This window comes from Pantoea rwandensis (genome assembly GCF_002095475.1).
Lineage (GTDB): Bacteria > Pseudomonadota > Gammaproteobacteria > Enterobacterales > Enterobacteriaceae > Pantoea > Pantoea rwandensis.
Window position 1 is genome coordinate 1 of the sequence record NZ_MLFR01000004.1, and the last position, 56,564, is coordinate 56,564.

59 protein-coding genes, 1 tRNA gene and 3 pseudogenes are annotated in these 56,564 nt (G+C 53.7%); 37 read left to right on the forward strand and 26 right to left on the reverse strand.

Annotation, left to right across the window (positions count from 1 at the left end; genetic code table 11):
• Positions 1–15 precede the first annotated feature (15 nt).
• A complete protein-coding gene (pepA, locus tag HA51_RS06350; RefSeq protein WP_034826455.1) occupies positions 16–1,527 on the reverse strand; it encodes a leucyl aminopeptidase in 1,512 nt (503 codons plus the stop codon).
• Positions 1,528–1,794: 267 nt separating this feature from the next.
• Between pepA and lptF the strand changes: the two genes are divergently transcribed.
• The gene (gene lptF, locus HA51_RS06355) at positions 1,795–2,895 is read left to right on the forward strand and encodes an LPS export ABC transporter permease LptF (protein WP_169718771.1); all 1,101 of its coding nucleotides are present in this window, start codon (positions 1,795–1,797) and stop codon (positions 2,893–2,895) included.
• A complete protein-coding gene (gene lptG / locus HA51_RS06360; protein ID WP_084933356.1) occupies positions 2,895–3,971 on the forward strand; it encodes an LPS export ABC transporter permease LptG in 1,077 nt (358 codons plus the stop codon). The genes lptF and lptG overlap by 1 nt, the downstream gene beginning before the upstream one ends.
• Positions 3,972–4,058: 87 nt before the next feature.
• Here the strand turns inward: lptG and HA51_RS06365 are convergent, their stop codons facing one another.
• The 3 genes from HA51_RS06365 to HA51_RS06375 form a co-directional block, all read right to left on the reverse strand.
• The gene (locus tag HA51_RS06365) at positions 4,059–5,336 is read right to left on the reverse strand and encodes a DUF445 domain-containing protein (protein ID WP_084933358.1); all 1,278 of its coding nucleotides are present in this window, start codon (positions 5,334–5,336) and stop codon (positions 4,059–4,061) included.
• A 158-nt stretch (positions 5,337–5,494) separates the two neighbouring features.
• Positions 5,495–6,997 carry a helicase HerA-like C-terminal domain-containing protein gene (locus HA51_RS06370; protein ID WP_084933922.1) on the reverse strand — a complete coding sequence of 501 codons (1,503 nt, stop codon included), beginning with the start codon at positions 6,995–6,997 and terminating at the stop codon, positions 5,495–5,497.
• Between the two features lie 119 nt (positions 6,998–7,116).
• On the reverse strand, positions 7,117–8,688 hold the full coding sequence (locus HA51_RS06375) for an ABC transporter substrate-binding protein (RefSeq protein ID WP_084933360.1): 1,572 nt from the start codon (positions 8,686–8,688) through the stop codon (positions 7,117–7,119).
• Between the two features lie 533 nt (positions 8,689–9,221).
• Here HA51_RS06375 and HA51_RS06380 point away from each other — a divergent pair.
• The 3 genes from HA51_RS06380 to HA51_RS06390 are packed head-to-tail and all read left to right on the forward strand — an operon-like array spanning position 9,222 to position 13,016.
• A complete protein-coding gene (locus HA51_RS06380; RefSeq protein WP_084933363.1) occupies positions 9,222–9,953 on the forward strand; it encodes a gluconate 2-dehydrogenase subunit 3 family protein in 732 nt (243 codons plus the stop codon).
• A gap of 38 nt (positions 9,954–9,991) precedes the next feature.
• Complete coding sequence (locus tag HA51_RS06385) at positions 9,992–11,761, forward strand: GMC family oxidoreductase (RefSeq protein ID WP_084933366.1); 1,770 nt, start codon at positions 9,992–9,994, stop codon at positions 11,759–11,761.
• A 4-nt stretch (positions 11,762–11,765) separates the two neighbouring features.
• Positions 11,766–13,016 (forward strand): c-type cytochrome, encoded by a 1,251-nt coding sequence (locus tag HA51_RS06390; RefSeq protein ID WP_084933368.1) that lies wholly within the window; start codon positions 11,766–11,768, stop codon positions 13,014–13,016.
• 293 nt (positions 13,017–13,309) lie between these two features.
• Here HA51_RS06390 and HA51_RS06395 read toward each other — a convergent pair whose 3' ends face one another.
• The 5 genes from HA51_RS06395 to HA51_RS06415 form a co-directional block, all read right to left on the reverse strand.
• Positions 13,310–13,984: a MarC family NAAT transporter gene (locus HA51_RS06395; protein ID WP_084933371.1), complete on the reverse strand. Its 675-nt coding sequence runs from the start codon at positions 13,982–13,984 to the stop codon at positions 13,310–13,312.
• A gap of 144 nt (positions 13,985–14,128) precedes the next feature.
• Positions 14,129–14,764 (reverse strand): hypothetical protein, encoded by a 636-nt coding sequence (locus tag HA51_RS06400; protein WP_084933374.1) that lies wholly within the window; start codon positions 14,762–14,764, stop codon positions 14,129–14,131.
• 95 nt (positions 14,765–14,859) lie between these two features.
• The gene (locus HA51_RS06405; RefSeq protein ID WP_084933377.1) at positions 14,860–15,339 is read right to left on the reverse strand and encodes a carboxymuconolactone decarboxylase family protein; all 480 of its coding nucleotides are present in this window, start codon (positions 15,337–15,339) and stop codon (positions 14,860–14,862) included.
• Positions 15,340–15,353: 14 nt separating this feature from the next.
• Positions 15,354–15,959 (reverse strand): FMN-dependent NADH-azoreductase, encoded by a 606-nt coding sequence (locus tag HA51_RS06410; protein ID WP_084933379.1) that lies wholly within the window; start codon positions 15,957–15,959, stop codon positions 15,354–15,356.
• Positions 15,956–16,396 carry a GNAT family N-acetyltransferase gene (locus HA51_RS06415; protein WP_084933382.1) on the reverse strand — a complete coding sequence of 147 codons (441 nt, stop codon included), beginning with the start codon at positions 16,394–16,396 and terminating at the stop codon, positions 15,956–15,958. The genes HA51_RS06410 and HA51_RS06415 overlap by 4 nt, the downstream gene beginning before the upstream one ends.
• 170 nt (positions 16,397–16,566) lie before the next feature.
• Here HA51_RS06415 and pdxR point away from each other — a divergent pair, with 170 nt between their 5' ends.
• A complete protein-coding gene (gene pdxR / locus HA51_RS06420; protein WP_084933385.1) occupies positions 16,567–17,943 on the forward strand; it encodes a MocR-like pyridoxine biosynthesis transcription factor PdxR in 1,377 nt (458 codons plus the stop codon).
• Positions 17,944–18,184: 241 nt separating this feature from the next.
• Here pdxR and HA51_RS06425 read toward each other — a convergent pair whose 3' ends face one another.
• On the reverse strand, positions 18,185–18,703 hold the full coding sequence (locus HA51_RS06425; protein WP_084933923.1) for a YjjA family protein: 519 nt from the start codon (positions 18,701–18,703) through the stop codon (positions 18,185–18,187).
• Positions 18,704–18,961: 258 nt separating this feature from the next.
• Here HA51_RS06425 and HA51_RS06430 point away from each other — a divergent pair.
• Positions 18,962–19,046, forward strand: a tRNA-Leu gene (locus HA51_RS06430).
• A 248-nt stretch (positions 19,047–19,294) separates the two neighbouring features.
• Positions 19,295–19,861, forward strand: a complete 567-nt coding sequence (locus HA51_RS06435) for a hypothetical protein (protein ID WP_084933388.1) — start codon at positions 19,295–19,297, stop codon at positions 19,859–19,861.
• A 258-nt stretch (positions 19,862–20,119) separates the two neighbouring features.
• On the opposite strand, the gene HA51_RS06440 is transcribed toward HA51_RS06435, so the two are convergent.
• On the reverse strand, positions 20,120–20,500 hold the full coding sequence (locus HA51_RS06440) for a hypothetical protein (RefSeq protein ID WP_084933392.1): 381 nt from the start codon (positions 20,498–20,500) through the stop codon (positions 20,120–20,122).
• Positions 20,501–20,789: 289 nt separating this feature from the next.
• On the opposite strand from HA51_RS06440, the gene HA51_RS26885 reads away from it, so the two are divergent.
• Entirely contained in the window at positions 20,790–21,176 is a 387-nt protein-coding gene (locus HA51_RS26885; protein WP_139810648.1) for a putative T6SS immunity periplasmic lipoprotein, read from the forward strand.
• A 193-nt stretch (positions 21,177–21,369) separates the two neighbouring features.
• Complete coding sequence (locus HA51_RS06450) at positions 21,370–22,254, forward strand: AraC family transcriptional regulator (RefSeq protein WP_084933397.1); 885 nt, start codon at positions 21,370–21,372, stop codon at positions 22,252–22,254.
• Positions 22,255–22,288: 34 nt separating this feature from the next.
• Here HA51_RS06450 and HA51_RS06455 read toward each other — a convergent pair whose 3' ends face one another.
• The 8 genes and pseudogenes from HA51_RS06455 to fliE all read right to left on the reverse strand — a co-directional run bounded on the left by HA51_RS06455 (position 22,289) and on the right by fliE (position 29,207).
• Positions 22,289–22,696: a flagellar protein FlhE gene (locus tag HA51_RS06455; protein WP_245840180.1), complete on the reverse strand. Its 408-nt coding sequence runs from the start codon at positions 22,694–22,696 to the stop codon at positions 22,289–22,291.
• Positions 22,696–24,783 (reverse strand): flagellar biosynthesis protein FlhA, encoded by a 2,088-nt coding sequence (gene flhA, locus HA51_RS06460; protein ID WP_084933403.1) that lies wholly within the window; start codon positions 24,781–24,783, stop codon positions 22,696–22,698. The genes HA51_RS06455 and flhA overlap by 1 nt, the downstream gene beginning before the upstream one ends.
• Positions 24,776–25,926 (reverse strand): annotated as a pseudogene (gene flhB / locus HA51_RS06465) (flagellar biosynthesis protein FlhB). Before flhB ends, flhA begins: the two are co-directional and overlap by 8 nt.
• Before the next feature lie 6 nt (positions 25,927–25,932).
• The gene (locus HA51_RS06470; RefSeq protein ID WP_084933406.1) at positions 25,933–26,571 is read right to left on the reverse strand and encodes a protein phosphatase CheZ; all 639 of its coding nucleotides are present in this window, start codon (positions 26,569–26,571) and stop codon (positions 25,933–25,935) included.
• A gap of 5 nt (positions 26,572–26,576) precedes the next feature.
• Positions 26,577–26,963: a chemotaxis response regulator CheY gene (gene cheY / locus HA51_RS06475; protein ID WP_084933408.1), complete on the reverse strand. Its 387-nt coding sequence runs from the start codon at positions 26,961–26,963 to the stop codon at positions 26,577–26,579.
• A gap of 22 nt (positions 26,964–26,985) precedes the next feature.
• Positions 26,986–28,041 (reverse strand): protein-glutamate methylesterase/protein-glutamine glutaminase, encoded by a 1,056-nt coding sequence (locus tag HA51_RS06480; protein WP_084933410.1) that lies wholly within the window; start codon positions 28,039–28,041, stop codon positions 26,986–26,988.
• The gene (locus tag HA51_RS06485) at positions 28,038–28,883 is read right to left on the reverse strand and encodes a CheR family methyltransferase (protein ID WP_084933924.1); all 846 of its coding nucleotides are present in this window, start codon (positions 28,881–28,883) and stop codon (positions 28,038–28,040) included. The genes HA51_RS06480 and HA51_RS06485 overlap by 4 nt, the downstream gene beginning before the upstream one ends.
• A 12-nt stretch (positions 28,884–28,895) precedes the next feature.
• Positions 28,896–29,207, reverse strand: coding sequence for a flagellar hook-basal body complex protein FliE (gene fliE / locus HA51_RS06490; RefSeq protein ID WP_084933412.1), 312 nt, complete (start codon positions 29,205–29,207; stop codon positions 28,896–28,898).
• A 183-nt stretch (positions 29,208–29,390) separates the two neighbouring features.
• Between fliE and fliF the strand changes: the two genes are divergently transcribed.
• The 13 genes and pseudogenes from fliF (at position 29,391) to fliR (ending at position 39,617) form a co-directional block, all read left to right on the forward strand.
• Positions 29,391–31,040: a flagellar basal-body MS-ring/collar protein FliF gene (fliF, locus tag HA51_RS06495; protein ID WP_084933414.1), complete on the forward strand. Its 1,650-nt coding sequence runs from the start codon at positions 29,391–29,393 to the stop codon at positions 31,038–31,040.
• Positions 31,037–32,023: a flagellar motor switch protein FliG gene (gene fliG / locus HA51_RS06500; protein WP_084933417.1), complete on the forward strand. Its 987-nt coding sequence runs from the start codon at positions 31,037–31,039 to the stop codon at positions 32,021–32,023. The genes fliF and fliG overlap by 4 nt, the downstream gene beginning before the upstream one ends.
• A complete protein-coding gene (locus tag HA51_RS06505) occupies positions 32,010–32,702 on the forward strand; it encodes a flagellar assembly protein FliH (RefSeq protein WP_084933418.1) in 693 nt (230 codons plus the stop codon). The genes fliG and HA51_RS06505 overlap by 14 nt, the downstream gene beginning before the upstream one ends.
• A gap of 8 nt (positions 32,703–32,710) precedes the next feature.
• A pseudogene (locus HA51_RS06510) lies at positions 32,711–34,062 on the forward strand (FliI/YscN family ATPase).
• Between the two features lie 20 nt (positions 34,063–34,082).
• Entirely contained in the window at positions 34,083–34,514 is a 432-nt protein-coding gene (gene fliJ / locus HA51_RS06515) for a flagellar export protein FliJ (RefSeq protein ID WP_211282914.1), read from the forward strand.
• Positions 34,511–35,509 (forward strand): flagellar hook-length control protein FliK, encoded by a 999-nt coding sequence (locus tag HA51_RS06520; RefSeq protein WP_084933426.1) that lies wholly within the window; start codon positions 34,511–34,513, stop codon positions 35,507–35,509. Before fliJ ends, HA51_RS06520 begins: the two co-directional genes overlap by 4 nt.
• Positions 35,510–35,683: 174 nt before the next feature.
• On the forward strand, positions 35,684–36,172 hold the full coding sequence (locus tag HA51_RS06525) for a flagellar basal body-associated FliL family protein (RefSeq protein ID WP_169718772.1): 489 nt from the start codon (positions 35,684–35,686) through the stop codon (positions 36,170–36,172).
• A 5-nt stretch (positions 36,173–36,177) separates the two neighbouring features.
• A complete protein-coding gene (gene fliM / locus HA51_RS06530; protein WP_084933429.1) occupies positions 36,178–37,188 on the forward strand; it encodes a flagellar motor switch protein FliM in 1,011 nt (336 codons plus the stop codon).
• Positions 37,178–37,549, forward strand: coding sequence for a flagellar motor switch protein FliN (fliN, locus tag HA51_RS06535; protein ID WP_084933432.1), 372 nt, complete (start codon positions 37,178–37,180; stop codon positions 37,547–37,549). The genes fliM and fliN overlap by 11 nt, the downstream gene beginning before the upstream one ends.
• Positions 37,549–37,830, forward strand: a complete 282-nt coding sequence (gene fliO / locus HA51_RS06540; protein WP_084933437.1) for a flagellar biosynthetic protein FliO — start codon at positions 37,549–37,551, stop codon at positions 37,828–37,830. The genes fliN and fliO overlap by 1 nt, the downstream gene beginning before the upstream one ends.
• Positions 37,827–38,558: a flagellar type III secretion system pore protein FliP gene (gene fliP / locus HA51_RS06545; RefSeq protein ID WP_084933442.1), complete on the forward strand. Its 732-nt coding sequence runs from the start codon at positions 37,827–37,829 to the stop codon at positions 38,556–38,558. The genes fliO and fliP overlap by 4 nt, the downstream gene beginning before the upstream one ends.
• A gap of 10 nt (positions 38,559–38,568) precedes the next feature.
• The gene (fliQ, locus tag HA51_RS06550; protein WP_084933444.1) at positions 38,569–38,838 is read left to right on the forward strand and encodes a flagellar biosynthesis protein FliQ; all 270 of its coding nucleotides are present in this window, start codon (positions 38,569–38,571) and stop codon (positions 38,836–38,838) included.
• Positions 38,839–38,840: 2 nt separating this feature from the next.
• Complete coding sequence (gene fliR, locus HA51_RS06555; protein ID WP_084933447.1) at positions 38,841–39,617, forward strand: flagellar biosynthetic protein FliR; 777 nt, start codon at positions 38,841–38,843, stop codon at positions 39,615–39,617.
• Between the two features lie 78 nt (positions 39,618–39,695).
• On the opposite strand, the gene HA51_RS06560 is transcribed toward fliR, so the two are convergent.
• The 4 genes from HA51_RS06560 to HA51_RS06575 form a co-directional block, all read right to left on the reverse strand.
• Positions 39,696–40,220 (reverse strand): hypothetical protein, encoded by a 525-nt coding sequence (locus tag HA51_RS06560; RefSeq protein WP_084933450.1) that lies wholly within the window; start codon positions 40,218–40,220, stop codon positions 39,696–39,698.
• A complete protein-coding gene (locus tag HA51_RS06565; protein WP_084933453.1) occupies positions 40,186–40,446 on the reverse strand; it encodes a hypothetical protein in 261 nt (86 codons plus the stop codon). The genes HA51_RS06560 and HA51_RS06565 overlap by 35 nt, the downstream gene beginning before the upstream one ends.
• 5 nt (positions 40,447–40,451) lie before the next feature.
• Positions 40,452–40,868 (reverse strand): winged helix-turn-helix domain-containing protein, encoded by a 417-nt coding sequence (locus HA51_RS06570; RefSeq protein WP_245840181.1) that lies wholly within the window; start codon positions 40,866–40,868, stop codon positions 40,452–40,454.
• A 428-nt stretch (positions 40,869–41,296) separates the two neighbouring features.
• Positions 41,297–42,739, reverse strand: coding sequence for a flagellin N-terminal helical domain-containing protein (locus tag HA51_RS06575; protein ID WP_084933459.1), 1,443 nt, complete (start codon positions 42,737–42,739; stop codon positions 41,297–41,299).
• 257 nt (positions 42,740–42,996) lie between these two features.
• Here HA51_RS06575 and fliD point away from each other — a divergent pair, with 257 nt between their 5' ends.
• From fliD to fliT, 3 genes are read left to right on the forward strand one after another with little or no spacing between them, the layout of a single operon-like run.
• Positions 42,997–44,499, forward strand: a complete 1,503-nt coding sequence (gene fliD / locus HA51_RS06580; protein ID WP_084933462.1) for a flagellar filament capping protein FliD — start codon at positions 42,997–42,999, stop codon at positions 44,497–44,499.
• Between the two features lie 10 nt (positions 44,500–44,509).
• Positions 44,510–44,911 carry a flagellar export chaperone FliS gene (fliS, locus tag HA51_RS06585; RefSeq protein WP_084933464.1) on the forward strand — a complete coding sequence of 134 codons (402 nt, stop codon included), beginning with the start codon at positions 44,510–44,512 and terminating at the stop codon, positions 44,909–44,911.
• Complete coding sequence (gene fliT, locus HA51_RS06590) at positions 44,901–45,230, forward strand: flagellar protein FliT (RefSeq protein ID WP_084933467.1); 330 nt, start codon at positions 44,901–44,903, stop codon at positions 45,228–45,230. The genes fliS and fliT overlap by 11 nt, the downstream gene beginning before the upstream one ends.
• Here fliT and HA51_RS06595 read toward each other — a convergent pair.
• The 3 genes from HA51_RS06595 to flgA all read right to left on the reverse strand — a co-directional run bounded on the left by HA51_RS06595 (position 45,227) and on the right by flgA (position 46,736).
• The gene (locus tag HA51_RS06595) at positions 45,227–45,670 is read right to left on the reverse strand and encodes a flagella synthesis protein FlgN (RefSeq protein ID WP_084933470.1); all 444 of its coding nucleotides are present in this window, start codon (positions 45,668–45,670) and stop codon (positions 45,227–45,229) included. The two genes, fliT and HA51_RS06595, sit on opposite strands and share 4 nt — an antisense overlap.
• Positions 45,671–45,685: 15 nt before the next feature.
• Positions 45,686–45,970: a flagellar biosynthesis anti-sigma factor FlgM gene (gene flgM / locus HA51_RS06600; RefSeq protein WP_084933473.1), complete on the reverse strand. Its 285-nt coding sequence runs from the start codon at positions 45,968–45,970 to the stop codon at positions 45,686–45,688.
• Between the two features lie 64 nt (positions 45,971–46,034).
• Positions 46,035–46,736: a flagellar basal body P-ring formation chaperone FlgA gene (flgA, locus tag HA51_RS06605; RefSeq protein ID WP_084933475.1), complete on the reverse strand. Its 702-nt coding sequence runs from the start codon at positions 46,734–46,736 to the stop codon at positions 46,035–46,037.
• A gap of 210 nt (positions 46,737–46,946) precedes the next feature.
• Here flgA and flgB point away from each other — a divergent pair, with 210 nt between their 5' ends.
• The 11 genes and pseudogenes from flgB to flgL all read left to right on the forward strand — a co-directional run bounded on the left by flgB (position 46,947) and on the right by flgL (position 56,536).
• The gene (gene flgB / locus HA51_RS06610; RefSeq protein WP_084933926.1) at positions 46,947–47,360 is read left to right on the forward strand and encodes a flagellar basal body rod protein FlgB; all 414 of its coding nucleotides are present in this window, start codon (positions 46,947–46,949) and stop codon (positions 47,358–47,360) included.
• Positions 47,361–47,363: 3 nt separating this feature from the next.
• The gene (flgC, locus tag HA51_RS06615) at positions 47,364–47,768 is read left to right on the forward strand and encodes a flagellar basal body rod protein FlgC (RefSeq protein ID WP_084933480.1); all 405 of its coding nucleotides are present in this window, start codon (positions 47,364–47,366) and stop codon (positions 47,766–47,768) included.
• Between the two features lie 12 nt (positions 47,769–47,780).
• Positions 47,781–48,452, forward strand: coding sequence for a flagellar hook assembly protein FlgD (locus HA51_RS06620; protein WP_084933483.1), 672 nt, complete (start codon positions 47,781–47,783; stop codon positions 48,450–48,452).
• Positions 48,453–48,480: 28 nt separating this feature from the next.
• Entirely contained in the window at positions 48,481–49,674 is a 1,194-nt protein-coding gene (gene flgE, locus HA51_RS06625; protein ID WP_084933485.1) for a flagellar hook protein FlgE, read from the forward strand.
• Between the two features lie 12 nt (positions 49,675–49,686).
• Positions 49,687–50,424 carry a flagellar basal body rod protein FlgF gene (locus HA51_RS06630; RefSeq protein WP_084933488.1) on the forward strand — a complete coding sequence of 246 codons (738 nt, stop codon included), beginning with the start codon at positions 49,687–49,689 and terminating at the stop codon, positions 50,422–50,424.
• Between the two features lie 20 nt (positions 50,425–50,444).
• On the forward strand, positions 50,445–51,227 hold the full coding sequence (gene flgG, locus HA51_RS06635) for a flagellar basal-body rod protein FlgG (protein ID WP_084933491.1): 783 nt from the start codon (positions 50,445–50,447) through the stop codon (positions 51,225–51,227).
• A 13-nt stretch (positions 51,228–51,240) separates the two neighbouring features.
• The gene (locus HA51_RS06640; RefSeq protein WP_425435698.1) at positions 51,241–51,927 is read left to right on the forward strand and encodes a flagellar basal body L-ring protein FlgH; all 687 of its coding nucleotides are present in this window, start codon (positions 51,241–51,243) and stop codon (positions 51,925–51,927) included.
• Positions 51,928–51,934: 7 nt separating this feature from the next.
• Positions 51,935–53,038 (forward strand): flagellar basal body P-ring protein FlgI, encoded by a 1,104-nt coding sequence (locus tag HA51_RS06645; RefSeq protein WP_084933496.1) that lies wholly within the window; start codon positions 51,935–51,937, stop codon positions 53,036–53,038.
• Positions 53,038–53,921, forward strand: a pseudogene (gene flgJ, locus HA51_RS06650) (flagellar assembly peptidoglycan hydrolase FlgJ). The gene HA51_RS06645 and the pseudogene flgJ overlap by 1 nt, the downstream one beginning before the upstream one ends.
• A gap of 75 nt (positions 53,922–53,996) precedes the next feature.
• The gene (flgK, locus tag HA51_RS06655) at positions 53,997–55,631 is read left to right on the forward strand and encodes a flagellar hook-associated protein FlgK (RefSeq protein WP_084933499.1); all 1,635 of its coding nucleotides are present in this window, start codon (positions 53,997–53,999) and stop codon (positions 55,629–55,631) included.
• A gap of 11 nt (positions 55,632–55,642) precedes the next feature.
• Entirely contained in the window at positions 55,643–56,536 is an 894-nt protein-coding gene (gene flgL, locus HA51_RS06660; protein ID WP_084933503.1) for a flagellar hook-associated protein FlgL, read from the forward strand.
• The last annotated feature ends 28 nt before the right edge of the window (positions 56,537–56,564 follow it).

The window sequence follows — 56,564 nt, forward strand, 5'->3', positions numbered from 1 at the left end:
TGACTGCAGCAGACTTTAATCGTCGCCGTTCAATCCTGCGCGGTTCAACAGGAACTGCGACAGCAGCGGAACCGGGCGGCCGGTGGCGCCTTTGGCCTTGCCAGAACGCCATGCGGTGCCCGCGATGTCCAGATGCGCCCAGTTAAACTTACGCGCAAAACGCGCCAGGAAACAGGCTGCAGTGATGGCACCGCCGGGACGACCGCCAATATTTGCCATGTCGGCAAAATTGGATTCGAGCTGCTCTTGATACTCATCCGCCATCGGCAGACGCCAGGCGCGGTCACCCGCTTGCTCGGAGGCGCTGATTAGCTCGTGCGCCAGCGGATTATGGTTCGACATCAAACCACTCACGTGATGGCCCAGCGCAATCACGCAGGCACCGGTCAGCGTCGCGACGTCAATCACCACTTCTGGCTCGAAACGCTCAACGTAAGTCAAGGCATCACACAGCACCAGGCGCCCTTCGGCGTCGGTATTCAGCACTTCAACAGTTTGCCCCGACATCGTGGTCAGCACATCGCCTGGACGCATCGAACGGCCATCCGGCATGTTCTCGCAGCCTACCAGGACGCCGACAACGTTCAGCGGCAGATTGAGTTCTGCCACCATGCGCATCACACCGTACACTGACGCCGCGCCGCACATGTCGTACTTCATCTCGTCCATCGAATCGGCCGGTTTAATCGAGATACCGCCCGAATCGAAGGTCAGGCCTTTACCGACCAGCACAATCGGACGCGCTTCTGGATCGGTGCTGCCTTTGTATTCAATCACTGACATCAGCGATTCATTGTGCGAACCGGCACCCACCGCAAGATAGGCGTTCATGCCCAGCTCTTTCATCTGCTGCTCGCCGATGACACGGGTGGTAACATTTTTGCTGTACGCGTCCGCCAGCTGACGCGCTTGCGACGCCAGATACGCGGCGTTACAAATATTTGGCGGCATATTGCTGAGGTCTTTAGCGGCTCTGACACCCGCTGCCACTGCTAAACCATGCTGAATGGCGCGCTCACCGCTGGTGAGTTCACGACGCGTGGGTACGTTGAATACCAGCTTACGCAGTGGGCGACGCGGCTCAACTTTATTGCTTTTCAGCTGATCAAAGTTGTAGAGCGCTTCTTTTGAAGTTTCGACCGCCTGACGCACTTTCCAGTAGGTATTGCGCCCTTTAACGTGCAGTTCCGTCAGGAAACAGACGGCTTCCATTGAGCCAGTATCATTCAGAGTATTGATCGTCTTCTGAATCACTTGCTTATACTGACGCTCATCCAGCTCACGCTCTTTACCGCAGCCGATCAACAGGATACGTTCAGACAGAATGTTTGGCACATGGTGCAGGAGTAGCGTCTGGCCGACTTTGCCTTCCAGTTCACCACGGCGCAGCAGGGCGCTGATGTAGCCGTCGCTGATTTTATCCAGCTGTTCAGCAATGGGTGATAAACGGCGCGGTTCGAAAACGCCCACTACGATGCAGGCGCTCCGCTGTTTTTCCGGACTACCGCTTTTTACACTGAACTCCATGCACTCTCCTGAATCTTAAAGACAACGGCCTAAGCTGTCGTTAGAATGTAGCGCGTTCGTAACCCATTATTTTGTTGCGGCGCCATGACAATTCAACGCCGGCGGTCATAATGAGATGGGTGGCAATGTGTTGTTTTTTCACCGCCCTAACGCGTTCGTCATACTATTTTAGCTACGATGACGGCCATTGATGAAGAAAAATGGCTGATAAGCGTTGAAACTAGCGATTTTCCTGCAAAAAGACAAGTTATCACAGGCGTACTAAGCGTGATCATCATTAGATATCTGGTTCGGGAAACGCTCAAAAGCCAGCTGGCTATCCTGTTCATCCTGCTACTGATCTTCTTTTGCCAGAAGTTAGTCAGGATTTTGGGTGCAGCGGTGGATGGCGAGATCCCAACAAATCTGGTTCTGACATTGTTAGGACTTGGCGTGCCTGAAATGGCACAACTTATCCTGCCCCTAAGCTTGTTTCTAGCGATTCTGATGACCCTTGGGCGGCTGTACACCGAAAGTGAGATCACGGTGATGCATGCCTGCGGCTTGGGCAAAAGCGTGCTGGTGAAGGCGGCGATGATTCTGATGCTGCTGACTTCAGCGGTCGCAGCGGTCAACGTCCTCTGGTTAGGGCCATGGTCATCGCGTTACCAGGATGAAGTGACACAAAATGCCAAAGCCAACCCAGGCGCAGCGGCGCTGGCAGCGGGCCAGTTCCAGACCTCCAGCGACGGTAATTCCGTGCTGTTTGTGGAAAATGTGAAGGGCAATCACTTTGGTAGCGTATTCCTGGCGCAGTTGCGTCCGAAAGGCAATGCGCGTCCATCCGTGGTGTTGGCTGACAGTGGCCATATGGAGCAGCGTAAAGACGGCTCTCAGGTGGTGACGCTGGATAAAGGCTCGCGCTTTGAAGGCACGGCGATGCTACGTGATTTCCGCATTACGGATTTCACTAACTATCAGGCATTGGTGGGCTACAAAGAGGCGACGCTCGATCCGAATGATGCCGATCAGGCGAGCATCAGCACGCTGTATCAAAACAAAACGCCGCAGTTCCAGGCCGAGTTCCACTGGCGTTTAACGCTAGTGTTTGCGGTACTGGTGATGGCGCTGATGGTGGTGCCGCTCAGTGTGGTGAACCCCCGCCAGGGCCGCGTGCTGTCGATGCTCCCTGCGATGCTGCTGTATCTGATCTTCTTCCTGTTACAGAGTTCGTTACGCTCTAACGCAGCGAAAGGCAGGTTCGATCCTGCTATCTGGATGTGGGTAGTGAACTTCGCTTATCTGGCGCTGGCGGTGTTGCTGAACCTGTGGGATACGGTGCCGATGCGCCGTATTCGTGGCCGTTTTAGCCGTGGAGGATCGGTGTGATGTTTAAGGTCCTTGATCGCTATATCGGTAAGACCATCTTCAATACCATCATGCTGACGCTGTTCATGCTGGTGTCGCTGTCGGGCATTATTAAGTTTGTCGATCAGCTGCGCAAAACCGGGCAGGGTGCTTACACCGCGCTAGACGCCGGTTATTACACCTTGCTCAGCGTCCCCAAGGATATTGAGATCTTCTTCCCGATGGCGGCCCTGCTGGGCGCGCTATTGGGCTTGGGTACGCTGGCTCAGCGCAGTGAATTGGTGGTGATGCAGGCATCGGGCTTTACCCGCATGCAAGTGGCGCTGGCGGTGATGAAAACCGCGATTCCACTGGTGCTGCTGACCATGGCTGTGGGTGAGTTTGTCGCACCACAGGGCGAACAAATGGCACGTAATTATCGTGCGCAGCAGCTTTACGGCGGCTCGCTGATGTCGACGCAAAGTGGACTGTGGGCGAAGGATGGCCATGACTTCATCTATATCGAGCGTATCAAAAACGATAACGAGATCGATGGCGTCAGCATTTACAGCTTCACCGATCAGCGTCGTTTACTCAGCGTGCGTTATGCCGCCAGTGCGGCCTGGAATAAGGACAAGAAGCTTTGGGTGCTGTCGCAGGTGGATGAATCTAACCTCAGCGATGCGAAACAGATCACCGGCTCACAAAGTCTTGGCGGGGAATGGAAAACCAACCTGACGCCAGACAAACTCGGCGTGGTGGCGTTAGACCCGGATGCGTTGTCAATCAGCGGCCTCTACAACTACAGCAAATACCTCAAGCAGAGCGGCCAGGTTTCAGGACGTTATCAGCTGAATATGTGGGGTAAAATCTTCCAGCCACTTTCAGTGGCGGTGATGATGCTGATGGCGCTGTCGTTTATCTTCGGCCCGCTGCGCAGTGTGTCGATGGGCGTGCGCGTAGTGACGGGGATCAGCTTTGGCTTCCTGTTCTACGTGCTGGACCAGATCTTTGGCCCATTGAGCCTCGTGTATGGCATACCGCCGATTCTGGGTGCGCTGTTGCCGAGTGCCGCGTTCTTTGCCATCAGCTTCTATTTGCTGATAAAACGCAGTTGATAGGTCGATGGGCAGCATAAACGCTGCCGCCAGAGAGAATTACTCAGGTCGCCATTTATGGCGACCTTTTTTTATTACCGATGTTGACTAACGAAGGGTCTGCACCAGAACCGGCAGCTGTGATAGCAGATATAGCACTAATCCAATGGTGCCCCCCACCAAGGTCCCGTTAATACGAATAAACTGCAAATCGCGGCCAATATTCAGCTCAATCTGTTGTGACATATCGCGGGCATCCCAGCTTTTCACCGTATCGCTGATGTGACGCGTCAGGAACTGTGCAAACTCTGGCGCCACGCTACGCGCGGCATCTTCCAGATGCTGATTCATGGAGCTACGTAGCGCTTCATCGGCCGCTAAGGTTTCACCTAACCACAGCGCCGCCAGACGCACGCGCTCCTGCACGCGGGAATCCTCGCTGCTGAGATCGGCTTTGAGCCAGTTGCGCAGGTCCTGCCACAGTTCACCGATATAACGATTCAGTGACTCATCCTCTTTCAGCCAGCTCTTAATCACTTCGGCACGTTCGGCCATCTCAGGATCGGTTTTTAGCCTCTCAATCAGCCGTTGCACGGCACGGTCAAAGCTCAGACGTAACTCGTGACCCTGATCGAGTGCAACCTGATCGAGAATCGAATCGACGGCATTCGCCACCATATCGGCGCTGTGCTCACCGAGCCATTCGGTGGGGAGCATTTTGGCTTTGATGGGATGTTCACGCTTCAGCCAGCGCACAATTTGTCCGGCTATGAACTCCCGTGTTCCTGGCTTGTGCAGGAGGCGCAGCAGCTGTTGTACTGCGGCATCAAGCAACTCTTGATGGCGGTTGTTTTTGGTCAGGCTGTCGAGCAACAGTGCGCTGGATTGGGTGAGGTCGACCTTATCCAGCGCACGGTGCACGGCACGCCGGATGAAACGCTGGATGCGTTCATCATCAGTGAGATCGAGGAAGCCGCGCATCACCTGCAACAGATGGCGGCCAATGCGGTCGGCATTACCGGGCGTGTTGAGCCATTGCGCCAGCATCTGCGAGGGATCGTGGCGACGAATCAACGCCAGCAGCGAATCGGTATCGAGGAATTTTTCCTGCACAAAACGCCCCAAATTCTCGCCTATACGGTCTTTATTACGTGGAATAATCGCCGTGTGCCTTGAGATAAAGGGCACTGGTACGCGGCGAAACAGCGCGACCACGGCAAACCAGTCTGCCAGTGCACCGACCATCGCCGCTTCCGCGATAGCCTTCAGACCAAGCACCCAGAAATTAGGTGGCAGAAACAGCGTCACGACAAATGTCGCTGCCGCAATCAGCAGCAGCGACAGCGCCAGACGCTTACTCCGTTTGAGTTGTTGATGTTTATCCATAGAAAGATCTTAGCAGAGCACACCTTTTGGTCGCGGCGCGAATGATTGCACCTATTCAATTAGCGTCATTATGGTAGCGGCACGACTCATCGCGCGTATGTGATTTAGCAACATTTCTGAAAACAGCGCGGCTACGAAATGCCATTTATTTCATGAGATTATCGACGGCGGCCGCCCATCAAACTCCCCAGCACTCCGCGAATGATCTGGTTGGTGACCTGTCGCGCTGCGCTTTTTGCCACGCTCTGCACCACACCATCGCGCTTGCCACCGCGCGGTCCGGTTGACCCAAACAAAATGTCTTTCAACCCACCGAGTATGCCATCGTCGACCTCGACATTATTCCCTTTGGCTTCAGGCGCATTCGCTTGTTGCGGCGCGGTCTGAACGCCTTTTTGCAACATCTCAAATGCGGATTCGCGATCCACTTCGGTGTCGTATTTACCGTACAGCGGCGAGTTGTTGATTAAGCCGTTGCGTTCATCTTGATTGATCGGCCCCATTCGCGAACCGGGCGCAATCACCATCGCTCGCTGCACCATTGATGGACTGCCTTTCTCATCGAGGAAGGAAATCAACGCTTCGCCGGTGCCTAACGCCTGAATGGCTTCCACAGTATTGAATGCCGGATTGGCGCGCATGGTTTCAGCGGCGCTTTTGACAGCCTTCTGATCTTTTGGCGTGAAGGCACGCAGCGCATGTTGCACGCGGTTGCCCAACTGACCGAGCACGTTGTCAGGAATATCAGAAGGATTTTGCGTCACGAAGTAGACGCCGACGCCTTTGGAGCGGATCAGGCGAATCACCTGTTCGACTTTCTCTAACAGCACCGGCGGCGCATCGGTAAACAGCAGGTGCGCTTCATCAAAGAAGAACACCATCTTCGGCTTGTCGAGATCGCCCGCTTCCGGCAACTGCTCGTAAAGCTCAGCCAGCAGCCACAATAGGCTGGTGGCATAGAGTTTTGGCATCTGATACAGCTTCTCAGCGGAAAGGATGTTGATGAAGCCTTTGCCTTCACTGTCGCAGCGCATCCAGTCACGGATATCTAACATCGGCTCGCCAAAGAAGTGCTCAGCACCTTGCTGTTCCAGTGCCAGCAAACCGCGCTGAATAGCCCCCACCGAGGCGCTGTTGATATTGCCGTACTGCGTCTGGAACGATTTGGCGTTATCACCGATGTACTGCGTCATGGCGCGCAGATCCTTGAAATCCAGCAGCAGCAAACCTTGGTCGTCCGCGATGCGGAAGATGATTTGCAGCACGCCGGATTGCACCTCATTGAGGTTCAGCAAACGCGCTAACAGCAGCGGACCCAGGTCGGACACCGTGGCGCGCACCGGATGGCCTTTCTCGGCAAAAATATCCCACACCATCACCGGATTTTTCTGTGCTTGCCAGTCGGTGACGCCAATTTTCTCCAGTCGTGCTAACAGCTTTTCAGAGCCTTCGCCTGCGGCGGCAACGCCAGTGAGATCGCCTTTTACGTCGGCCATAAACACCGGAACACCAATATTAGAGAAGGATTCTGCCAATTTTTGCAGCGTCACGGTTTTACCCGTGCCGGTCGCGCCGGTGATCAGGCCGTGGCGGTTAGCCATGTTGGATAGCAGTGATAACTGGATGTCAGGCGTTTGAGCAATCAGCAGCGGGGTGGTCATGTTTTTTTCACTCGCAGGCAACAGGTTATGCCTGAAAGAATAGCAAGCGATGCGGTCAGGAGGATGAAGATTGCACTGAAATACACAAAGGGGGGAGCAATTCCCCCCGATGGTTTGCTTTACTGTTTCTCCACCGCATCAAAATAGAGCAAGCTCACACCAATCCCTTGCTGCACATGGTTAACGTTGTTCCGCACCGCCACCTGCTGCGCACCCTGTAGCATCACCACAAACGGCGAGCTCTGCTGCACGGTTTGCTGCAAATCGGTATACAGTGCACGGCGCTTAGCCGCATCACTTTCACCCGCCGCCGCACGTGTCTTAGCACTCAGCTCAGGGATTTCCCAGCCGACACGCCATGCGAGGGTTTTGGAACCGCCGGGCACGTTATACACAAAGGCACTGGCGTTGGTATTGGGGTCGATGTAGTCCGCGCCCCAATAGATAAAGATCGACTGGAAGTCACGCCCGCGCATTTTGCTCCACAACTCGGATTCCGCTACCGGCTGCAATTCAATCTGCACATCGGCTTTCGCAAAGCTGGCCTGTAACGCCTGCGCCACATCGATGTAGGGTGGCTGATTAATTACCGTCAGCGCAAACTTGCTGCCCGGCTTAATCCCGCCTTTCGCCAGAATGGCCTTAGCCTTGGCCACATCGTAATGGAAAGGCTGATCCTCTAACGCGCCATCGAAACCCTGCGGCAGAAAACTCTGATGAATACGGTACTGACCTTTCAGCAAATCTTGTGAGATAGACTGATAATCAACCAACCAGCGCGCCGCTTCCCACAGCGCCGGATTACCCAGCGCGGGTTGAGCTTTGTTCTGGGTATTAAAGCCAAGGTAATACACCAGACTTGAAGGGAACGCTTCGATGCGCAGGTTTTTATCACTTTTCAGCGCATCGATTTGGTCAGGACCGAGTTGGTACGCCACATCGACATCGCCTTGCTGAATCAACAGGCGACGCGCCCCAGCATCGGCCACGCCTTTCAACAAAATACGTTTCAGATGCGGCTGAGGATTAGCTTGCGGATTGGCGCTCAGTACCAGCGCCTGCTGTGGCACATATTGTTGGATAGTAAATGCGCCGCTGCCTGCCGTGTTGGTGTGCAGCCAACCATTACCGAGATCGTTATTCAGCGCGTGTTGCTGAACCGTTTTGCTATCTACCACCGAGGCGACCGGTGCGGTGAGCAAACGCAGTGCCAAATCCTGACCGATTGCTGCGGGCCATTGAATTTCCAGCTGATGGTCATTCAGCACTTTGAACTGGCTCGCGATATTGGCGGTAGTCCAACCAAATTCAGCCAGGATAAACGAAGGGGCTTTGTTCAGTTGTACAGCACGGGTAAGCGAGAAGATCACATCCTGAGGCGTGACCGGATTGCCACTGGAGAAGTGCGCACCCGATTTGAGATTAAACACCAAGCTGTGTGGTGTGCTGCCAGACTGCCACGAGGTCGCCAGCAGCGGTGCCAGTTTCTGTGGTGTATCGCGATCGGCTTGTACCAGCGTCTGGTAGATGTTGCGCTGTACGCTGTTACTGACCGTTTCAAAACTTTCTGCGGGGTCGAAACTGATGATGCCATCCAGCGGCACGGCAACCACCAGCGTGTCTTTTGGTGTTACCGCCAGCGAGGCAAAAGCACTGCTCCATAAAGCCAAGAACAAAATCAATGAGCGCATTTATTGTTATCCTGAGTGATTGATAAATTGACTCTATCGCTGCTGCTGCTCAGGCAAAATGCCGGTTTGTTCTGAGCTGTGCCAGAAATTAACAATTGATAACACTCGGCGATTATTACGCTTATTTTGTGCGCTGCTTGTCATTTTGAGGAAATAGATCGTTCACAGGCTGGTCAAATAAGTAAATAAAATGTTATTAATGAGAATAATTCTCTTGTATGGAAGTATGATTTATTTTCATCGATTGATTTGCGCGATTATTTCTTTGCGCGATTAAAATTGGACAAATGCCCAGCGCTATTTGCTAAAAACACAGCATTTGTACGGTTAAAAGTGAAATTCCCGCCTCGAAAGCCCTTTACCTGCCTGTAACCGAAATTCAACATCATGATGGTTTCTCATCAAAACACATCTTTAATTTAATTTTTACATTCAGAAATATCTGTATCCCTAAGATTGCCAGGTTCTTTACCGATTTATAAAGCCATTAACAAAAATAATTATCTTTCTTAGCAAGTGAGAGTCGTCGCGCCATGCTTCTAAATAAACCGACCACCAGACGTAAGTTTTTACTTGGGTCGTTATTGGCTTTGCCATTAAGCGACCTGGTATTGAAGGGATTGACTGCAGCGCAAGCTGCGGAAATGGCAGCACCAGAACTTGCCGACTATAAACCGATCTTTTTCAGCGCAGAGGAGTGGCAGTTCATTCTGGCTGCAACCGACCGTTTGATTCCGGCCGGTGGTAATGGCAAAGCACCTGGCGCGCTGGAAACCAATGTGCCGATCTTTATCGATCAGCAGCTGCACAGCCCAGAGTTTGGTGGCGAAATTTACATGCAAGGTCCGTTTGATGTGCATGCGCCAGCCACCATGGGTTATCAGATTCCGTTCACCCCGCAAGAGATCTATCACACCAGTATCAAACTGGTGAATCAGTGGACACAGAGCACCTACCAGAAGGCGTTCCACGAGTTATCTCTGGAAGAAAAAGATGCGGTACTGACCAAGGTGAACAAAAACGACGGTATCGACTTTGCCACACTGGGCGAACCGAACCTGAAAGCCTCGCAGTTCTTCGGCCAACTGCTTGCAGATACCAAACACGGCTACCTCGCCGACCCAATGTACGGCGGCAACAAAGGCATGAAAGCCTGGATTGCAATCGGCTTCCCTGGCGCACGTGCCAGCTTCACCGAATGGGTGAAGCAGCACAACGTGCCGTACCCGCTGGGACCGGTCAGCCTCTTGGGTGAGCGCGCTTAAGCCCACCCCCGTATTTGGTATGTGAGACAGGATTTAACATGGCACAGATTACAAAGAAAGAAGTCGACGTCGTTGTTTGCGGCCTCGGCTGGGCCGGCTCGTTGATGAGTATCGAACTGGCGATGGCCGGGCTGGAAGTGCGCGCGTTAGAGCGCGGCGGCGAGCGTGATTACCCGGATTTCGCTTACCCGAAACCAGCGGATGAATACGCCTATAACGTGCGTAACAAAGTGTTCGCCACGCCGAAAGAAGTGGCGGTTACCGTGCGTTACAACATGGATCAAACAGCGCTGCCAACCCGTAAATGGGGCGCATTCGCACCGGGTACCGGTGTGGGTGGTGCAGGTATGCACTGGACGGCGGTACTGATTCGTCCGACACCTACCGATATCAAACTGAAGACCTACGTCGATCAGGCTTATAAGCCAGGCGTGCTTCAGGAAGATATGCGCGTGATGGACTTCCCGTTCACCTGGGAAGAGATCGAGCCGTATTACTACAAATTTGAGCTGATCTGCGGTCAGTCGGGCAACACCGGCAACCTGCGCGGCCAGATTCTGGAAGGCGGTGACCCGTTTGAAGGTCCGCGTTCTGAGCCTTATCCGTTGCCTGCGCTGGAAGACACGCTGAACAACGTGATGTTCAAAGAAGCGGCGACCAAGCTGGGTTATCACCCGTTCCCGAACCCGTCTGCATGCGTCTCACGCGCGTGGAAAAACCCGTACGGTAACCAGATCGCGCCTTGTAACTATTGCGGTTACTGCTCGAAGTATCCGTGCCTGAACTACTCGAAAGCCTCGCCGCAAACTGCGGTAATGGATTCACTGAAGCGTATGCCGAACTTCTCTTATGAAGTGCATGCGGAAGTGGTGAAAGTCGTGCTGCACGACGACAAGAAAACCGCTAAAGGCGTGATTTATTTCGACGTGGACGGCAACGAAGTGTTCCAGCCAGCCAAAATCGTCGTACTGTCCAGCTTCCAGCTGTACAACGTCCGTCTGATGCTGCTGTCGGGTATCGGTAAGCCGTACAACCCAATCACCGAAGAAGGTGTGGTCGGCCGTAACTATGCGTTCCTGTCGAACGGTGGCGCAACCCTGTTCTTCAAAGACAAAAACTTCAACTCTTACGCTACTGCAGGCGCTACCGGCCAGATGTTTAACGACATCTCACCCGGTAACTTTGATGGCCCAGGCCTCGGTTTCCTCGGCGGCGCGAAGATCCACAGCTCACAGGCAACCGGTACACCGATGGCCGCTGCACTGCCGAAAGGCACGCCAAGCTGGGGGATGGGTTACAAGGAAGGTCTGGAGCAGTGGTACAACCATTCCATGAAGATCAGCATTACGACCACCTGTCAGTCGTATCGCGATATCTATCTGGATCTGGACCCACACTACACCGACCATCGCGGTCAGCCGCTGCTGCGCATGACGTTCAACTGGAAAGAGAATGAACTCAAGCTGCAACAGCATCTGAAAGGCATCGTTGGCAACATCGCGAAAGAGTTGAACCCAGACAACATGAGCATGAGCTTCCTGCCAATGGGTGCGGACTTTGACCTGACCAAATACGTTTCTACTCACAACGTGGGCGGCGCGGTAATGGGCGATAACCCACGAACTTCAGCGCTGAACAAATACCTGCAGAGCTGGGATGTGCATAACGTGTTTGTACCGGGCGGCAACGCCTTCCCGCAAAACTTCCAGGCGAACCCGACCGATACCATCGGCGCGATTACCCTGATGGCGGCGCAGGCGATCAAAGAACACTATCTGAAAAACCCAGGTCCATTGGTACAGGCATAAGCACATGAAATTAAAATCATTGTTAATCGCTAACGCCGTGCTGCTGGGAAGCTTTGCGGTACAGGCACACGCGGCAGATGACGCCGCACTCATCAAGCAGGGCGAGTATCTGTCACGTCTCGGCGACTGTATGGCGTGCCATAGCGTCGCGGGCAAGGCCGATTATGCGGGTGGTTTAGCGATTGAGTCGAACCTCGGCACCATCTACTCCACCAATATCACGCCGGATAAAGAGCACGGCATCGGCAATTACAGCGAGCAGCAGTTCTCGGATGCGGTGCGCAAAGGCGTGCTGCCGGACGGTTCACGCCTCTATCCTGCGATGCCGTATCCGGATTACGCCAAAATCAGTGATGAAGATATGCACGCGCTGTATGTCTACTTCATGAAAGGCGTGAAGCCGAGCAGTGAGCAGCCAGAAGAGACCAAACTGAGCTTCCCGTTCAGTCAGCGTTGGGGCATGCGCTTCTGGAACTGGGCGTTCACCTCTGATAAGCCGTTCCAGCCGATTGGCGGTGCGTCTGAAGAAGTGAATCGCGGTGCTTATATCGTGGAAAGTCTTGGCCACTGCGGCAGTTGCCATACGCCGCGCGGTTTGGGTATGAACGAGAAGGCGCTGGACAGCGGTGACGACAAGTTCCTTGCTGGTGGCAGCCTGAACAACTGGGACGTGCCTTCACTGCGTGGTTTACCGCGCTGGAGCGAGCAGGAGATTGTTGATTACCTGCAAACTGGCCGTAACGATAAAGCGGCAGTGGGCGGTGAGATGAAGTCCGTGATTGAGCACTCCAGCTCGCACATGACCGATGCTGACCTGAAAGCGATTGCTGCATACCTGAAGTTTATCGGTGGCAATCCGCCGCTGCAGGCCTACAACGTGCAGAAGCAGCAGGCAACCGAAGCGAAACTGACCGCCGCGAAGAATCTGTCGGAAGGTGAGCGTCTGTATATCGATAACTGCGGTGCTTGTCACTTCGTAACGGGTAAAGGCGCGCCGGGGATCTTCCCAGAACTGGATCAGGCCACGATTGTTAACGCCAAAGATCCAACCGGGTTAATCCACACCATTCTCGCCGGTGCGCAGCAGCCATCGACCGAGAAAGCGCCTTCAACCTTGGCGATGCCTGGCTTTGGCCAACGTCTGACTGACGATGAAGTGGCGCAACTGGCGACCTTTATCCGTCAGGGTTGGAGCAACAATGCCCCAGCCGTGACCAAAGATCAGGTCGCAGATGTACGTAAGTCTATGAAGTAAAATGTTTAAATCCAGGTGCGCATTAATGCGCACCCTACCATCTGCACGCCGTAATGATGGAACTACGCACCGCGCAATCTGGGTGCACCATTTATGGAATTAGGCACCGCGCAATATGGGTGCGCTATTTATGGAATTTAGGCACTGTGCAATCTGGGTGCGCCATTTATGGAATTAAGCACTGTGCAATATGGGTGCGCTATTCATGGAATTAGGCACTGTGCAATATGGGTGCGCTATTCATGGAATTAGGCACTGTGCAATGTAGGGGCGCCATTAATGGCGCCCTGGGTTTAATGATAAGTCCGCACCACTTCCAGCACGCCATTAATCACGAACTGCACGCCCATACACACCAGCAAGAACCCCATCAGACGCGAAATCGCCTCAATACCGCCTTTGCCCACCAGCTTCATAATGGCGCCTGAGCTACGCAGTGAAATCCACAAAATCACCGCCACCGCCAGGAAGGTCAACACCGGCGCGACTGCGATAACCCAAGCAGAGAAGTCCACGCCCGATTTCACCGTTGATGCCGAGCTAATGATCATCGCAATGGTGCCCGGCCCCGCTGTGCTGGGCATCGCCAGCGGCACGAAGGCAATATTCACCGTTTCGCGCTGTACGCTAGCGTCAATCTCATCCTGTTTATGCTCGGCTTCCACGGAGTGTCCCACGGGTTTAGCGGGGAACAGCATGCGAAAACCAATAAAGGCGACGATCAAGCCGCCAGCCATCCGCAGGCCCGGAATCGAGATGCCAAAGGTGTGCAGCACCGCGTTACCGGCATACCATGCCACCATCATAATTAGGAATACATAGATCGACGCCTGCAGAGCCTGCCGATTGCGCTCCTGGAAGTTCATGTCTCCCGCGAGGCCGAGAAACAGCGCCACGGTGGTCAGCGGGTTGGCCAGTGGCAAAATCACCACTAATCCCAGCCCGATGGCTTTAAACAGTTCCAACATGCTTATTTCCCACTGAAAACAACGCAATGACCAAACACTTCGGTAGCGGCGCAACTTATTGCGCATTGCCAGCGTCGGCACATTGCCACATCAGACAAAACCGCGCGATAAATCGCGCCGCGACCCAATATGCACTTGGAAAAATCAGTGTTTCGGTGTTTCCAGCGCTTCCAGCAGCTCAGGGAAGAAATCCTCCAACAGCTCTGGCGTCATCAGCTCAGGGTAACTGATCAGATGCTCGCGAATGCGCTCATTCACCTCTGGCAGCAGACGCTGTGCTGCGTCATTGGCGGTGATTTTTTTCTGCTTCATTAAACGCAGAACGTCGTCCGGCAGGTTGTCTTCATCTTCGACTTCATCCACGCCTTCGAGATCGTCCAGCTCATCGAGCAAATCCATCAGCGCCTCGATTTGCGGCGTACGCGATTGATATTCGGCAGGCTTTTCGTTCTCCAGATAGCGCAGCAGTGCGCGCACCGGTGAACCATCAGGTGTGGTGGGTGGTTCGCTGGCAAACCAGGTCAGAAGATCGTGTTGGCTGACCTGATGGACGTGATAGCCGTTATCGACCAGCTCATCGGCAAGGATGTCGGCGGTGTCGTGCTCAATCAGGCAAATATGGGTGCGATTCGGGGTGAACTGCTCAAGCCACTGATATATCTCTTCAATCACGCTGTCGTCGTAATTAAAGGTCTGGATAAGATAGCTGTCATCTTGCTGGTGAACGCAGATGTGAATCAGGTCGGGATCGAAGTAAATCGCAATGTTGATGCCTTTCATGTGCGCTGTCCTGTGTGGTGCAAAATCTCACTATAGCTTCAGGCAGCGCAGATGAACATGACAACGCCAGCAGCTGTTGCTACTGGCGGGAAAAATTAACGCAAATCAGCACGATCCAAGCCATAAGCGCTATCCAGTGAACCGGGCACCATCTGTGACAAAATCATCAGTCGGTTCCAGGTATTGATCGCTGCAATCTTGAAAGTCAGTTCACTGATCTCATTCTCCGAGAAGTGCTCACGCAGCTCAGCGTAGAGCGCTTCATCCACGCCGTGCTCACCAATTCGCGTGAGTGCCTCAGTCAGCGCAAAGGCCACTTTCTCACGGGCGCTAAAAAGTGGGGATTCACGCCAGATCGAAACATGGTGCAGACGCAGTTCGCGCTCGCCGTCAATTTTTGCCTGTTTGACATGCATATCGAGGCAGAAGGCACAGTGATTCAGCTGTGAAGCACGAATGTCGATCAGATGCTTCAGTGACTTTTCCAGCGCCGTATTGGCCACCGTGTTGGAGAAATCAGACATCGCTTTGGCCAGTGCTGGCGCAGTTTTAAAGTGGTTAACGCGTGAAGTCATGATGCTTTCCTCATTCAGAATAAACGGTCAATAGTTTGCAGAGCTTGGGGTAATGCGGTGTCACGGCTGATGGGATCGTGGGTGCCATCAACGCGAATAAATTGCACATCGGTGATGCCGACGTACTCGAGCGCCACACGGATATAGGGTGTGAACTGGTCATCCTGCACAAAGGGGCCGTGAGCAAACACGCTGCCACTCGCGACCACGCTGTAGACTTTTTTACCGTTAACCAGCCCGACTTTGTTGCCCTCCGGGGTAAAGGCGAAGGTTCTTCCAGCGCGGGTAATATGGTCGAACCAGGCTTTCAACACCGACGGCAGACCGAGATTCCACATTGGCGATGAGATAACCAATGTGTCGCAGGCAAACAGCTGATCCACCAGGGTTTCGGAAGTCTGAATGGCGGCACGCTGTGCATCGCTGCGATCCTCAGGACGGGTAAAAAAGGCGCCAATCGTGAAGGCATCGAGGTGCGGCAGCGGATGCTGCGCCAGATCCAAAACGGTTTCTTCTAAATCGGCATGCTGTGCGCGCAGTTTTTCCACTAAGCGCGCCGAAGCGATACGTGAGGCCGATCCGGCGAGATCCGGGCTGACCTGAACGTGCAGCAATTTCATAAAGTTTCTCCCTCAGCGAGATCGCGATAAAAGTGCAGTCCCAACGCGCTATAGCCGACGCGTTGATAAAATTTTTGTGCCCGCTGGTTACTCAGCGCCGTGTCGAGCACGATGCGGCCACAGCCTTGTTCTAAAGCCCGTTCAGCCAAGCCGTTGAGTAGCACAGCACCCAAGCCCTGGCTGCGGGTGGTGGCGCTGGTGACCAAATCATCGACGTAACAAAAACGGCCATGAATAAAATTTTCCAGCAGGCGATAGCCTGCCAACGCCACCGGTCTGCCATCCTGCTCAATACCCGCCAGACGATAACCCTGTGCTTGCTGACGCTGCGCCTGCGTGATAAACGCGGCTTCATCGGCCAGCCTGAAACGCAGTTCGCGCATCAACGGATAGCAGCGCGCCAGTTCGGTGGGCGTATCGTAATGAACAATTTTCATGGCGACCTGTATGCAGTAGTGGGGTTGATGGATGCATCTTAAACTTCTATGTCTGAGGGAAAAGGGTCAATATGGGTGAAAACAGGTAGGACATAGCTTTATTGCATCATCGCGCATTCACTTTGTCGTGAGCGCATTGGTGCGAACCTCATCGTGATGAAGGAAAACAGATGGGTTACAAAGAAATCTACGCTCGTTATCGTCAGCAGATCCTGGAAGGGCGCTTAAAGCCGGGCGATCGGGTGCCCGCGATTCGCGTGTTAGCCAGTGAACTGCAGGTGGCGCGCAAAACCGTGGAGGCCGCCTACGAGATCCTGATTGGAGAAGGATACTTTGTCAGCCAGGGAGCCAAGGGTACGCGCGTGAACCCTGCACTGAATCTTGGCGAAGCCGCACAGGTCACCACCGCGCCACCTTCCACACGGCTGGAACATCCTGTGATTGAAAGCAAAGGCGAGTTGCGGTTGGGCATCCCCGCACTGGATGAGTTCCCGCACAAGAAGTGGCTGCTGATCTCAGGCAAAGCGGCGCGCACGCTGCGGCCAGATGAGATGATCATGCCCGCCATCATGGGCTACCAGCCACTGCGCGAGGCCATTGCCAGCTACCTCAATATTTCACGCGGACTTAACTGCCAGCCAGAGCAGATCTTCATCACCACCGGCTATCGCGCGAATCTGCGGCTGATCCTGGCAGTATTGGCACATCCTCATGACAAGGTTTTGTTTGAAGATCCCGGCTATTTCTTCGGACAAAAACTGCTGAAGCGAATAGCGCCAAATCTGCACTACGTGCCGGTGGATCGTGACGGTGTTGATGTGGATTTCCTCCAGCGTTACCACGCAGACGCAGGCTTCGCGGTCGTGACGCCCACTCATCATAGTCCTCTGGCCGTGACGCTATCGCTGCCGCGTAAACATCAGTTGCTGGAGTGGGCGCAGCAGAATAACAGCTGGATTATTGAGGATGATTACGACGGCGAGTTTCACTACACGCGCAAAGTGATTCCGGCGCTGAAAAGCCTCGATGTGCATGACCGGGTGATCTACACCGGCACCTTCAGTAAAACCATCATGCCCGCCATGCGCGTGGGCTACTTGGTGATGCCGCAAGAGACCGTGGAACGTTTCCGTGAACTGGGCGAGATACTTGAAACCGGTATGCCGCTGCTGCCGCAAAAGATTCTGGCGCAGTTTCTCAGTGAGGGGCATTTCTACCGCCATATCAAGAAGATGCGCATTCTTTATCAGCAACGCCGCCGCATGATGTTGGATGCCCTACAGCACTGTTTTCCCCAGCTGTTTGAGTTTGAACTCACGGACGGTGGCATGCACATTGTGGCCTTCTTGCGGCAGGGCATACAGGACGTCGCATTGGCGGAGATATGGCAGCGTCATCAACTGCGTGTATTGCCGCTTTCTGGTTGGTATACGCAAACGCAAAAACGTTATGGGCTGGTGATGAGTTACACCAATATCCGTTCGTATGAGCACGCGGTCGGCCTACTGCAGCCAGTGGTGGAGGAAACCAGTGCCTTGATGCGGTAGTGGTGCAATTTAATGCGTCGTGCTTGTCACTTAAGTGCGTTTCGGTCGTAATGAATGACGCCCCTACATTGTTCGGTGCGGTTTTCGGCATTCATGCGTACCGGGTTAAATACGCACTCATTGGCTTAAGTGAGCGGCATTATGCAATTGATTACGCGGATAAAAAAAGGCGCGAGGGACAGCTCGCGCCTTGCTATCGACAATCCTGGCTCAAATATTTCGCGTTGCAGGAAGGTGGGTATTACATGCCGATATATTTCTTGCCCTGTTTCAGGACCACATCACAGGCTTTGGTCTTCACTTTCTCACCCATTGGTGAGTTGCTCAGGCTCTGCAGATTGAGCTGCTGACCGTTGCCGGTGTTCAACAATCCTTGCAGACCCTGCTGGTAATCCGTCTTTTGCTCCTGCGCGGCGGGGCTGCTCAGGCCGAGCTTGCTCAGCACTTGATCCTTCACCGATGCCACATTGTTATCCACCACGTTGTGCTGCACACAGTAGGACATCACACCCGCGGCGTTAGTCATACTGTTAGAACTGACTGCTTTATCGCCGCCATTGAGCAAACCAGTCAGCGAAGAGAGCGACAAACCGCCGTTCTGAGTGCTGCTGCTGGTGGTGCCAGTGCTGTTGTTTTGCTGCGACAGCTGCGACGCTGCGCTGCTTAACTGATCCTGCCAACTCGCCGCGGATGCGCTTCCTGCTACCAGTGCTGCAGCGATACCCAATCCCAAAATGATGCGTTGTGATGCTTTGTTCATGTCAACCTCGTTGTCTTTATACATCTGACGTCGTCAGTTTTGGTTAAGAGGGACGTAAGCACAGAAAGTTCCTAAGAGCGGGGAGTTTGGGAATGTTCTGCATTTGAAGGCGCCGTGGGCAATGAAACTGGCAGGTTTTTGACCGTTTGTCAGCGGAATGCTGTTTTTTTCAACGGTCAGTGCACAACCCTGTCGATTACAGTTGCGCACTCCGTTTGTAACGGTATAATCCCCAACGTTTTCCGCATCCTCTTCAGTGCCGAAGTGGCGAAATCGGTAGACGCAGTTGATTCAAAATCAACCGTAGAGATACGTGCCGGTTCGAGTCCGGCCTTCGGCACCATCGATTGATGCAAAAATTAAGTCGCTCACGAGCGGCTTTTTTTGCGTCTGTACCCCGTCCCTGACAGTGTTAATTAAACCTTTCCATGCTAAAAATTCATTCAAAAAACCTGTAACAAAAACGAGTAACGTGTTGTTTTTTTTATTAATTATCTATGGAGTGAATGAGGTTTAAGCAGTAGGATTTACTCTATCGTTACCGAGAGAAAAAGGGTGGCGTAATCATCCTCAGCAGATCGGTAAATCGAAGTGGCAAAGTATCAAATTGATTCCATTCAGTATTGGCCTCCTTTTGAACATGGTGGTACCCAATTTTCTTTATCCCATCTCAATGTGCATGAAATCACCTTCGAAGGCTTGAAGCACTCCTACACTTTTGTGGTCACATACGGCCTGCATTGTTTTGCCAAAGACGACACCTCTTACAACATCCCCTTAATCTATGAAGATGGCCGTGAAAAGATAAGGGTTTGTATGGAACGCTATGAGGCTTCTAAGCAAATTAAGAATATCTTGCAAAAGCTGCCAACAATGGCTTTGTACCATACTGCTGCTGAGAGATTTTTCACTTTAGACATGATGAATAGCGCTACGGGGCAAGTTGAGCCTTACAAGATTTGCGTTGCTTTCTATAAGGAAAAACGCCTACTGCGTATGCATATTCTTTCTGCATTTTTTGCCCGGACCGGGCCTGGAGCATTTGGTGTGGCTATACCCAATAAATCGATGAGCATCTTCAAGATCGCTTTGGATACGGCGGCAAGCCCGCGTTATGCAATGGGTCCGAAAGAGGCGAGAAACAGAATTAAAAAGTAATGGGTGGGGCTACAAAAAGTAGCGACCCCCTTGCGGGGGTCTCAGCTGCCTTGCGGCAGGTCAGGACACTTTACCGTCGTGGACGAACCTGTTTCCAGGAAGTGGGATGCGATTTTGTTGCCAAAATCCCTGTAACCATCCGAAGCTCAAATAATACCCGCCAAGCGAGAGATTTTCAACTGAACCAGAATGTATGATCTCAAATGCTTAACTCGCGGGCATTATGTCTTAGTAAGGCGACTTAAACTCTTCGCAAAGTTAATCTGCCCAACCGGACTTTGTTTCCGTGTTCGACTCTGACATCGTATATTTTTCAACGATGTCATTTTTGAAGAGAATTACCAGTTGCTTAACGTGCGCTTTAGAACCGTTATGGAACAATCCATAGAATGGGATAAATGTGCTGCCGTTAAGTTTTACGTTCGCTAACGAGTATGTCCAGACTTCGTTACCGCCATCAGTAAAACTTACACCAATGGGATCGCCAAATTGAGCTTTAACTTGCTGCTTAGTAGTAATACCTTTCTGAATCTTAGACTGAACAGTGACTTGATTTTCTTGTTCTAACGCACGGTTACCAGAAGAGGCGCATCCCGCTAAAAGTAAAGCCACCATCCCGGCAGCAAAAACCTTTTTCATTTAGTTATTTTCCTATAGACGATTAATATTCACTTACAGATTATCACGATAACCTTTCAATGCAATAAAGTTTGGCGTAAGGGATGTTCACTAGGTATTCAATTCTCATTAATATTTCACACTTGAAATTACTTGCTTTTAGTAAGGTTACTTTGATCATCGATAGCGACTTTTACTGATTTTTTAAATACCAGTTTCGTCATCAAGGCCATCTATTAATTGAAATTTTCAGGCTAAAATTGGAAGATTAAAGAGCCGTAAATACATCGTCACAGGGAGCGTGTTTATAATGAAAAGATTCATATTGCTATTCTTGGTACCCTTGCTGGCTTCGTGCGTAGGTCCGGGAGATAAAGGCATTATCAACGAACCTGCACATGCCACTTTTCGAGACAACCAACTTTGTGTCATAGTTCCAATCCAGGATCCCATTTATCTCTCGACCGTCCAGTTTGCTGGCAGTGATGATAGTGCATTCAGAAAAATACTCCCCCCACATTCTGTAATGGTCCAAAAGGGTGATTGCCTGCCTAATTTTGATTTTAAATTTAATGAAAATATCAATTACACGCTTTACTACTCTTTGGTTGAGGTGGGTACTGAAAATATTCAACATTACTCAGTCGGCTTTTCACTAAAAGGGCAGCATGTCTTACTGATGAATGGCGCTAAATAGCGACGCCTAATACCGCCATAGCTTTGTCTGCTCGGTCGTTCAATGTGGTTTAACGGCGTGCCGCCTTGCGATACGTCAGCCAGGTCGTATCTTTATGCTGTCTCAGTATCACCTCTCAATATCCACAAACTCCGCAAGATCCATCAGGCCCACGCCTGCACTTCTGGGCATACTCACCTTCAAGGAGAATGCCATGCCAATCGACAAACACAGCACCTTCAATACCCATAGCTATCAGCATCGTTTCATCAAGGTTTTCAATTATATCGATCAGCATCTTGATGAACCTTTGCTGCTTGAGCAACTGAGCGAAGTGGCGCACTTTTCGCCATACCATTTCCACCGTCAGTTCAGCGCGTTTTGTGGTGTTCCGCCGGGGCGCTACATTCAGTTGATGCGGCTAAAACGGGCGTCGTATCGGCTGGCATTCAATCCTCATGAGAAAGTGATCGATATTGCGTTAGATGCCGGATTTCAGCATGCCGAGTCATTCAGCCGCGCCTTTAAACAGCTTTTTAAGCTTACGCCGAGTGAATTTCGCCATCAGCCGGTGTGGATAGACTGGCATCAACGCATGATTCAACCCCAACATAAATGGAGAGAAGATATGTCAGTCGAAATTCACGATTTCCCTACTACAAGCGTCGCGATGTTGGTGCATCGCGGTGAGCCGCACCGCATCAATGAAACCGCCGCGCAGTTTATTGCGTGGCGCAAAGCTAGCGGTTATTCACCGGTACGCAGCAGCCAGACATTTGGTGTCGCTCCGCACGATCCCACCATGCCACCGCCAGATGGCTTCGAGTTTCATCTATGTGGTTCTGTCACTGAACCGATTCCAGAAGATAACGCGTTCGGCATCATCAATAGCGCTATTGCCGGTGGGCGCTGTGCAGTACTTCGCCATCAAGGTTCTCATGACGCATTAACAGCATTGGCCCAGAGCTTGTATCGCGATTGGCTGCCAACCAGCGGTGAGGAGTTACGCGATTTTCCACTGTTTTTTCATTATCACAACTTCGTGCATGAAGTAGCAGAACATGAATTGGTAACGGATATCTTTTTGCCAATGAAATAGCATTATCCTGGCCGATGTTAGGCCAAGATAATGCTCACCTCACCCGATACCCCAGCGTCACCTGATTGCTCAATATCGTCACTGATGGCGCAATCGCGCCGCGCACTGTTGAAACATATTCAAACCACAGCGGCCCACCCGCCGGGAAGCCGACGGGCAGGGCCATTTCACCGTTTAATCCCGACAAACGCACACAGCGATTGCCGCCGCATACCTGCACCCGAAATCCCATCGGTACGTTTCCATCTGTCGTGATGCGCCATGCCAGTGTGGCTGCGATAGCGCCTTGCGGCGGTGCGACATCGGGCTGCACCGGGCGGCTTTTGAGGGTCTGCTTACCTTGTGACAGCATGCCGCCGAAACTGCTGCTGCTCCATGAACCGTCTGCGGCCAATGCCAGCGGGGAGAGCATCAGCAACCCGCACCACATCCAGCTTCGCATCAGGCTTTACCGCCAATCAGCCATGTCATCCGCACATTGCGCTGGCTGCTGATCTCCTGACTTGAGAGCACCGCCATTTGCGGGAACATTCGCCTGAGATAACGAGACAGCATCAGACGCAGCGCCGGATTGACTAACAGCACCGGCGGCGCACCCAATCCGTCTTGGTGCATCAGTGCCTGCTCAGTCTGCTTCATCAGGCTCTCGGCAATACCCGGCTCAATGGCGCTACCACTTTGCGTGGCTTGCACCAACAGCTGCTCCAGTGACAGGTCCAAACCGATAACCTGTATATCCACGTCACCGGGGAACCATTGCTGGGTGATAGCACGTGACAAGCGGGCGCGCACACGTGCCGTCAGCTCATCGGCATCGCTATTCGCGGTGGCAAATTCCGCCAGCGTATCGATGATGGTGCGCATATCGCGGATCGCCACACGCTCCGATAACAGGTTTTGCAGCACCTTATGCAGCGTAGTCAGGCTGATCACTGCTGGGATCAGATCTTCCACCAGTTTTGGCGCATGCTTGGTAAGTTGATCCAGCAACTGCTGCGCTTCCTGGCGACCAAACAGCTCTTCAATGTGGCTGGCGATCAGATGATTAAGATGGGTGGCGACCACTGAACTGGGATCGACCACCGTATAGCCCAACGTCTGGGCCAGCTCACGTTGTACTTCATCGATCCACAATGCGGGTAGGCCAAAGGTCGGTTCTTTGCAGGGCGTGCCTGGCACATCACCTTCGGCGCAGCCGGGATCGATCGCCATCCAACGATCGGGTTGGATCTCGCCATGGCCGATCTCCACGCCTTTTAACAGAATCCGGTAATGCGTGGGCGCCAGATCGAGGTTATCGCGGATATGCACCGCAGGCGGCAAGAAGCCCATCTGCTGCGCGAATTTTTTGCGAATACCCCGCACGCGGTTGAGCAACTGGCCTTGCTGCTCTTGATCGACCATCGGAATCAACCGATAGCCCACTTCCAGCCCCAGTTCATCTTCCATCTGTACGTCAGACCAACTGGCCTCATTCACCTGCGCAGTTTCCGACTCAACGCGCGCGTGAACGGCGCCCGTCGAGGATTTTTGTGCATCTTCACGGCCTCGCAACCACCAAGCCAGTCCGAGCAATAGGGTAGTGAACAGCAGAAAGACCAGGTTCGGCATGCCGGGAATCAGGCCCAACAAGCCAATGACGGCGGCCGAAAGCAGCAACACGCGTGAAGAGGTGAACAGCTGGTCCACCATCTGTTCGCCAACATCTTGGTCGTTAACTACGCGGGTCACCACCACACCTGCCGCAGTGGAGATCACCAGGCTCGGGATCTGCGCCACTAAACCATCGCCAATGGTCAGCAGGGTGTAGGTTTCACCCGCCATACCCACTGACATGTCGTGCTGCATGACGCCGATGATCAAGCCACCGATGATATTGATCGCCATGATCATCAATCCGGCAATCGCATCACCACGAACAAATTTACTGGCACCATCCATCGAACCGTAGAAATCCGCCTCCTGCGTCACCTCTTTACGGCGTCGCTTGGCTTCCTCTTCACCGATCAGGCCCGCATTGAGATCGGCGTCGATCGCCATCTGCTTGCCGGGCATCCCATCGAGGGTGAAACGCGCGCCTACCTCCGCGATACGCCCCGCGCCTTTGGTGATAACCATAAAGTTTATGATGATCAAAATGATAAATACGATGATGCCAATCGCGAAGTTGCCACCCACCAAGAAGTGACCAAAGGCTTCGACTACTTGGCCTGCCGCATCGGCACCGGTATGGCCCTGCATCAGGATCACGCGCGTAGAGGCCACATTTAACGCCAGCCGCAGCAGCGTTGAGAACAGCAACACCGTCGGAAACGCTGAGAACTCCAGCGTCTTTTGCGTGAACATCGCGACCAGCAGGATCATGATCGACAGCACGATATTGAAGGTAAACAGCAGGTCCAGCACAAAAGTCGGAAGTGGCAGGATCATCATCGCCAGGATGGTCATGATCAATACTGGCCCAGCCAGCAGCTGCCACTGCGTCTCTCTCAAGGTGGGCAAACGTAGTTTTGTGGCGATATTAGCCATCACTCTCACTCTCTTGGGCAAAATCCAGCGTTACGGGAACCGGCAGATGGGTCGGGCTTGATGGACGGGTGCCATACCCCTTGCGCCAGCGGCGCAGGCCATAAACCCAGGCCAGCACTTCTGCCACGGCGTTATACAGTTCGATGGGGACCGGCGCGCCGGTCTCACAGTGGCGATACAGGCGCGCGCCAGCGGTGGGGCATCCAGCATGGGAACGCCATTCTCGGCGGCCAGCTCGCGAATGCGCAGGGCAATCAGGCCGCTGCCTTTCGCGACTACTACGGGCGCGCCCATGCTGCCTTCCTGATATTTGAGTGCCACCGAATAGTGCGTGGGGTTATTGACCACCACATCAGCGGTTGGGACGTCAATCATCATGCGGCGTTGGGCCATCTGACGCTGCAATTGACGGATACGACCTTTCAACAGCGGGTCGCCTTCCTGCTTTTTAAATTCGTCTTTAACGTCCTGTCGGCTCATGCGGAGCTTTTTCCAGTTGCTCCATAATTGATAAATCACGTCAAACATCACCATCGGGATCAGCGACAGGATGATGGCGAGCATGCAGAACATCAGTAATTGACTGATGTCTCGCAACGCCATGTTCAGCGGTTCATCGATCAAGCCGATCAGCTGATGTTTGCTCAGCATCAGGAACAGACCGCCGCCGACCGCGGCCAGCAGCACTTTGAGAATGGCTTTCACCATCTCTGAGATCATTTGTGAAGAGAACAGACGTTTAAGGCCCGACAGGGGGTTCAGTTTTTTGGCATTGAACTTGAGCGCTTTACTGCTGAGGTTCAGGCCGCCGATGATCACTGGCGCCGTCAGCGCAGTGAGATAGAGGCCGGCGACCAGCGGCAGCAACGCCAGAAAAGCGATACCGAGCAGCGATCCGGCTTGATCCAGCATATGCTGTGGATCGCGGACCAGCAGGCGATCAAACGCCAGGCCGTTATGCAGCAGATGCTGCAACGAGCGCGCCAGATGATGACCTCCCACCACCATCATTCCCCAACCCACCAGCAGCATGGCAAGGGTCGTCAGCTCGCGGGATCGCGGAACCTGGCCCTCTTCACGCGACTTTTTGATACGTTCGGGTGTGGGGTCTTCTGTTTTCTCGTTATCACTTTGCTCAGACATGGCGCATCAGAAACCCAATGATTGCAGCAGATCGTCAACCTGCTCCTGCGAAGCCGCAATGCCTTGCGCGGTGGTGTCGATCTGTGGGCCATTCTTCAGCTGCACTTCTCCCTGATCCTCAATGGGTTCGCGATCGCCCATGTTTTCCACCAGGACGCTGATCAGCTCTTTTTCAATGGTGTCGATCAGCTGCATCAGACTTTGCAGCACCTGACCGGTGAGATCCTGAAAATCCTGCGCCATCATGATCTCAGTGAGCTGAGCGTTGGTCTGCTGGGTCATCTCTGGCACGCCCTGCAAATATGCGCGCGTGTCCTGCACCAGTTCACGCGCCCGATCAAGAGGCTGGGGATCGGCAAACCAGCCATCCCAGCGATGGCTGAGCACCGCGGCATTCTCACTCAACGCCAATTGAAGCGGACGGGCGGCCTCTACGCTGGTCAAGGCGCGGTCGGCTGCCTGAGAGGTTTTACTCACCACGTAACGCAGACGATCGCGCGTGTTGGGAAAGGTATCCGCCACCTCAATGATGGTCTGCTCCAGACCCATGCTGGCCATGCTATTGCGCAGCAGGCGGGTAAGCTGGCCAATGCGTATAAACAGGTCTTTCGGGTTATCACTCTGTATATCCGGTGGTGAGCTCATGGCAGTTACCCCAACTTTTCAAAGATTTTGCCGAGCTTCTCTTCCAGCGTGGCAGCGGTGAAAGGCTTCACGATGTAGCCATTGGCACCGGCTTGCGCGGCAGCAATGATGTTTTCGCGCTTGGCTTCGGCAGTCACCATTAACACCGGCAGCTTGGCCATCACTGCATCGCTGCGAATCGCTTTTAACAGTTCCAGCCCATCCAGATTTGGCATGTTCCAGTCACTGACCACGAAGTCGAACTCGGCGGCGCGCAGTTTGTTGAGGGCGTCGTGACCGTCTTCTGCCTCTTCAATATTGTGATAGCCGAGGTCTTGCAGCAGGTTACGGACAATGCGTCGCATGGTGGCAAAGTCATCCACCACCAGAAAACGCAGGTTTTTATCTGACATCTGAGTGCTCTCCTGAACCGGCTTAATCGGCTCGCTTTCGTTGTAGGTTGTTGTTGAAACTGTCGAGTAGGCGCTGGCTCACCACGTCCAAATCCACCACCTCGCAAGCGGCATCCAGCGCAATAGCTTCACGTGGCATACCGAACACCACGCAGCTCGCTTCGTTCTGTGCCAGTGTCCAGGCTCCGGCCTGGCGCAGGGTGAGTAAACCGCGTGCACCGTCGTTACCCATGCCGGTCAGGATGGCAGCGCTGGCGAATTTCCCTGCCTGCTGTGCGACGGAATCGAACAGCACATCGACAGAAGGGCGATGGCGATTAACGGGCGCGTTTTCGTCGATATGCACCTCATAACCTCTGCTGCGTCGCACCAAGGTCATGTGGCGATCGCCGGGAGCGATCAGGGCATTTCCGGGCATCAGCGGTTCGCCATGCTCGGCTTCTCGTACGGCTATCTGGCACAGCGTATCCATGCGCTGGGCGAACGAACGGGTAAAACCGGCGGGCATATGCTGCGCGATAACGATGCCAGGGCTGCTCACGGGCATCTGTGTCAGCACGCAGCGCAGCGCTTCGGTGCCGCCAGTGGAAGCACCGATGGCGATCACTTGGGTGATATCGGTTTTAATGCCAGGTAACACGGCTCCCAAGGTGGGGCTGTTCAGGTAGCGATTGGGATTGGCTTTCGCAGCACCGCGGATTTTGTCGGCCAGCAGTCCACCCCATACCGCCAGATCGCCGGGGATCTGGTTGCCCGGTTTTGGAATAAAATCGACAGCGCCCTGCTCCAAAGCATTCAGCGTGGCGCTCGAACCGCGCGTGGTCATGCTGGAAATCATGATCACCGGCATCGGGCGTAACCGCATCAACCGGCTGAGAAAGTCCAGTCCATCCATTCGCGGCATATCGATATCCAGCGTCAGCACGTCTGGGTTGAGCTGTTTGATCAGGTCGCGAGCAATTAACGGATCGGGCGCGGTGGCAACCATCTCCATATCGGCCTGCTGGTTAACGATGGCATTAAGCATGTTGCGCATTAATGCCGAATCATCCACTGCCATCACGCGTATCCGTTTCAACGTAAATCCTCCATGCGTTCGTATACTGATTGCCCACGCAGCCTGAGCGGCAGCGCGGGATGATTGAAATGTTCGGAATGGCCGACAAACAGCAAACCGCCGGGTTTCAGCAAACGGGCGAAGCGTTCGAGCAAGCGCAACTGGGTTGTGGCATCGAAATAAATCATCACGTTGCGGCAAAAGATGGCATCGAACGGCTGCGACAGCGGCCAGTGCTCATCCAGCAGGTTAATCTGCTGATACTGAATACTTGCCAGCAGTGCCGGCTTCACTTTGACGTTCGCGTAATGCTCACCCGCGCCGCGCAGGAAATAGTGACGCTTCTGCGCTTGGGTGAGCATTTGAATGTCACGCAGCCGATAAATGCCTGTCTGTGCTTTCGCTAACACTTCGGTGTCGATGTCAGAGGCCCAGACGCGCGTTCCAGCGCCGAGTACCTCATCCAACGTCATCGCAATCGAGCAGGGCTCTTCGCCTGTCGCGGCAGCGGTACACCACACGCGGTAATCCTTTGGGCGTAGACGGGCATGCTCCGCCAGGATCGGAAAATGATGTGACTCGCGAAAAAACGACGTCAGATTGGTGGTCAAGGCATTGATAAAGACTTGCCACTCCGGGTGCTCAGGATGGGATTCCAGCAGAGCCGCATACTGCGAGAACGTCGTCAGGTTGAGTTCTCGCACCCGTCGAGAGAGGCGATTGAATATCATCTCTTTTTTTTGCACATTAACGACGATGCCCGCTCGCGCATAAATAAGCTTTGCCAGTCGCGCTAATTCGCACTCATTTAAACATAACATTCCCGGTAATAAGCGTGCAGTGATGGGGGTAATTTCACGCATAGCCATCTGGCCTTATACCGGGGTGTTCATTATTTCCTGATAAGCGCCCACTATTTTATTTTTCATTTGCATACCAAAACTAAAAGAAATAGACGATTTTTGCATGGATAACATCACATCGTTTAATCCGATGTCGCTACTGCCAGACATCCACTGCTGGGTTTTATTTTTGGCCTCTATTTGCGTTTTATTTATCTCATTGATGCTGTTCATTAAGGTATCAGAGAACGAAGTGGCGTCTTGGCGAATTGAGGGCTGCCCAGCAACCTGTTGTGCCTGGGATTGAATTTGATCGAGTACGCCGCGCAATAAAGTCACTGACATGTGGCACATCCTGATATAAGTCATGGTCGATGTTGGCAGAATATCATTTGCATCGGGATGAGATAAAATCCAATAAGCCCGCACAACTTTTACCTTATTGCGCATTAAAATAAATTTATTTCAGTTAATAATGTTGGCCTGAATATTCCTGATGACTCAATACTCTTTTTACAGGAAGGCGGCATGAGTGCCACATTAAAGGATTTAAACCACCATCCGGCCGCACAAATAAAGTCCGCGCTATTATCGTTGCGTACCAGCCCGAAGCTGCTTTTTGTTATTGCAGCTGCGGCAACGCTCTCGGTGATCATCGCGCTGGTTCTGTGGGCCAACCAACAAAATTACCGCATTTTATTCAGCAGCGTCAGTGATGAAGACGGCGGTGCCATCGTGGCACAGCTGACTCAACTCAATGTGCCTTACCGCATTGATGTGTCGAGTGGCGTGATTCGCGTGCCGGATGGGCTGGTACATGAGGCGCGCATGAAGCTGGCCCAGCTTGGCTTACCCAAGGGGGGCGCGGTGGGTTTTGAACTGCTGGATCAGGAAAAGTTTGGTATCAGCCAGTTTAGCGAGCAGGTGAATTTCCAGCGGGCATTAGAGGGCGAACTCTCGCGGACCATTGAGAATCTTGGTCCGATCCAGTCAGCGCGTGTGCATTTGGCGGTGCCCAAACCGTCGATGTTCGTGCGAGACAAGAAACAGCCGACGGCGTCTGTCAGCGTCAATCTGGTCAAAGGACGCACACTCGATGACGCCCAGGTGGTGGCGATTACCCACCTGGTTGCCAGCGCGGTCACGGATCTGGCCGCTGAAAACGTCACGATAGTCGATCAGCGCGGCAATCTACTGACCCAGAGCGGCATGCGGGGTTTGCAAACCTCACAGCTTAAATACACCAACGACATTGAGCGTGACTATCAGCAGCGCATTCAACGCATGCTGGCCCCGTTGGTGGGGGAAAACAATGTGCGTGCCCAGGTCACGGCGCAGATTGATTTTACCCAGCTTGAGCAAACGCAAGAGCAGTATCAGCCGAATGCCGATCCACAAAAAATGGCGATCCGCAGCCGTCAGGCCAGCCAGACGGAGCAGGGCAATCAGCGCGGCGTGGGCGGCGTCCCTGGCGCGCTCAGCCATCAACCACCGACGCCCGCTACCGCGCCGATAACCCAGCCCTTGGGTTCAGGAGAAGCACAACGCCCCGCAGGCCAGCCGTATAACAACCGCAGCGATGAGACCACCAACTTTGAACTCGATCGTACGCTCATTCACAGCAAATCCAGTCTGGGTCGTATTGAGCGCCTCTCCGTTGCGGTGGTGATTAATCATCTGCCACAGGGCGATGAGGGCAGTGTTACCGCCATGAGCGAAGAGCAGCTGTCACGTATCAACACCTTAGTGCAGGAGGCGATTGGCTATCGCGCGGCACGTGGTGACAGCATCAACATCATGCACGCGCCCTTCAATGGTGTGGTTGAAGAGTCTGCGCCTCCTCTTTGGCAGCAGGCCAGCTTCCATACGCTGCTGATGAACCTGTTCCGCTATCTGGTGATTGCGATCATCGCTTGGGTGATGTGGCGCAAGCTGGTGCAACCCAGCTGGGAACGCCACCAGCAGACCCGACTGCGTGAGATGGAAATGGAAAAAGAGGCGCGAGAAGACGCGCTGGCAGCCAAAAAGCACGCGGCTGAAAACGATGCTCGCTCTCGCGCCCAGCAGCGCATCAACACGGAACTCAGCACGCAGCAGCTGCGTGAAATGGCACAGCAGGAACCACGGGTGATTGCGCTGGTGATTCGACAGTGGATGAACAAGGAGGTGCGGCAGTGAATGCGGCAGAAAAGAGCGCCATTGTGATGCTGACGCTGGGTGATGAGCTGGCGGCAGAAGTTTTCAAGCATTTGAATGCGCATGAAGTGAAGCAGATCGGCGGTTCCATGGTCAACATGGCCGGTTTTACCCATAACCAGATGGCCGCCGTGTTGCAGGAGTTTGAAAATGACTCCAGTGAATACGCGGCGCTCAGCCTTAATACCAATGAATATCTGCGCAGTGTGCTGGTGAAAGCGTTGGGGGAAGATCGTGCCAGTTCCTTGCTGGAAGACCTGCTGGATACACAGCAGGGCAGCAATGGGATGGAGACGCTCAACTTTATGGAGCCGCAATCGGTGTTTGATCTGATTCGCGAAGAGCACCCGCAGATCATCGCCACCATCCTGGTGCACCTCAAGCGCAATCAGGCCGCCGACGTATTGGGTAAGTTCGAAGATCGCGAGCGCAACGACATTATGTTGCGTATCGCCACCTTTGGCGGGGTGCAGCCCGCAGCTTTGCAGGAGCTGACTGAAGTGCTGAATAACCTGCTCAATGGGCAAAATATTAAACGCAGCAAAATGGGTGGCGTGCGCCCTGCGGCAGAAATCCTCAATCTGATGAAGACACAGCAGGAGACGTCCGCCATTGAAGCGGTGCGTGAGTATGATCAGGAGCTGGCACAGAAACTGATCGACGAGATGTTCCTGTTTGAAAATCTTATTGAGATGGAAGATCGCCATATCCAGCGCTTGCTGCAAGAGATTGAAAACGAAACGCTGCTGATTGCGCTGAAAGGGGCGGATGAAGCACTGCGCACCAAGTTCCTTGCCAATATGTCGCGCCGTCAGGCGGAGCTGATCCTCGACGATCTTGCCTCGCGTGGGCCGGTGCGTTTGTCACAAGTGGAAGCCGAGCAGAAAACCATTCTTAACATCGTGCGTAAGCTGGCGGAAGCGGGTGAGATTGTGATTGGAGGCAGCGACGATGCCTACGTCTGATCGCACACCTTGGCGCAGCTGGCAGCCAGACAACTTGCTGCATGAAACGCCAGAAGTCCCACCTGAGACCGACAACACGTCCAATGATGCACAGCAACAAGCTGAATGGGCACGGCTGCGCAAACAGGCGGAGCAGCAGGGCTTTAACCAAGGGGTAAAGCAGGGTGAAGAAGCAGGTCATCAGCAAGGTTATGAGGCCGGCTGGCGCGAAGGTCATGAAGCAGGGATCGCGCAGGGAATGGAACAGGCCAGCACACAGCAGCAGGCCAAGCTGCGCGAGGCGGAGAGCTGGCTGCAGAACTTCACGCTGGCGATGGCAAACCTCGATAGCCTGATTCCTGGCCGCCTGGTGCAACTGGCGCTCACCGCCGTGCAGCAACTTTACGGCAGCAATTCCCTGGTGGATCACCACAGGCTGCTGCAACAGATCCGCGATTTACTGCAGCAGGATGCCTTACTGCACGGCAATCTCCAGCTGTATGTGCATCCCGATGATTTTGCCGTGGTTGAGCAAGCACTGACCGAAGGACTGATGCAGGCGGGATGGCAATTGCACAGCGATGCACAACTCTCTCCCGGAGGTTGCCGGATAACATCGGCAGACAGCGAGTTTGATGCCAGCGTGGAAACACGCTGGCAGGCGCTGTGCCAACTGATGCGCAAGGAGATCAACTCGTGAGCCAGCAACTGCGGCAGTGGCTCAACGCCTTGGATGATATTGAAAGCAAAATCGCGTCGGTGCCGGTGTTTCGGCAATACGGCAAACTGACGCGAGCCACTGGTCTGGTGATGGAAGCGGTCGGGCTGGTTTTACCGATCGGCGCACTGTGCCGGGTGGAACGGCAAACTCTGCAGGGTAAAGCGGCTGTTGACAGCGAAGTGGTGGGGTTCAACGGGCATACGCTCTACCTGATGCCGCTGGAGCAGGTGGATGGCATGGTGCCCGGCGCACGCGTATACGCGCCTGATGGCGACAGCTGTGGCGGTAAACAGCTCCCGCTCGGGCCGCAGTTACTGGGACGTGTGCTGGATGCTCAAGGACATCCGCTTGATGGGGGCGCCATGCTGGGTAAACCGCTGGCGAATTTAGTCACGACCTCACTCAATCCGCTGCATCGCGATCCGATCAAAACCGTGCTGGATGTCGGCGTACAGGCGATTAACGGCCTGCTGACCGTGGGGCGTGGGCAGCGTATGGGACTGTTTGCGGGTTCGGGCGCGGTAAAAGTGTGCTGCTGGGCATGATGGCGCGTTTCACCAATGCTGATGTGATTGTGGTCGGCCTGATTGGTGAACGTGGGCGTGAAGTGAAAGATTTTATTGAAAATATTCTCGGTGAAGCGGGGCGCGAGCGGGCAGTTGTCGTCGCCGCACCTGCTGATGTTTCCCCTATTCTGCGTATGCAGGGCGCGGTGTATGCCACGCGGATTGCAGAAGATTTCCGCGATCGCGGTTTAAACGTTTTGCTGATCATGGATTCCCTGACGCGCTATGCCATGGCTCAGCGAGAAATTGCGTTAGCCATCGGTGAACCTCCCGCCACCAAAGGCTACCCGCCTTCGGTGTTTGCACGCCTTCCTGCGCTGGTCGAACGTGCCGGTAACGGCGTGGCGGGAGGAGGATCGATCACCGCGTTCTATACCGTTTTGACGGAAGGCGACGATCAACAAGATCCCATCGCGGATGCAGCACGCGCGATTCTTGACGGCCATATCGTGTTATCGCGCCGTCTGGCGGAGGGCGGCCACTATCCCGCGATCGACATTGAGGCATCGATCAGCCGCGCCATGACTGAGCTGATCCCGCATGTGCAGTTCCGCAAGATTCAACGCTTCAGACAACTTCTGGCCTGCTATCAACGTAACCGCGATTTGGTCAGCGTGGGCGCGTACGTAAAGGGCAGTGATGCCTTGCTCGACCAGGCAATCGAACGCTTTCCCGCCCTGGAGGCATTTTTGCTACAGGCCATCCACCAACGCAACCGTTATGACGATGCGACAGCAGCGCTGACGAAGTTATTTCCTGACATCACGGAGTGACGATGAGCAACCCCAATCCGATGGTTATGCTGCGCGACAGAGCAGAAGAGACACTCAGCGCAACGACGCAAGCGCTGGGGACAGTGCAGCAGAGCCTGCAGCAGGCGATGGCGCAGCATCAGCAGCTACAAAGCTATCAGTGTGAATACCAGCAGTCATTGCGTCAGGGGATGACGGGGGAAGGCATGTCGGTGGCACATCTGATCAATCATCAGGCGTTTATTGTGTCGCTGGGTCAGGTGGTTAAACAGCATGAGAGCCAGATTGATCGCTGTGAACAAGCGGTTGATCGGGCTAAGCGGCGCTGGGTCGATGACAAACAGCGGCTGAATGCCTTCGACACGCTACTGGAACGGCGGCAAGGTGTGCAGGCGTTACAGGAAATACGCCGTGAGCAGAAGTTGATGGATGAGTGTGCCCAGCGAGTGAGTCAAAGGCGTGTGCGCCCATGAAAATCGATCTTACGGCACTTTTTAGCGGGAAACTGCTTACCTTACTGCACCCCCAGGTGCCGAACGGCAGAGGGTTTACTGAACTCATGCAGGAAAAACAGCAGGCTAACGAGCTGGGGAGTGACGTGCCGATGATAACGCAAGATCTGCCCCTGGCACTCCCGCTGCCACCACCGGCTATCGAGTTGTCACCCGCTATCCAGTCGGCGCTGATATCTGCCATCCAGCCGCTGCCGGCCTCCGCGCCCGATACTGCGTCAGTGCAGCCAGTCACTGAACCGCGTCAACACAATCCGCAGTGGCAGCTACAGCAGTTAGTGATCCAGCACGCCGCCGCACCTGAATCGTCTCCCCAAGTGCCCGTCACCTCTGGTGTGCCACCATTGACGGCAGCCGTTCACCCAGAGCCGCCGCCCGTCACTGCTGTAGTAGCTGAAGGGATGCCAGTCGCTAGCATCGAAGGGGGTGCTGAGCCGGTTCAGTCAGTCCCGAGTAGTCTGCTGGCGAGCACGTCCGGTTTGCGCCCCTCGCCAACCCCATCGCTGATTGCCACCGCCGTCATCCATCAGCCACCGCAGTCACCGCAATGGCCGCAGGAGGTCAGCCAGCACATCGTTACGTTGAGTCGCAACGGTGTGCACAATGCGGAAATCCGCCTGCATCCCGAGAGCTTAGGTTCACTGCAGATTTCCCTGCGCGTGCAGCATGAGCAGGCGCAAATTCACATTGTGAGCGAACATGCGGTGGTGCGCCATGCGATGGAACAGGCATTGCCGCAGCTGCGAGCGGCGTTGGCCGAGACGGGTATGCAGCTGGCGCAGGCAAACATCAGTGGGGATAGCGCGAATGCGCATACTGGCGATCGGCGGGGTACGCCTCAGCCACAACAGCCCCCGTCTGAAACCCAAGATCATCATGGTGATGAAGATGAATCCGTGAATACCGTATTAACGCCACTACCAGGTAATAGCAGTGCAATTAATACCTTTGTATAAAGAGGTTAATTAGCGTCAGAAGTGAATCGACATTGGTTAATTTAATTAACATTGAAAGCGTTATAATAAAAACGATTCGTGGCGGCGTCATTATTGTTCGTATTTTTATATGACCAATAGATAGCAAGGTTGCGGGAACACTCTATTTTAAAAGTACCTCTGAGCATATTCATTATGGATGAAGAAAATAATCATAAGACAAAGCGTAACCGCCTGCGATCAATCCTTATTATTCTGCTGGTTCTGGCGGTCATTGCTGGAGCAGGTGTAGCGGGGTATCTGTTTTGGCAAAGTAAAATGGCGCAGCCTCCTGAAGAGGGTGAGCAAGTGGTGGTAGCAAAAGTCGAACCCGTTTATGTGCCTTTTAATACTTTCACAGTGAGTTTAAAACCGACCGATGATGAATTCGATCGCGTGCTGTATTTGGGTATCACGGTGAGTTTTACGGAATCGGATTCCGTCGCGACGTTGACAAAATTTATGCCGGAATATCGCAGTCGCCTGTTTATGTTATTTACGCAGCAGACTTATGAAGGCTTATCGACGGATGAAGGAAAAAGTCAGCTGATTAGCCGTATTCAACATGAACTCAGTCAGCCCTTGGCACATCAGCAGATGATTATGCCCGCTGAGGTGTTAATTAATGAATTTATTCTGCGGTAATCATTATGTCTGATAGCTTTTTGTCTCAGGATGAAATTGATCGCTTGCTGAATGCCGACAGTGACAACAGCGAAGCGCAGCAGGGCGAAGCCGAAGCGCCGGGTATCACGCCCTATGATCCCCACACGCAGCGCCGCGTGATCCGTGAGCGTCTGCATTCGCTGGAGATCATCAACGAACGCTTCGCCCGTCAGTTCCGCATGGGGCTGTTTAATCTGCTGCGCCGTGGCCCAGACGTTACTGCCGGGAATATTCAGATTCAGTCATACCACGAGTTTGCGCGCAATTTACCGGTGCCAACCAACCTGAATTTGATCCATTTACACCCGTTACGCGGCACGTCGTTGATGGCGTTTTCACCGGGGCTGGTATTTATGGCCGTCGATAATCTGTTTGGCGGCGATGGACGGTTTCCCACCAAAGCCGATGGTCGCGAATTCACGCCAACTGAACAGCGCGTGATTCATCGCATGCTCAGTATGGCGCGCGAAGCCTATGAGTTCGCCTGGAGCACCATCTTCAGCATCAAAACCGAATACATCCGCTCCGAGATGCAAGTGAAGTTTACCAATATCACCTCATCGCCCAATGATGTGGTGGTCACCACGCCGTTTTCGATTGAGATCGGCTCGCATCGTGGTGAATTCAATATTTGTATCCCCTTCAGCACCATCGAGCCGCTGCGTGAGCTGTTAAGTAATCCACCGATGAGCCACACCCGCAGCGAAGATGCCAACTGGCGCGGCATGCTGGCGAGCCAAATGCGTGAAACCCAGCTTGAGGTCGTGGCAACGATGACCGAAATGGAAACCCGGCTTTCCCGCGTCATGAGCATGAAGCAAGGCGATGTGCTGACCTTCGACAAACAAGAACGTATTACCGCCAGCGCGGGCGGCGTGCCGATTTTTACCGCGCAGTATGGCGCCGTTAACAACCAATATGCACTCAAGGTTGAGCAGATGGTTCAGCCCGCATTGTCATCATTAAGCAAGGAGCCACTTCCCCATGAGCGATAACCCTACATCGACGAATGCCGAAGACCCGTCTATCGACAATCTTTGGGGAGACGCACTGAACGAGCAGCAAACCTCCACTAGCGCGATGGCACCAGAAGTTGAAGATCTCAGCCTTATCATGGATATCCCGGTCAAAATGAGCGTGGAGCTGGGGCGCACGAAAATGACCATCAAAGAGCTGCTGCGTTTAAGCCAGGGCTCGGTGGTGGCGCTGGATGGCCTGGCCGGTGAGCCGCTGGATATTCTGATCAATGGCTATTTGATTGCCCAAGGTGAAGTGGTGGTGGTGTCGGACAAATTCGGTATACGCATCACTGAGATCATCACGCCCTCTGAACGCATGCATCGCCTGAGCCGCTAATGAAGGCACTCCTTCCAGATGAATCAGGGTTGATGACGCTGATCGGTGCGCTGGCCTGCGTGCTGCTGCTGATGGTGGCGCTTGCCTGGTGTGCCCGGCGCAGTGGCTGGGTACAGCGTTTCCAGCGCAGTCAACAAAGCATCCATGTACTGACCAGCGTTTCGCTTGGCGCGCGTGCAAAGGTGGTGCTGGTGGATGTGGGTGAACATCGGTTTTTGTTGGGGGTCACCGCCAGCCAGATTACGTGCCTCAGTCGGGAAAAAGTCGAGGGCGATGCATGACGGGCCGGATCTTGTTCGCGCTGCTGCTGTGGCTTGTCGCGAGCAGTGCAGGTGCCGCAAACAGTGACATCGTGCTGGCACGCCCCACCGAGGCGGCCGGATGGACGTTACCGCTGCAAACCCTGGTGCTGCTGAGTAGCTTCGCCTTTATTCCCGGCATCTTGCTGATGATGACCGGGTTCACCCGCATCGTGATCGTGCTGGGGTTACTGCGCAATGCACTGGGCACGCCAACTGCACCGCCGAATCAGGTGCTGATAGGCTTGGCGCTGTTTCTCACCTTTTATGTGATGTCGCCAGTGTTGAGCCAAATCTACCAGACGGCGTGGCAGCCGCTGCAAAGCAACAGCATCACCATGGAACAGGCGTTGACTGAAGGGGTTAAGCCGCTGCGTGCGTTTATGCTCGATCAGACGCGGGAAAGTGACCTGGCGCTGTTTGCCGGTATCGCCAAAATCGACATGATCGAGGGGCCGGAAGCGGTGCCGCTGCGCATCCTGGTGCCCGCGTTTGTCACCAGCGAACTGAAAACCGCCTTCCAGATCGGCTTCACCATTTTTATCCCGTTTTTAATCATAGACTTAGTTGTCGCCAGCATTCTGATGGCGCTGGGGATGATGATGGTACCGCCCACCACTATCGCACTACCGTTCAAGCTGATGCTCTTTGTGCTGGTGGATGGTTGGCAGCTGCTGTTGGGTTCACTGGCACAGAGTTTCTATAGCTAAGGGATAAGTGATGACACCAGAAAGCGTCATGATGCTAGGGATGCAGGCGATTAAGGTCGGCTTGATGATCGCGGGCCCGTTGTTACTCGCCGCACTGGTGACGGGACTGGCTATCAGCATTATGCAGGCCGCGACTCAGATCAATGAAATGACCATGACCTTTATCCCCAAAATCCTGATGATCGTCGGCGTGGCGGTCCTGCTTGGCCCCTGGATGCTGAAAATTTTCATTGAGTATGTGCGCACGGTATTTATTAGTCTTCCTTACGTGATCGGCTAATCATGCTGGCGTTGGCTCCCGAGTTGCTTGCTGCACATCTCAGCCACACTTTTTTTATTATGGTGCGTGTGGGGGTACTGCTGTTTGTCGCCCCCATCTTTAGCGAGAAAGTAATCAGTAAACGGTTACGCGCGGGGCTGGCCTTGCTGATTGCCTTACTGATTGCTCCCTCTGTTCCTGAGAGCCAGGTGTCACTGATGTCGTGGAGCGCAGTCTGGCTGCTGGTCAAACAAGCCATGATTGGCGCCGCGCTCGGACTCACGCTGCAGCTGCTGTTCGCCGCAGTGCGACTGTGCGGGGAGATCGTTGGCATGCAGATGGGACTCTCTTTCGCCACCTTCTTTGATCCCAATAGCGGTAACACGCCGGTGATTTCGCGCTTTCTCAACCTTCTGGCGATGCTGCTGTTTCTCAGCGTTAATGGGCACCTGTGGCTGTTGGCCTTACTGGCAGAGAGCTTTGTCACCTTACCTGTGAATGCCGATCCATTGCATGCTGGAGGTTTGCTGAATGTGGTGAGTCTGGCGGGGATAATTTTCAGCCAGGGGCTGATAATGGGATTGCCCATCATCACACTTCTGCTGTGCATCAATATGGCGCTGGGGTTATTGAATCGTTTAACGCCTCAGCTCTCGATCTTTGTGGTGGGTTTTCCTCTGACGCTGGGCGTTGGCATGCTGGCGCTGTTTCTCATCGCGGATACGTTACCGCCATTCTTTATGCGGCTGATGGCAAGCATGTTTGCCGAGATGGAACAGTTGCTGGTGGCGCTGTGGTAACGGCGCCATCCCGTCCATGCTGTCGCAGCGCAATTTATTTCGCATTGGCCTTTCCAGCACGCGCTATTAAACGCGTCGCTATCTGATGCAAATGTTTCGCATCACGCTTTCTGTGCCGGTGGCCAGCACCTTGCCGTTAAGCAGGAACAAGGCAATCACGCTGACATCACCCACTCGGAGATGCGGAAAAACATACTCCTGAACGACGTCATCGCTACTTCTGTCGCCCAAGCCACGGCTATGGTGGGTGACATAAAGCTTTAACAGGTTGTGATGAGACAAGCCACTAAACCAGACGGCCCGATGAATCGGGGTGATGGGCGCGATACGCTCCCCTTCAACAAAGTGGGACAGCGTGCCGAGATAGCTCATATGCCCAGAATGGACGCCATCACGGTAACTGCGATACACCCCTTTGATCAGTATCCACTCGCGCTCACTTTTGATGTCATAAAACGTCAGCGGAAAACTGCACTGCGCATACTGCGAAGTGATGACCCACCAGCGTCCAAATACGCTTATCAGCGCCAGCAAAACACCACAGAAAAATAGCCCGAGGGGCGGTAATTTAATTAACGCGGAAATAGTAGGATTCACAGGCATTGTTGTCTTCCTGTAACGGTTGTTGGCAGGCAATCACGCCCTGATGGTGTTGGGAACTGGCGACACCCAGCGTGATATACAACTCTTTGGCGGCAGGCTGATCGGGACCTAAAACATAGCGGGTGTAGGTTCGCAGCGTGGCTTCAATCAGCTCATGTTGGGTTTGCTTGTTTTTGGGTACCCATACCCGGCTCTCAGCAGGGGTGGCCTCACCTTGCCAAGTCACAAAGTCTATTTTTTAGGCGTGAGCAGAAAAAGATGTTGTGCGATTAACGCGGTGACCACACCGGCGGCAATACCGCCTGCGGTGATCAACCCGGCGCGTTTCCAACGATAAGGCTGAGGTTCGGGCGCGAGCAGGGAAAGTGGCAAAGGAAAAGGAATGGGCACGGCAGGGACAGCATCGCGCACCATCAAGCGATATCCGCTGCGTGTCACGGCCAGCAACGTGACCTGTTGATCAAGCTCCAGTGCCGCCAGCGCACGACGCAGTTTACTGATCATCACACGGACGCTGTTTTCGGTGGCAGCAAAACCCACATGGCGCCAGCCGATATCCATGAGCTGTTCTTGGGACAGGACTTCACCCTGTGCTTCAACCAGGGCATACAGACAGAGCGCGGCGCTGGCCGGAAGCACCACAGACATCCCATCATCATTGCGTATCAGGAGACGCGTACGCCGGTTGACAGTAGCCGATAAACCGAGAGGGATCGTATTGTTCATGTCGGATTTTTTTATTCAGGGTAATGTTTGGGTCGATCGTTAATCTTTTAAATGCAAGTGATCGATCCCCTGTAAGGCGGCTTAAGAGTGCCAGATTTTGTTTGTGAATCAGGCTTTATTTTTCACTTAACGCGCCAAAAGCCTTCTAATCATTAAGGTTATTTATTCGATGGATTCTCATTGATTGAGAAAGATATTTTCTATCAACAATTAACAAAGTCTGCATCACGCATTGGCTGCTTCTGATGCGAATAATGGTTAGAACTTTTCATGTAAAGGTGCGGTGATGGCATGGGAAAAAGCCCTCCAGAGGAGGGCAAAAAAGCACATGGAAGATATAACAGTAAAAATTAACGCAGCAGGCTCAGTACATTCTGTGGTACCTGATTTGCCTGAGACAGCACGGAAACCCCCGCTTGTTGCAAGATGTTGGCGCGGCTCATTGCAGAGACTTCGACCGAGAAGTCAGCATCCTGAATACGTGAACGGGCTTCACTGGTGTTGATCACCGTGGTATTCAGGTTGGCAATAATCGAACCGAAACGGTTTTGAATAGCACCCAAATCAGAGCGGAAGCTACTGACATCATTGATGGCGCTGTCCAGGCGAGCGAGCAGGTGGTTCGCGACTTTTTGCACTTCATGGCTGTCACGTGCAGTCGCATCGGCGATGCCCGTTGCCTGGCCTGCTGCATCATCCCAGGTAAAGGACTTCACTTCGCCCTCTTTGTTGACCGCAAAGTAGCTACCGTTGTCGGCCTTGAAGATCTGCATCTCTGAATCGGCCATATCTTTGCCGAAGATGTCATTAGACATCTGGTTCAGCGTGGCTTCATCAATCAGCTTGCTGCCGATTTGTGCGCCAATTCCCTGACTCTTCAGGTTTTTCAGATCGCTTGGACCATTTTTCAGGATATCGAAGTCCAGATCGGTGATTTTTTCCTTCACGCTGACGGTATCTATTTCAGAAGGATCGCCTGGGGTGGCATTCGCCTGGAAGGTGATGTCCAGCTCAACCGCGCTGCCAGGGTTGGCACTGTCCATCGCAAAGAAGCGCATATTGCCTTTGCTGTCTTCCTGCGTCACGACTTCAGTGGTTGCCGTGGTACCGCCAACCAGCGCGGTGATTTTCGCACGCTCAACATCGTTCAGTTCAAAGGGTTCGGCCATACCCGGTACGGCAAACTGCTCATCGACCGCACGCAGATTCCCCGCCGTGGTAAATTTCGAATCCACTGGCAGGCTGTCCAATACCTTCTCGAAGTCCTTGGCAAAGGTTTCCAGGCTGAGCGAGCCCAGATCCATTTTCGGCAGGTTGATATCGATGGTCTGGCCATCTTTGTCACCGATCTGGATCGAGAGTTTTTGCTGCGAGCCATCAAGCATTTTCACGCCGTTGAAATTGGTGGATTCCGCAATACGGCCAATTTCATCCAGACGCGCGGTGATCTCTTTCTTGATCGACTCGCGGTCCTCTTTTGAGTTCGTGCCGTTTTTAGCCTGTACCGTCAGGCGACGGATATGCTGCAGGTTTTCATTCACTTCTTCTAACGCGCCTTCGGTGGTTTGCGCCAGGGAGATACCGTCATTGGCGTTGCGGCTGGCTTGAGTCAGACCCTGTACCGAAGAGGTAAAGCGGTTGGCGATAGACATGCCAGCAGCATCATCTTTGGCACTGTTAATACGCAGGCCGGAAGAGAGGCGCTCAATCGCCGTACCCAGTGAGTTTTGTGATTTGTTCAGATTATTTTGAGCCATCAGACTCAGTGCGTTGGTATTAATGACCTGGGCCATAATCAATATCCTTTTTACCAGTGAATGCTGCATAACAGTGGCAGCTGGAGTATGCGTTTAGGCTACGCATACCTTATTCATCGGGGCGGGTGAGTACCGCTAAAATATTTTTATGGATATTTAGTTAAACGCATAATATAGCCGTGAAGATGAAGGCTATTCATGCTTTCCAGTATGCTGATGTAAATAATTAAGCTTAATGAAAAAGGCTCCGATGTGAATGTTTGATACCTTTATAAGCCGCAAGGAGTACGATAATGACCACACCTGTTACAGGACTTGGTTCTGGATTAGATATTCAGGCGTTAATGGAGCAGATCAAAAATGCAGAGGGTAAAAAACTCAATCCGTATTTGAATAAACAAAACAAGTTTAATGGACAGGTCTCTTCGTGGGGTAAAATTTCCAGTTCATTGTCTACCCTCAAATCAAACCTCGATAAACTCAAAACTGAAGGCTTTAATGGCGTCAGTATCGGTGACAATAAAGCGTTTAAAGCCACTGCAGGTGAAGGGGCCATTCCAGACAGCTATTCCATTATTGTAGAGCGCCTGGCAAAAGCGCATAAAATCGGCTCGCCTGCACAAGACAGCAACAGTGAGCAGTTGGGTGATGGGTCAGATTCCCGCACCTTGACGATCAGCATTGGCAGTGGCAAGTCCCTCGAAGTGGAATTAACGGATGATGAAACTTCACTGGTGCAAATTGCCAAAAAGATTAATGCCAAAAATGGGGATGTCAGTGCCTCGGTTATGCCAGCGGAGGGCGGTAAGTTTCAGCTGGTGGTGACCTCAAAGAAAACCGGCAGCGATGGCGAAATTAAGATGAGCGTCAGCGGTGATAGCCAACTGGCAGATGTGCTGAATTACGATCCTAAAGCCGCCAATATTCCGGGTGAACCCGGTTACGACCCCAATCGTATGAAGCAAGTCTCCGCCGCGCAAAATGCCGTGATGAAAATTGATGGTATTACGGTAGAACGCAGCACCAATACCATCAGCGATGCGATTGAAGGCATTACCTTCGAGCTGCGCGAAGTCTCTGAAAAAGATAAGGACGATCCGACACAATTTAAGCCAGAAACCCTTTCAGTGACGGCGGACACGTCAAAGGTAAAGGGGCTGATCGAGGAGTTCGTTAAAAACTACAACAGCTTCCTCAGTACCTCGGCCAGCGCCAGCGCGTATAAACCACCAGAGAAAGATTCGCTAGAGCAAAACAAACAGAATGGCCCGTTATTCAGCGATGGCACATTACGCCGCCTGAATAGCCAATTGAAATCCGCTGCAGGTGGAAATTTTGGCGATGCCAGTGAGGTTTACACGTCGCTGGCCAGTATCGGTATTACGGTAAAATTCGATGAGGTCAAACCCGGAGAGGAGCGCACTGGCTTGCTGGGTACACTGACCATCGATAATAAAAAACTCGATGCCGCGCTAAAAGAACAGCCAAAAGAAGTCGAGGCGCTGTTCCTCGGGAAAGAGGGGGCGCTGGGCATCAAGGGCGAAATGGGGGAAGTGTTCAAAAACTATCTGGGCGATAGCGATGCCATTCCGAAAAAAGAGGGAGCGATTGCTGAAACGATAAAAGGCCTCAAAGAGCAAGAGAAGCGCGTGGCAAAGCAGATTGAACGCATGGAACAGCGTATCGAGGAGAGTCTAAAGCGCCAGCAAAGTGAGTTTATCCGGCTCGATAAAGCGCTTAACAGCATCAATGCCATGAGTCAGCAATTGCAAGGTGCGCTGGCGGGATTAGGCTAAGGGAGCCACCATGAACCACAAGAGTGCTTATTCAACGGTGTTTCTTGAGAGCCAAATCACCGGCGCTTCGCCGCATCAACTGATCGTGTTGCTGTTTGATGGCGCGATTAACGCCATGCGACGCGCCGAAATCTATTTTCAGACCGGCAATGTGGCACGGCGTGGGGAGATGATCTCCCGCGCCATCAACATCATCGATAACGGTTTGCGTGCCGGGCTGGATCATCAGGTGGGGGGAGAAATTCCGGCGGATTTGGAGCGATTATATGAGTATGTGTCGCGCAATTTGCTGCTGGCTAACTTGAATCAGTCGGCGGCGTCATTACCGCCGCTGATCGCGTTAATGGTGGAGATGGCCGACACCTGGAAAGCGATCGACCCGCAATGTCAGCAGGTGAAACATGTGCAATGAGCTCGTGGTGCAGATTGATCAAATGCTGGAACGTCAGCAGCAGCTGTTATCACTGGCAGAACAGCAAGTTTGGGATGCTTTCAGCGAGGGCATCGAGCACTACCGACAGCAGATGATCCTATTGATAGAGGTGGATATTCACCCGTTAGAGGAAACGTGCCGTCGCGAGGTGACGGCGCGTCTGGCGCATCTCCTGACAGAGAATGCACGGCTGATGCAGCACATTCCTGTGCGTCTGGCCGCGCTGGGCAGTGAGATTACCGCATTGCAAAAGTCTCGCCATTCTGCGCGAGCCTATAACGAGATTTCACTCGGTTAAACACTGATATCGTATTTCCCCCCGCCAGGTTCCTGGCGGGATTCACCGCTGGGGCCGTATAACCGGTGTTGCCCTCCCACCCGTTCAACCACCTTTTGCACCTGCTGGGTTTTACGCAGATGGCCCTGTAGCTGAACATCAACCTCAGCATTCAGCGCCTGCGTGCGGCGAACGCGTTCGGCAATCTGCTGCCAGATGACGAACAACCGCACCTGATGCGGATAAGGTGCGGCAGTGGCTAAGCGCGTTTCCTGCTGTAATCGCTGTTCATCATAATGCTGTAGCGTGGCAAGCAGCCTGCTTTTGCTGTCGGTCAGCACTTGTAACGCCACTGGATTAATCTGGGTGCGGCTGAGCTGATTTACTTCCGCCACCATGATGGCGTCCAGCTCTTCCAGCGCAGTTTTCATTTCTGCCAGTATGGCATGCAGTGTCTCCATCGCGTCAGATACCCGTTACTGCTGTACCGAGACCATGTGCTGCACCATGCTCTGTGCCACGGTATCGGCTGCAAGGGGTAATTCGCCGGCTTCCAGTGCCGCCCGCAGTTCAGCGACGCGAGCGGAATTGACATCGCGGCTGTCGTCGCGCTTCATCTGGGTGATGATGTTGCTTAACGTCACGGAGGTTTTGCTTTCCGAGTCGGGAGAAGAAGTATTGCGCTGCGATTGCTCCGAACGTGAGTGCAGCTCATGGCTGACCACGGCAACGGGAGCGATGGGTGGGGTGCGATTAATCATGATGTCCTCAATGATCACAGGTGATAGTTAACCTTTACATCGGGGAGTGGCGAAAAAACTAAAATTATTGTGCCAGAGGAATCTTCACGTGCCCGTCTGCTGCCACTGTTCCGCTTAGGGTGTGTCCATTGCGCGTTTGCACCCGCACTCTGCCATTGGCTGCGGCATGATCCAGCACCTTACCTTGGCTGCGGATGTGGAAACCCTCGCCAGAGGTGACAATGTCCACTGTCTGACCTGCACGCAGCAGCCATTGCTGACGCAGCAGGCCAGGCAGTAGCGGTTTGCCAGCTTCAAGATCACGCGTCAGGCGTTGCCCCAAAATATCGCTGGCGCGAAACATCACCCCTGCGGGTTGTGCGGCAAGATCGCCCCGTTGTACCACGATATCCGCAGGCTCAATGAGCTGGCCTGCCGACAAGGCGTGACGCGCTACCCACCAGCTGGCTTCGGCATGAATGCGGATGGGTAAGAAATGCTGACGCGCACCACAGCGTGCGATGAGTGTGCGCCGTCCAACTAAACGTACATCTTTTCCGGCCAGGCGCAGCACCGGTTGATCGCACAGTGCGACAACCTGTTGGGGGGTGGCAAGCAGGGTGGCGTAGCGTACGATTTCACCGTCGTGGCTGGGGGGTGTCAGTAAGGCATCCAGCCGCCGCATAAGCTGCTGCTCTGTAGAAATCGCGGAGGCCATGCTGGAGGGTATGGACGCAATATATCCAGCCAGTATGCAGAGGGTCAGCTTTATCCAATCACGTCTCATGGTGATGCCTTATTTCGCTATTCTGCAACAATGATAAATCGACTCAGTATTATTTTAATGTGAAAAATGAAAGCGCTTTTGTCGCTTATTAAATGCTTGTGAGTTTAAGTCGTTAATAGCGATTATTTTCGTGCATTCCTCGCGTTGTGAGATTTATTTTTTCCTGTCTACACTGCTTGCGTTTGATAATGCGATATGGGTTTTTCTGTTATGAATAACAAACTTGATGATGCATTTCATTTCCAACAGCAGGCGCTAAGTTTATTGTCTCGTCGTCAGGATGTGCTGGCCGCCAACATTGCGAACGCCGATACGCCGGGGTATCTGGCGCGCGATATGGATTTCTCTCAGCAGCTAAAAAACGCCACAGCAACTCCTGCTTTCAACCGGCAATCCGTTTCTCTGTCATTGACCGCCGATAAACATATTTCTGGGCAAGGGAAAACGGTAGTCGATGAGGGCTTGTTATATCGCATCCCCGACCAACCCAGTGCGGATGGCAATAGCGTAGACATGGATCGTGAGCGGGTTAATTTTGCTGACAACGCAGTGAAATATCAATCGGGCCTCACTTTCCTGGGTGCGGATATTAAAAAAATGATGACGGTGCTGAGTCAGGGATAAAACATGGCGCTATTTAGCATATTTGATATCGCCGGTTCGGCGATGGCTGCGCAATCGCAGCGTTTGAACGTCAGTGCCAGCAATATGGCGAATGCCGACAGCATCGCCGGTCCTGATGGACAGCCTTATCGCGCGCGCCAGGTCATGTTTACCCTGGATGCGGCCGCGGGCAGTGAAGTCGGTGGGGTAAAGGTCAGTGAAGTGGTCGAGAGCAGTGCGCCTGCGCGTCTGGTGTATGAACCGGGCCATCCGCTCGCTGATGAGCAGGGCTATGTGCGCATGCCGAACGTCAATGTGGTGCACGAGATGGTCAACACGCTCTCGGCCTCACGCAGCTATCAGGCCAACGTGGAAGTGATGAACTCTGCGAAGTCTCTGATGTTGAAAACCCTCACCCTCGGTCAGTAAGGATAGTTGACCATGATTCCTAACGTGAATAACGACAGCGGCAATAAGGACGAGGGGCAAGGTAATAGCGCCTCGGACCTCAGTGCCAGCTTTTTGAACCTGCTGGTGGCACAGATGCAGAACCAGGATCCCACCAATCCAATGGATAACAACCAACTTACGGCACAGCTGGCGCAGTTTTCCACGGCAGCAGGGGTAGAAAAGTTGAATAGCGCGATGGGCAATATGCAGGCGCTGATGGCACAGCTCGGTGGGATGGGCACGGCGGCATGGGTGGGGCGCAGCATCCTGATTGAGGGCGATCCTCAGGTCTCGTTTAGCGACGGTGAAGAGGAGAGCGATACCTTCAGCTTCTTACTGGGCGAAGACGCGGAAACGGTGACGGTCACGCTGACGGATGCCGAAGGCAATGCCTACACCGCCCAATTAAAAGGGGTGAAGTCGGGGGTGAAGACTTTCAGCCTCGATGATTTACAGAATTTCCAGCCAGAACCCGGACCGCCACAGGACAGGGAATACACCCTGACTTTTGACGCCAAAAATCCTGAGGGTGATCCCCCCAAAATTTCCGGGCTGATGCAGGAACAGGTGCAGGGCGTCACCATCACGCCTGATGGCGCGGTCTTGCATCTGCTCAACCATGAACCTATCCGCATCGGTGATGTGGTGGTGATTCAGAAATAGTCCTTCATTTACTCTCTGGGATTTCAATATGAGCTTTTCACAAGGTCTTAGCGGTCTCAACGCCGCCTCTAAAGCCCTCGATGTTGTGGGCAATAACATCGCCAACTCGCAGACCAGTGGTTTCAAAGGCGGTTCGATCGCGTTCTCTGACATGTTCTCTGGCTCAACCGGACTGGGCGTGCAGGTGGCAGGCGTGAAGCAGAACTTCGCCAATGGCGGCGTCAATTTTACCGGTCGTAATCTCGATATAGCCCTGCAGGACAGAGGTTTCTTCCGTATGGAAAGCGAAGTCGGCGGGGTATTTTATGGACGTAATGGCCAGTTCGATCTGGATGTGAATGGCAATATTATTAATCAGACCAACGGCCTGTTTCTGACCGGCTATCAGGCCACGGGGACACCACCCACTATTGAACCCGGTGCGCCAGTGGGCAAGATTCGCATTCCCACCGATGATATGCCGCCTGAAGCGTCTGCGAAAGGATCGCTGAGTGGCAACCTGAAGGCCGATGACAAAAATATCATCACCAATCCGTTCAATCACGACGATCCCGCAACCTACAACTACAGCAGCCAGATTGAAGCAACCGACAGCCTCGGAAATAAGCACACCATCAAACTCTATTTCGTGCAGACCGCTGAAGGCGAGTGGAAAGCCTATGCGCGCGATGAAACCGCACCCGATCCCGCAGGTTACAGCGAGCTGGAACTCAAGTTCGACTCCAGCGGCAATATCGACATGCCGAACGCCAACATTAACGTTAAAGGGTTGTCGCTAAATGGTTCTGAACCGCTGGATCTGTCTGGTATCACCAAGTACAGCGGTGACAGCAGCATCAAGTTGAAAGAGATCGACGGGCAGGCGCCAGGAAAATATCAGAATTTTGTTATTGGCGATAACGGCGAGGTGGTGGCGACTTACAGCAATGGCAAACGCCAGATCGTGGCGCAGATTGTTTTGGCTGATTTCCCTAACAGCGGCGGTCTCTCTCCGCAAGGCAGTAACTTGTGGGCTGAATCCCCCGGCTCGGGCCAGCCGTTCCTCGGCCTCTCTGGCTCCGGCAGTTTTGGCTCCTTAAAGGGCAGTTCTCTGGAAGGCTCTAACGTCGATATGGGGCAGGAGATGGTCAACATGATCATCTACCAGCGCAATTACCAGTCGAACTCGCAGACCATCAAGACCCAGTCTGAGCTGCTGCAAACGCTGACTAACCTGCGCTGAGGATAATTGTCGATGGACCGTGCCATTTATACCGCTATGACGGCGGCAGAGGCGTCAATGCATCGCCAGGCGGTGACTGCCAACAATCTGGCTAACAGTTCCACCGCGGGGTTTCGTGCCCAGCTAGCCGCCTTCCGTGCCGTGCCTGTCAACGGTGACAGCATGGCCACCCGTGCGCTGGTGGCAGCCTCTACCCCACAGCATGACAACAGCATAGGGCCGATTAGCCATACCGGACGCAGTCTGGATGTGGCACTGCCACAAAACGGCTGGCTGACTTTGGGCTTAGCCGATGGCAGTGAAGGTTATACGCGTAACGGTGCCATTGAGGTCGACAGCGAAGGGGGCTTGCACATCCACGGCCGACCACTGATGGGGGATGGCGCACCGCTCTCCATCCCGCCTCAGGCCGAGGTGACGATAGCCGCGGATGGCACCGTGTCGGCATTGGGTGCAGGCGATGATGCCACCGCCGTGGTACCGGTTGGTCGCATCAAGCTGGTGAGTGCCGCGATGGGTGATTTGGTGCATGGCGATGACGGATTATTCCGCGCCGTTGGCGGCAATGCGTTGGCGCAGGACGATGCGCTGCGCCTGAGTCCGCAGGCACTGGAAGGCAGCAATGTCAGCCCGGTGCAAACCATGGCCGAGATGATCGCCAACTCACGCGGGTTCGATATGAACATGAAAGTGATCCGCAGCGCGGATGAAAACGCGCAGAAAGCCAATCAGTTACTCAATGTGGGCTAACGGCCTGCCAGGGAGAGAGGATGATCCGATCGTTATGGATTGCAAAAACCGGTCTGGAAGCACAGCAGACCAATATGGACGTCATTTCCAACAACCTTGCCAACGTCAATACCAACGGCTTTAAGCGTCAGCGTGCGGTCTTTCAGGATCTGCTGTACCAAACGTTGCGCCAGCCAGGGGCACAGGCTTCCGAACAGAACACCTTACCGAGTGGCTTGCAGTTAGGCACCGGTGTACGCCCGGTCTCCACGCAACGCATCCACACGCAGGGCGGCTATAACGAAACCGGCAATGAAACGGACGTCGCGATTGAGGGGAAAGGTTTTTTCCAGCTGCAGATGCCAGACGGCAGCACGGCTTACACCCGCGATGGTCATTTCGATAAGAATGAAAACGGTCAGTTGGTTAATGCAGAAGGCCATCCGGTACAGCCCGGTATTGTGATCCCACCGGATGCCAAAACGCTGTCGATTAGCGCTGACGGCATTGTCAGCGTCACGCAAGCAGGGCAAGCCCAACCGCAGCAAATTGGTCAACTCACGTTGGCAACCTTTGTTAACGAAGCGGGGCTGGAAAGTGTTGGCGGCAACCTGTATCGCGAAACCCAGTCCTCAGGCGCACCTAATGAGCTTAATCCGGGCATGGAAGATGCGGGTTCGCTGAAGCAGAAGTATGTGGAGACCTCTAACGTCAACGTGGCGGAGGAACTGGTGACCATGATCCAGGTGCAGCGTGCTTACGAGATCAACAGTAAAGCGGTCTCAGCATCGGACCAGATGCTGCAACGCCTCACCCAGCTGTAAGGTGACAATGAACATGCCAGGGATACGCATGATGGTGGTGAGCATGGCGCTGCTAGTCAGCGGTTGTGCGCACATCTTACAGCAGCCGCTGGTGGCCGGACCGACCTCCGCCACACCGCTGCCGATGGCGGCGTTAGCCAGCGGCGGCTCGCTGTTTATCGCCGGACAGGGGATGAACTATGGCTATCAGCCGATGTTTGAGGATCGTCGCCCGCGCAATGTTGGCGACACCTTAACCATTCTGCTGCAAGAGAATGTCAGCGCCAGCAAAAGTGCCTCCGCCAGCGCCAACCGCAATGGCTCTGCGGGTATGGAGCTGTTATCCGTGCCCGACAAACTGAACCGCTGGTTGGGTGACGGCAAATGGGATCTGGAGGCCAATGGCAAAAATGACTTCGCCGGAAAAGGCGGAGCCGCAGCGCGTAACACCTTCACCGGCACCATTACCGTCACCGTGAATCAGCTGTTGCCGAATGGCAATCTCAGCGTGGTGGGTGAGAAGCAGATCGCTATTAACCAAGGTACTGAATTCATTCGATTCTCTGGTGTGGTGAATCCACGCACCATCAGCGCTAGCAACACGGTGCCCTCCACGCAGGTGGCAGATGCCCGCATTGAGTACGTCGGTGATGGCTATATCAATGAAGCCCAAACCATGGGGTGGTTGCAGCGTCTGTTCCTGAACCTTTCACCTTTCTGAGAACATCATGAACAAAGCCTTTGTTGTTTTTATGGTCAGTATGGCGCTGTTTAGCCTGCAGGCGCAGGCAGAGCGCATCCGCGATCTGGTCACAGTGCAAGGCGTACGTTCGAACGCGCTGATGGGCTACGGCTTGGTCGTGGGTTTAGATGGCACCGGCGATCAGACGATGCAGGCGCCGTTTACCGGCCAGAGCCTGAGCAACATGCTGTCTCAGCTTGGTGTCACCGTCCCGCCAGGCACCAACATGCAGTTAAAGAATATCGCTGCCGTGATGGTGACGGCGGAACTTCCGCCCTTTGCCCGCTCCGGCGATAAGCTGGATATTTTGGTCTCCTCCCTCGGTAATGCGAAGAGCCTGCGTGGTGGCACGTTGCTGATGACGCCGCTGAAAGCCGCCGACAACCAGATCTATGCCATGGCGCAGGGCAATGTGCTGATCTCAGGGGCGGGTGCGCAGTCTGGTGGTAGCCGTGTGCAGGTCAACCAGCTTAATGGCGGGCGGATCAATGCCGGGGCTACGGTTGAACGCGAAGTGCCGAATGATTTTGCCAGTCAGAGCGTGGTGCGGTTGCAGTTGGTGCGATCAGATTTCTCTCTGGCGCAGCAGATCAGTGACGCGATCAACCAGCGCTTCAGCGGTGGGGCTGCCTTAGCGGAAGATGCACGCACCGTGCGCCTGTTTGCCCCGGCAGATGGACCGTCACGCGTGCGCTTTCTCGCTAACATTCAGGACATCCCCCTGCGCGTTGCCGTGCAGGACGCTAAGGTGATCGTCAACTCGCGCACCGGCTCGGTGGTGATGAATCGCCATGTGTCGCTTGAGAGCTGCGCGGTGGCGCATGGATCGCTGTCGGTGGAAGTGGTGCAAAACGCGGTAGTCAACCAGCCCACCACGCCGTTTGCGGGGGGTGAAACCGTGGTCACGCCACAAACCGATATCTCGGTACGCGACAGTGGCGGCTCGCTACAGCATGTGCGCAGCAGCACCGACCTCAACAATGTGGTGCGGGCGCTGAACACGCTAGGCGCCACGCCGAATGAGTTGATGTCGATTCTGCAAGCGATGAAGAATGCCGGCTGTCTGCGCGCCCGGTTGGAGATTGACTGATGACGATTCAAAATCAGCCCGCCTTTGATCTGCGTTCACTGGATGCCCTCAAGCGTGAAGCGAAACGTGCCTCGCCTGAAGCGCTGCGCGCCGCAGCGCAGCAAATGGAGGGCATTTTTGTGCAGATGATGATGAAAAGTATGCGTGATGCCACCTTTAAGGATGAACTCATGCACAGTGCCTCTTCTGAAATGTTTACGGCGATGCACGATCAGCAAGTGGCGCAAGAGGTCGCCCGCAGCGGTCAGTTAGGGTTTGCCGAACTGATTGTGCAGCAAGCAGGGGGCTGGATTGGGGGGCAAGGGGGAGCGTATCGCCACGGCACAGTGCCAGTGGCCCTTTTCGTTTACCTGCGCCCTTCGCCTCGCCGCTCGCGACTGAGAGCAACCATCCTTTTATCGCGCGCCTGTTGCCGTCCGCGCAAAAGATCGCGCAGCAAACCGGTTTACATCCCCATTTGATTGTCGCGCAAGCCGCGCTGGAGTCCGGCTGGGGAGTGCGCGAAATCCCCGCTGCGGATGGCTCACCCAGCCATAACCTGTTTGGCATTAAAGCCACTGCAGGGTGGCGAGGTAAAACCAGTGAAATTACCACCAGCGAATACATCAATGGCGTCAAACAGCAGGTGAAAGCGGTGTTTCGCGTCTATGACTCTTACGAACAGGGGCTAAAGGATTACGCTGCGCTGTTGCTCAACAATCCACGCTACCGATCGGTGGTGGGTGCAAGCTCAGCAGAACAGGGTGCGAGCGCCTTACAAGCGGGAGGCTATGCCACCGATCCCGCTTATGCCGACAAGCTCATCTCTCTGATCAGAAAAGTCAAAGCCACGCTACAACAGCGCTCTTCCGCCTATCAAAGCGATCTCACGAAAATATTTTAATCAGGGTGTTTTAGAGAATTTTCTAATCACCGATGAAAGTTATAACGCAAACAATGACACCAGCGGTGAGAAGAGATGAAAAACCTGTTTAATTTAGCCAGAAGTGGCCTAAGTACCGGGCAAGCGGCCCTGAGCGTGGTGGGCAGCAATCTCACCAACGGTATGTCCGACAACTACAGCCGCCGCAATATTTTAATCGGCGAATCGGGAGGACTTAACACCTCCCTGGGATTCTTCGGTTATGGTGCCCGGGTCAATGGGGTGGATCGCGCTTATGATGCTTTCGCCAATTCGCAACTGCGAGGCTCTATCAGCCAGTGGGCCGGGCTGAAAGGCCGCCATGAGCAGTTGTCGGAAATTGACAATATGCTGGGCGATGAATCGGATAACGTGTCGATTTCACTCAACAACCTGTTTAAAGCGATGGCCACCCTGAGCGGAGATGCTTCTGATGGCCCAGCTCGTTCTTCTCTGTTTAGCGCCCTCGGCGTGTTAACACAGCGCTTCAACGACAGCGGCAAAAAACTGGATGGACTGGAGAAGAGTACCAACACGCAAATCGAACAGAGCGTGAAGGACATCAACAACACCACCGAACAGTTAGCCAACATCAATAAGCAGTTGGAACGTGTCCATGCGCAGGGCGGGACCCCGCCAGCCGATTTGCTGGACCAACGTGACGGACTGCTGGAAAAACTCAGTGAGCAGGTCGGTATCGAGGTCACTGAAGACAGAGCCTCTGGTCGCGTGGATGTCATGCTGGCTGATGGTCGTCCGCTGGTCGCCGGTGACAGTGCCTATAAATTAACGGCCTCTCCCTCCGCTAGCGATCCCGGCAAAATGGTGGTTTCTTATATGGGCAGCGATGGCAAGCCCTCTTTAATCAGCGAAACCAGCATCACTAAAGGGCGATTGGCCGGATTATTTAAATTCCGCAATGAAGACCTGGCCGTGGCGCGCAACGAGCTGAACCAGATCGCCTTTATGATGGCAAACCGTTTAAATGAGCAGCATCACGCCGGTTTCGATGCTGACGGCAATCCCGGTCAGGATCTGTTTTCATTACCCGACATCAAAGCACTCGCCAACAGCAAAAATACCGGTAGTGGCCGGTTGGATTCGATACGGGTGACGGATTATCAAGCGGTTAATGCGGAGGATTACAGGGTCAGTTTTGATGGTGCGAACTGGAATGTGACGGGCGCGGATGGCCGCACGGTGCCCGCTACGGTGACGGGCGGCGTGCTGGCTTTTGACGGTATTGAGATTGATTTGCCCAGCGGCGTCAATGCCGGTGACAGCTTTAATCTCAACCCGATGGCGGGAGCCGCAACGGGGATTGGCCGTGCGCTCGACAGCGCCAGCAAATTTGCCGCATCGGACGATCCTGCTGGCGGCAGTTCGAATAATAAAAACCTGGAACTGATGCTGAAAATTCAGGATGAAAAACTGATCGGTAAAAATACTTTGAACGACGCCTATACCCAACTGGTCGGCACCATCGGTTCGAATGCCCGCGCGGTGAATACCGGTCTTGAATCCGCAAAAATTGATCTCGATGACAAATTTAATACTCAGCAGTCGTTAAGTGGCGTGGATATGAATGAAGAGATGGTCAATATGCAGATGTTTATGCAGTACTACCAAGCCAATAGCCAGATTTTAAAAACAGCCACCACATTATTTGACACGCTGCTGGCGATTAAATAAAGGAGTCAGATATGCGCTTAAGCACAATGTATATGTTTAAACAAAATGCAGAAAGTATGTCTAAGCGGGTCAGCGATAATAATGAAATTTATTTGCGACTCTCGGCGGGTAAATCATTGCTACGCGCATCGGATGATCCGCAAGGCGCCACAGATGCGGTCAAGCATCAGGACGCGCTGGCAAAACTTGAACTCTATCGCAGCGTACGGACCAGCGCGCGTAGTGCCATGGAACATGAAGAGGGTATTCTCACTGGCGTGGGTACGGTGCAAACCAACCTGAAAGAGAAAGTGATTGCGGCACAAAGTGGGACCTATAACGATGACGACCGCAAGGCGCTCGCCAAGGAAATGTCTGGCCTGCGCGCCTCCCTTTTTAATCTCGCCAACACGCGTGACAGCCAAGGGCGTTATATTTTCTCCGGTTATCATAGCGATACAGCGCCCTTTGATGCTGCAGGTCACTACCTGGGCGGGAATGAAGCGCGGCAGCAAACCGTGGCGGATGGCACCACGATGCAGGTCAGCCGGTTAGGGGATGCGGTATTTGGCGATATCTTTGCGCACCTGGATAAAGCGGTAGCAGAGTTAGAACGCGATCCCATCGACAAAGACGAGCTGGAAAAGGCGTTAAGTGCTGCCAGCCTGGCGCTGGATAGCGGTATTGATCGGCTGGGCAAGGCCCAGGCTGAGCTGGGGACCCATTTGCAGCAGTTGGACAGTCTGGATCTCAACGGCGATAGCCTGATCATCGACACCATCGCGAAAGTGCAGAATGCGATTGGTGCCGACTACGGCACCATGACGTCTCTGATTATGGATTCGAAAATGTCGGAATATGCTCTGAGTGCATCAATGATGGTTTTCCAGTCGATGCAAAAAATGAACCTGTTTAATAAATTCTAAAATACCCCCTTTGTGAATAATTATCGTG

Coding starts and splice junctions, on each gene's coding strand:
- pepA (WP_034826455.1), bottom strand. CDS start 1,527: ATGGAGTTCAGTGTAAAAAGCGGTAGTCCGGAAAAACAGCGGAGCGCC.
- lptG (WP_084933356.1), top strand. CDS start 2,895: ATGTTTAAGGTCCTTGATCGCTATATCGGTAAGACCATCTTCAATACC.
- HA51_RS06365 (WP_084933358.1), bottom strand. CDS start 5,336: ATGGATAAACATCAACAACTCAAACGGAGTAAGCGTCTGGCGCTGTCG.
- HA51_RS06370 (WP_084933922.1), bottom strand. CDS start 6,997: ATGACCACCCCGCTGCTGATTGCTCAAACGCCTGACATCCAGTTATCA.
- HA51_RS06375 (WP_084933360.1), bottom strand. CDS start 8,688: ATGCGCTCATTGATTTTGTTCTTGGCTTTATGGAGCAGTGCTTTTGCC.
- HA51_RS06380 (WP_084933363.1), top strand. CDS start 9,222: ATGCTTCTAAATAAACCGACCACCAGACGTAAGTTTTTACTTGGGTCG.
- HA51_RS06385 (WP_084933366.1), top strand. CDS start 9,992: ATGGCACAGATTACAAAGAAAGAAGTCGACGTCGTTGTTTGCGGCCTC.
- HA51_RS06390 (WP_084933368.1), top strand. CDS start 11,766: ATGAAATTAAAATCATTGTTAATCGCTAACGCCGTGCTGCTGGGAAGC.
- HA51_RS06395 (WP_084933371.1), bottom strand. CDS start 13,984: ATGTTGGAACTGTTTAAAGCCATCGGGCTGGGATTAGTGGTGATTTTG.
- HA51_RS06400 (WP_084933374.1), bottom strand. CDS start 14,764: ATGAAAGGCATCAACATTGCGATTTACTTCGATCCCGACCTGATTCAC.
- HA51_RS06405 (WP_084933377.1), bottom strand. CDS start 15,339: ATGACTTCACGCGTTAACCACTTTAAAACTGCGCCAGCACTGGCCAAA.
- HA51_RS06410 (WP_084933379.1), bottom strand. CDS start 15,959: ATGAAATTGCTGCACGTTCAGGTCAGCCCGGATCTCGCCGGATCGGCC.
- HA51_RS06415 (WP_084933382.1), bottom strand. CDS start 16,396: ATGAAAATTGTTCATTACGATACGCCCACCGAACTGGCGCGCTGCTAT.
- pdxR (WP_084933385.1), top strand. CDS start 16,567: ATGGGTTACAAAGAAATCTACGCTCGTTATCGTCAGCAGATCCTGGAA.
- HA51_RS06425 (WP_084933923.1), bottom strand. CDS start 18,703: ATGAACAAAGCATCACAACGCATCATTTTGGGATTGGGTATCGCTGCA.
- HA51_RS06440 (WP_084933392.1), bottom strand. CDS start 20,500: ATGAAAAAGGTTTTTGCTGCCGGGATGGTGGCTTTACTTTTAGCGGGA.
- HA51_RS26885 (WP_139810648.1), top strand. CDS start 20,790: ATGAAAAGATTCATATTGCTATTCTTGGTACCCTTGCTGGCTTCGTGC.
- HA51_RS06450 (WP_084933397.1), top strand. CDS start 21,370: ATGCCAATCGACAAACACAGCACCTTCAATACCCATAGCTATCAGCAT.
- HA51_RS06455 (WP_245840180.1), bottom strand. CDS start 22,696: ATGCGAAGCTGGATGTGGTGCGGGTTGCTGATGCTCTCCCCGCTGGCA.
- flhA (WP_084933403.1), bottom strand. CDS start 24,783: ATGGCTAATATCGCCACAAAACTACGTTTGCCCACCTTGAGAGAGACG.
- HA51_RS06470 (WP_084933406.1), bottom strand. CDS start 26,571: ATGAGCTCACCACCGGATATACAGAGTGATAACCCGAAAGACCTGTTT.
- cheY (WP_084933408.1), bottom strand. CDS start 26,963: ATGTCAGATAAAAACCTGCGTTTTCTGGTGGTGGATGACTTTGCCACC.
- HA51_RS06485 (WP_084933924.1), bottom strand. CDS start 28,883: ATGCGTGAAATTACCCCCATCACTGCACGCTTATTACCGGGAATGTTA.
- fliE (WP_084933412.1), bottom strand. CDS start 29,207: ATGTCAGTGACTTTATTGCGCGGCGTACTCGATCAAATTCAATCCCAG.
- fliF (WP_084933414.1), top strand. CDS start 29,391: ATGAGTGCCACATTAAAGGATTTAAACCACCATCCGGCCGCACAAATA.
- HA51_RS06505 (WP_084933418.1), top strand. CDS start 32,010: ATGCCTACGTCTGATCGCACACCTTGGCGCAGCTGGCAGCCAGACAAC.
- fliJ (WP_211282914.1), top strand. CDS start 34,083: ATGGTTATGCTGCGCGACAGAGCAGAAGAGACACTCAGCGCAACGACG.
- HA51_RS06520 (WP_084933426.1), top strand. CDS start 34,511: ATGAAAATCGATCTTACGGCACTTTTTAGCGGGAAACTGCTTACCTTA.
- HA51_RS06525 (WP_169718772.1), top strand. CDS start 35,684: ATGGATGAAGAAAATAATCATAAGACAAAGCGTAACCGCCTGCGATCA.
- fliM (WP_084933429.1), top strand. CDS start 36,178: ATGTCTGATAGCTTTTTGTCTCAGGATGAAATTGATCGCTTGCTGAAT.
- fliN (WP_084933432.1), top strand. CDS start 37,178: ATGAGCGATAACCCTACATCGACGAATGCCGAAGACCCGTCTATCGAC.
- fliO (WP_084933437.1), top strand. CDS start 37,549: ATGAAGGCACTCCTTCCAGATGAATCAGGGTTGATGACGCTGATCGGT.
- fliP (WP_084933442.1), top strand. CDS start 37,827: ATGACGGGCCGGATCTTGTTCGCGCTGCTGCTGTGGCTTGTCGCGAGC.
- fliQ (WP_084933444.1), top strand. CDS start 38,569: ATGACACCAGAAAGCGTCATGATGCTAGGGATGCAGGCGATTAAGGTC.
- fliR (WP_084933447.1), top strand. CDS start 38,841: ATGCTGGCGTTGGCTCCCGAGTTGCTTGCTGCACATCTCAGCCACACT.
- HA51_RS06560 (WP_084933450.1), bottom strand. CDS start 40,220: ATGCCTGTGAATCCTACTATTTCCGCGTTAATTAAATTACCGCCCCTC.
- HA51_RS06570 (WP_245840181.1), bottom strand. CDS start 40,868: ATGTCTGTGGTGCTTCCGGCCAGCGCCGCGCTCTGTCTGTATGCCCTG.
- HA51_RS06575 (WP_084933459.1), bottom strand. CDS start 42,739: ATGGCCCAGGTCATTAATACCAACGCACTGAGTCTGATGGCTCAAAAT.
- fliD (WP_084933462.1), top strand. CDS start 42,997: ATGACCACACCTGTTACAGGACTTGGTTCTGGATTAGATATTCAGGCG.
- fliS (WP_084933464.1), top strand. CDS start 44,510: ATGAACCACAAGAGTGCTTATTCAACGGTGTTTCTTGAGAGCCAAATC.
- fliT (WP_084933467.1), top strand. CDS start 44,901: ATGTGCAATGAGCTCGTGGTGCAGATTGATCAAATGCTGGAACGTCAG.
- HA51_RS06595 (WP_084933470.1), bottom strand. CDS start 45,670: ATGGAGACACTGCATGCCATACTGGCAGAAATGAAAACTGCGCTGGAA.
- flgM (WP_084933473.1), bottom strand. CDS start 45,970: ATGATTAATCGCACCCCACCCATCGCTCCCGTTGCCGTGGTCAGCCAT.
- flgA (WP_084933475.1), bottom strand. CDS start 46,736: ATGAGACGTGATTGGATAAAGCTGACCCTCTGCATACTGGCTGGATAT.
- flgB (WP_084933926.1), top strand. CDS start 46,947: ATGAATAACAAACTTGATGATGCATTTCATTTCCAACAGCAGGCGCTA.
- flgC (WP_084933480.1), top strand. CDS start 47,364: ATGGCGCTATTTAGCATATTTGATATCGCCGGTTCGGCGATGGCTGCG.
- HA51_RS06620 (WP_084933483.1), top strand. CDS start 47,781: ATGATTCCTAACGTGAATAACGACAGCGGCAATAAGGACGAGGGGCAA.
- flgE (WP_084933485.1), top strand. CDS start 48,481: ATGAGCTTTTCACAAGGTCTTAGCGGTCTCAACGCCGCCTCTAAAGCC.
- HA51_RS06630 (WP_084933488.1), top strand. CDS start 49,687: ATGGACCGTGCCATTTATACCGCTATGACGGCGGCAGAGGCGTCAATG.
- flgG (WP_084933491.1), top strand. CDS start 50,445: ATGATCCGATCGTTATGGATTGCAAAAACCGGTCTGGAAGCACAGCAG.
- HA51_RS06640 (WP_425435698.1), top strand. CDS start 51,241: ATGCCAGGGATACGCATGATGGTGGTGAGCATGGCGCTGCTAGTCAGC.
- HA51_RS06645 (WP_084933496.1), top strand. CDS start 51,935: ATGAACAAAGCCTTTGTTGTTTTTATGGTCAGTATGGCGCTGTTTAGC.
- flgK (WP_084933499.1), top strand. CDS start 53,997: ATGAAAAACCTGTTTAATTTAGCCAGAAGTGGCCTAAGTACCGGGCAA.
- flgL (WP_084933503.1), top strand. CDS start 55,643: ATGCGCTTAAGCACAATGTATATGTTTAAACAAAATGCAGAAAGTATG.